The 57,671-nt window shown below is 64.9% G+C and carries 46 protein-coding genes, 3 pseudogenes and 1 riboswitch (2 of these 50 only partly in view); of the genes and pseudogenes, 27 read left to right on the top strand and 22 right to left on the bottom strand.

The features are described 5' to 3' along the window. On the top strand, positions 1 to 41 hold the final stretch of the coding sequence (dinB, locus tag QE373_RS16105; protein WP_309688432.1) for a DNA polymerase IV. It extends 1,045 nt beyond the left edge of the window; the window shows 41 of its 1,086 coding nt (coding positions 1,046-1,086); the start codon falls outside the window, past its left edge; it ends in the stop codon at positions 39 to 41. Between the two features lie 35 nt (positions 42 to 76). Here the strand turns inward: dinB and QE373_RS16100 are convergent, their stop codons facing one another. Beyond that, a complete protein-coding gene (locus QE373_RS16100; RefSeq protein ID WP_309688429.1) occupies positions 77 to 715 on the bottom strand; it encodes an NAD(P)H-binding protein in 639 nt (212 codons plus the stop codon). Positions 716 to 812: 97 nt separating this feature from the next. Here QE373_RS16100 and QE373_RS16095 point away from each other — a divergent pair, with 97 nt between their 5' ends. Both QE373_RS16095 and gph read left to right on the top strand, forming a co-directional pair. Beyond that, positions 813 to 1,715, top strand: coding sequence for a LysR family transcriptional regulator (locus QE373_RS16095; RefSeq protein WP_309688427.1), 903 nt, complete (start codon positions 813 to 815; stop codon positions 1,713 to 1,715). A 72-nt stretch (positions 1,716 to 1,787) separates the two neighbouring features. Continuing rightward, the gene (gene gph, locus QE373_RS16090) at positions 1,788 to 2,459 is read left to right on the top strand and encodes a phosphoglycolate phosphatase (RefSeq protein ID WP_309688425.1); all 672 of its coding nucleotides are present in this window, start codon (positions 1,788 to 1,790) and stop codon (positions 2,457 to 2,459) included. Positions 2,460 to 2,608: 149 nt separating this feature from the next. On the opposite strand, the gene btuB is transcribed toward gph, so the two are convergent. Continuing rightward, positions 2,609 to 4,447, bottom strand: a complete 1,839-nt coding sequence (gene btuB / locus QE373_RS16085; RefSeq protein WP_309688423.1) for a TonB-dependent vitamin B12 receptor — start codon at positions 4,445 to 4,447, stop codon at positions 2,609 to 2,611. Positions 4,448 to 4,561: 114 nt separating this feature from the next. Then, a riboswitch (cobalamin riboswitch) is annotated at positions 4,562 to 4,783 on the bottom strand. A 165-nt stretch (positions 4,784 to 4,948) separates the two neighbouring features. Between btuB and QE373_RS16080 the strand changes: the two genes are divergently transcribed. Next, the gene (locus QE373_RS16080; protein ID WP_309688420.1) at positions 4,949 to 5,536 is read left to right on the top strand and encodes a histidine phosphatase family protein; all 588 of its coding nucleotides are present in this window, start codon (positions 4,949 to 4,951) and stop codon (positions 5,534 to 5,536) included. A gap of 257 nt (positions 5,537 to 5,793) precedes the next feature. On the opposite strand, the gene QE373_RS16075 is transcribed toward QE373_RS16080, so the two are convergent. The 6 genes and pseudogenes from QE373_RS16075 to msrB all read right to left on the bottom strand — a co-directional run bounded on the left by QE373_RS16075 (position 5,794) and on the right by msrB (position 11,284). Then, positions 5,794 to 6,120, bottom strand: a complete 327-nt coding sequence (locus tag QE373_RS16075; protein WP_057507909.1) for a TfoX/Sxy family protein — start codon at positions 6,118 to 6,120, stop codon at positions 5,794 to 5,796. Then, positions 6,117 to 6,599 (bottom strand): GAF domain-containing protein, encoded by a 483-nt coding sequence (locus QE373_RS16070; RefSeq protein WP_057507910.1) that lies wholly within the window; start codon positions 6,597 to 6,599, stop codon positions 6,117 to 6,119. Before QE373_RS16070 ends, QE373_RS16075 begins: the two co-directional genes overlap by 4 nt. A gap of 9 nt (positions 6,600 to 6,608) precedes the next feature. Further along, positions 6,609 to 8,055 (bottom strand): annotated as a pseudogene (locus tag QE373_RS16065) (PLP-dependent aminotransferase family protein). A 132-nt stretch (positions 8,056 to 8,187) separates the two neighbouring features. After that, positions 8,188 to 8,925 carry a peptide-methionine (S)-S-oxide reductase MsrA gene (msrA, locus tag QE373_RS16060; RefSeq protein WP_309688415.1) on the bottom strand — a complete coding sequence of 246 codons (738 nt, stop codon included), beginning with the start codon at positions 8,923 to 8,925 and terminating at the stop codon, positions 8,188 to 8,190. A gap of 9 nt (positions 8,926 to 8,934) precedes the next feature. Then, positions 8,935 to 10,698: a cytochrome c biogenesis protein DipZ gene (locus tag QE373_RS16055; protein WP_309689866.1), complete on the bottom strand. Its 1,764-nt coding sequence runs from the start codon at positions 10,696 to 10,698 to the stop codon at positions 8,935 to 8,937. A 28-nt stretch (positions 10,699 to 10,726) separates the two neighbouring features. Then, a complete protein-coding gene (gene msrB, locus QE373_RS16050; RefSeq protein ID WP_057507922.1) occupies positions 10,727 to 11,284 on the bottom strand; it encodes a peptide-methionine (R)-S-oxide reductase MsrB in 558 nt (185 codons plus the stop codon). A 145-nt stretch (positions 11,285 to 11,429) separates the two neighbouring features. Between msrB and QE373_RS16045 the strand changes: the two genes are divergently transcribed. After that, entirely contained in the window at positions 11,430 to 12,149 is a 720-nt protein-coding gene (locus QE373_RS16045) for a response regulator transcription factor (protein ID WP_057507913.1), read from the top strand. Next, complete coding sequence (locus tag QE373_RS16040) at positions 12,146 to 13,606, top strand: HAMP domain-containing sensor histidine kinase (protein WP_309688409.1); 1,461 nt, start codon at positions 12,146 to 12,148, stop codon at positions 13,604 to 13,606. Before QE373_RS16045 ends, QE373_RS16040 begins: the two co-directional genes overlap by 4 nt. A gap of 212 nt (positions 13,607 to 13,818) precedes the next feature. Here QE373_RS16040 and queD read toward each other — a convergent pair whose 3' ends face one another. Next, positions 13,819 to 14,184 carry a 6-carboxytetrahydropterin synthase QueD gene (gene queD / locus QE373_RS16035; protein WP_309688406.1) on the bottom strand — a complete coding sequence of 122 codons (366 nt, stop codon included), beginning with the start codon at positions 14,182 to 14,184 and terminating at the stop codon, positions 13,819 to 13,821. 179 nt (positions 14,185 to 14,363) lie between these two features. Between queD and QE373_RS16030 the strand changes: the two genes are divergently transcribed. The 5 genes and pseudogenes from QE373_RS16030 (at position 14,364) to QE373_RS16010 (ending at position 24,423) form a co-directional block, all read left to right on the top strand. Continuing rightward, positions 14,364 to 17,009, top strand: a complete 2,646-nt coding sequence (locus QE373_RS16030; protein ID WP_309688403.1) for a TonB-dependent receptor — start codon at positions 14,364 to 14,366, stop codon at positions 17,007 to 17,009. Between the two features lie 98 nt (positions 17,010 to 17,107). Then, positions 17,108 to 19,703 (top strand): annotated as a pseudogene (locus QE373_RS16025) (M14 family zinc carboxypeptidase). Positions 19,704 to 20,303: 600 nt separating this feature from the next. Next, the gene (locus QE373_RS16020) at positions 20,304 to 21,098 is read left to right on the top strand and encodes a DUF4198 domain-containing protein (protein WP_309688400.1); all 795 of its coding nucleotides are present in this window, start codon (positions 20,304 to 20,306) and stop codon (positions 21,096 to 21,098) included. A gap of 25 nt (positions 21,099 to 21,123) precedes the next feature. After that, positions 21,124 to 21,951: an EF-hand domain-containing protein gene (locus tag QE373_RS16015; protein WP_309688397.1), complete on the top strand. Its 828-nt coding sequence runs from the start codon at positions 21,124 to 21,126 to the stop codon at positions 21,949 to 21,951. A 162-nt stretch (positions 21,952 to 22,113) separates the two neighbouring features. Beyond that, positions 22,114 to 24,423, top strand: coding sequence for a TonB-dependent hemoglobin/transferrin/lactoferrin family receptor (locus QE373_RS16010; protein WP_309688393.1), 2,310 nt, complete (start codon positions 22,114 to 22,116; stop codon positions 24,421 to 24,423). 121 nt (positions 24,424 to 24,544) lie between these two features. Here QE373_RS16010 and QE373_RS16005 read toward each other — a convergent pair whose 3' ends face one another. Then, complete coding sequence (locus QE373_RS16005) at positions 24,545 to 25,942, bottom strand: DEAD/DEAH box helicase (protein ID WP_057507920.1); 1,398 nt, start codon at positions 25,940 to 25,942, stop codon at positions 24,545 to 24,547. A gap of 659 nt (positions 25,943 to 26,601) precedes the next feature. Between QE373_RS16005 and QE373_RS16000 the strand changes: the two genes are divergently transcribed. Together QE373_RS16000 and maiA are read left to right on the top strand one after the other, a co-directional pair. Beyond that, complete coding sequence (locus QE373_RS16000) at positions 26,602 to 27,591, top strand: fumarylacetoacetate hydrolase family protein (RefSeq protein ID WP_309688387.1); 990 nt, start codon at positions 26,602 to 26,604, stop codon at positions 27,589 to 27,591. After that, complete coding sequence (gene maiA, locus QE373_RS15995) at positions 27,588 to 28,274, top strand: maleylacetoacetate isomerase (RefSeq protein ID WP_309688384.1); 687 nt, start codon at positions 27,588 to 27,590, stop codon at positions 28,272 to 28,274. Before QE373_RS16000 ends, maiA begins: the two co-directional genes overlap by 4 nt. Before the next feature lie 80 nt (positions 28,275 to 28,354). Here maiA and QE373_RS15990 read toward each other — a convergent pair whose 3' ends face one another. Further along, complete coding sequence (locus tag QE373_RS15990) at positions 28,355 to 29,482, bottom strand: PilT/PilU family type 4a pilus ATPase (protein ID WP_042613770.1); 1,128 nt, start codon at positions 29,480 to 29,482, stop codon at positions 28,355 to 28,357. Positions 29,483 to 29,607: 125 nt separating this feature from the next. On the opposite strand from QE373_RS15990, the gene QE373_RS15985 reads away from it, so the two are divergent. The 11 genes from QE373_RS15985 to QE373_RS18495 all read left to right on the top strand — a co-directional run bounded on the left by QE373_RS15985 (position 29,608) and on the right by QE373_RS18495 (position 43,678). After that, positions 29,608 to 29,976, top strand: coding sequence for a DUF4398 domain-containing protein (locus tag QE373_RS15985; RefSeq protein WP_309689863.1), 369 nt, complete (start codon positions 29,608 to 29,610; stop codon positions 29,974 to 29,976). Beyond that, a complete protein-coding gene (locus QE373_RS15980; RefSeq protein WP_309688379.1) occupies positions 29,976 to 30,860 on the top strand; it encodes a hypothetical protein in 885 nt (294 codons plus the stop codon). Before QE373_RS15985 ends, QE373_RS15980 begins: the two co-directional genes overlap by 1 nt. A gap of 325 nt (positions 30,861 to 31,185) precedes the next feature. Beyond that, positions 31,186 to 31,425, top strand: coding sequence for a YdcH family protein (locus QE373_RS15975; protein ID WP_309688375.1), 240 nt, complete (start codon positions 31,186 to 31,188; stop codon positions 31,423 to 31,425). 285 nt (positions 31,426 to 31,710) lie between these two features. Then, on the top strand, positions 31,711 to 33,081 hold the full coding sequence (locus tag QE373_RS15970; RefSeq protein ID WP_057508382.1) for a pyridoxal-phosphate dependent enzyme: 1,371 nt from the start codon (positions 31,711 to 31,713) through the stop codon (positions 33,079 to 33,081). Between the two features lie 126 nt (positions 33,082 to 33,207). Next, positions 33,208 to 34,398 (top strand): cystathionine gamma-synthase, encoded by a 1,191-nt coding sequence (locus QE373_RS15965; protein WP_309688371.1) that lies wholly within the window; start codon positions 33,208 to 33,210, stop codon positions 34,396 to 34,398. Then, positions 34,395 to 35,177, top strand: a complete 783-nt coding sequence (locus QE373_RS15960) for an ABC transporter permease (protein ID WP_309688368.1) — start codon at positions 34,395 to 34,397, stop codon at positions 35,175 to 35,177. Before QE373_RS15965 ends, QE373_RS15960 begins: the two co-directional genes overlap by 4 nt. Beyond that, positions 35,167 to 36,594, top strand: coding sequence for an ABC transporter ATP-binding protein (locus QE373_RS15955; protein WP_309688365.1), 1,428 nt, complete (start codon positions 35,167 to 35,169; stop codon positions 36,592 to 36,594). Before QE373_RS15960 ends, QE373_RS15955 begins: the two co-directional genes overlap by 11 nt. A gap of 22 nt (positions 36,595 to 36,616) precedes the next feature. Next, positions 36,617 to 38,386, top strand: coding sequence for a methyltransferase domain-containing protein (locus QE373_RS15950; protein ID WP_309688363.1), 1,770 nt, complete (start codon positions 36,617 to 36,619; stop codon positions 38,384 to 38,386). 24 nt (positions 38,387 to 38,410) lie between these two features. Continuing rightward, positions 38,411 to 40,849, top strand: coding sequence for a hypothetical protein (locus tag QE373_RS15945; protein ID WP_309688360.1), 2,439 nt, complete (start codon positions 38,411 to 38,413; stop codon positions 40,847 to 40,849). Then, positions 40,839 to 42,995, top strand: coding sequence for a glycosyltransferase (locus tag QE373_RS15940; protein ID WP_309688357.1), 2,157 nt, complete (start codon positions 40,839 to 40,841; stop codon positions 42,993 to 42,995). The genes QE373_RS15945 and QE373_RS15940 overlap by 11 nt, the downstream gene beginning before the upstream one ends. Continuing rightward, on the top strand, positions 42,992 to 43,678 hold the full coding sequence (locus tag QE373_RS18495; RefSeq protein WP_345784381.1) for an NAD-dependent epimerase/dehydratase family protein: 687 nt from the start codon (positions 42,992 to 42,994) through the stop codon (positions 43,676 to 43,678). Before QE373_RS15940 ends, QE373_RS18495 begins: the two co-directional genes overlap by 4 nt. Before the next feature lie 185 nt (positions 43,679 to 43,863). Here QE373_RS18495 and QE373_RS15930 read toward each other — a convergent pair. The 11 genes and pseudogenes from QE373_RS15930 to QE373_RS15880 all read right to left on the bottom strand — a co-directional run bounded on the left by QE373_RS15930 (position 43,864) and on the right by QE373_RS15880 (position 55,409). After that, positions 43,864 to 44,815 (bottom strand): annotated as a pseudogene (locus tag QE373_RS15930) (IS5 family transposase). Between the two features lie 162 nt (positions 44,816 to 44,977). Continuing rightward, positions 44,978 to 46,498, bottom strand: coding sequence for a glucosyltransferase domain-containing protein (locus tag QE373_RS15925; protein WP_309688351.1), 1,521 nt, complete (start codon positions 46,496 to 46,498; stop codon positions 44,978 to 44,980). 3 nt (positions 46,499 to 46,501) lie between these two features. Further along, a complete protein-coding gene (locus tag QE373_RS15920; protein WP_309688348.1) occupies positions 46,502 to 46,900 on the bottom strand; it encodes a GtrA family protein in 399 nt (132 codons plus the stop codon). Continuing rightward, positions 46,897 to 48,192, bottom strand: coding sequence for an NAD(P)/FAD-dependent oxidoreductase (locus QE373_RS15915; protein ID WP_309688345.1), 1,296 nt, complete (start codon positions 48,190 to 48,192; stop codon positions 46,897 to 46,899). The genes QE373_RS15920 and QE373_RS15915 overlap by 4 nt, the downstream gene beginning before the upstream one ends. Before the next feature lie 29 nt (positions 48,193 to 48,221). Beyond that, entirely contained in the window at positions 48,222 to 49,166 is a 945-nt protein-coding gene (locus QE373_RS15910) for an NAD-dependent epimerase/dehydratase family protein (RefSeq protein WP_309688343.1), read from the bottom strand. After that, complete coding sequence (locus QE373_RS15905; protein WP_309688341.1) at positions 49,166 to 49,897, bottom strand: SDR family oxidoreductase; 732 nt, start codon at positions 49,895 to 49,897, stop codon at positions 49,166 to 49,168. The genes QE373_RS15910 and QE373_RS15905 overlap by 1 nt, the downstream gene beginning before the upstream one ends. 2 nt (positions 49,898 to 49,899) lie before the next feature. Next, the gene (locus QE373_RS15900; protein WP_309688339.1) at positions 49,900 to 51,207 is read right to left on the bottom strand and encodes an FAD-binding oxidoreductase; all 1,308 of its coding nucleotides are present in this window, start codon (positions 51,205 to 51,207) and stop codon (positions 49,900 to 49,902) included. Then, positions 51,204 to 52,622, bottom strand: coding sequence for a UbiA family prenyltransferase (locus QE373_RS15895; protein ID WP_309688336.1), 1,419 nt, complete (start codon positions 52,620 to 52,622; stop codon positions 51,204 to 51,206). The genes QE373_RS15900 and QE373_RS15895 overlap by 4 nt, the downstream gene beginning before the upstream one ends. A 119-nt stretch (positions 52,623 to 52,741) precedes the next feature. After that, a complete protein-coding gene (locus QE373_RS15890) occupies positions 52,742 to 53,722 on the bottom strand; it encodes a lysylphosphatidylglycerol synthase transmembrane domain-containing protein (protein ID WP_309688334.1) in 981 nt (326 codons plus the stop codon). A gap of 2 nt (positions 53,723 to 53,724) precedes the next feature. Then, on the bottom strand, positions 53,725 to 54,663 hold the full coding sequence (locus tag QE373_RS15885; protein WP_309688332.1) for an electron transfer flavoprotein subunit alpha/FixB family protein: 939 nt from the start codon (positions 54,661 to 54,663) through the stop codon (positions 53,725 to 53,727). Then, positions 54,663 to 55,409, bottom strand: a complete 747-nt coding sequence (locus QE373_RS15880; protein WP_309688331.1) for an electron transfer flavoprotein subunit beta/FixA family protein — start codon at positions 55,407 to 55,409, stop codon at positions 54,663 to 54,665. The genes QE373_RS15885 and QE373_RS15880 overlap by 1 nt, the downstream gene beginning before the upstream one ends. Before the next feature lie 256 nt (positions 55,410 to 55,665). Between QE373_RS15880 and rfbB the strand changes: the two genes are divergently transcribed. The 3 genes in view from rfbB to rfbC are tightly spaced (at most 21 nt apart) and all read left to right on the top strand, a layout consistent with a single transcriptional unit that may run on beyond the window. Then, positions 55,666 to 56,721, top strand: a complete 1,056-nt coding sequence (gene rfbB, locus QE373_RS15875; protein WP_309688329.1) for a dTDP-glucose 4,6-dehydratase — start codon at positions 55,666 to 55,668, stop codon at positions 56,719 to 56,721. Positions 56,722 to 56,742: 21 nt separating this feature from the next. Then, positions 56,743 to 57,636, top strand: coding sequence for a glucose-1-phosphate thymidylyltransferase RfbA (rfbA, locus tag QE373_RS15870; protein WP_309688326.1), 894 nt, complete (start codon positions 56,743 to 56,745; stop codon positions 57,634 to 57,636). Continuing rightward, positions 57,633 to 57,671, top strand: the beginning of a protein-coding gene (gene rfbC, locus QE373_RS15865) for a dTDP-4-dehydrorhamnose 3,5-epimerase (RefSeq protein ID WP_309688324.1). 519 nt of this gene lie beyond the right edge of the window; 39 of the gene's 558 nt are visible here — the first part of the coding sequence; the start codon lies at positions 57,633 to 57,635; the stop codon falls past the right edge of the window. Before rfbA ends, rfbC begins: the two co-directional genes overlap by 4 nt.

Raw genomic sequence — 57,671 nt, 5'->3', positions numbered from 1 at the left:
TCCAGGGCGACCTGTTCCAAAAAGGGGACGGAGGGAATTAAGTGAACTTAATTCCCTCCGTCCCCTTTTTTGGGGTTCAGTACGCGGCGGTGATGATCTGGTGCGGGTGGGCGTGGGTTTCCAGCTCCTGGACGAAGGCGGCGCCGTAGTCGGCGTAGCTGATGCGGCTGTGTCCCTGGGCATCGGCAAGGAAGGTCCGGGCCTGCACGCGGTACTGGCCGCGTTCTTCGCCCGGGCCGATTTCCGCAGCCGGCGAGAAGAACGTCCAGTCGATGTCCTGCACGGCCTGCAGCTGCTTCAGCGCTTCACGTGCGGCCAGGGCGTAGGGCTTGTAGGCGGCGGGGAAGTCCGGGGTATCGACCAGCTGCACGCCCGGTGCGACTTCCAGGCTGCCGGCGCCGCCGACCACGACCAACCGCGGCACGCCGGCCTGGCGCGCGGCCTGCAGCAGTTGCCCGGCGACCACGGCGATCTGGCCGATGTCATCGCCCGGACGCGGGCCGTAGGCACTGGCCAGCACGTCGTGGCCGGCGATGACGGCGGCCATCGCGGCACTGTCGTCCAGCGCTGCGATGGCCAGCGCCGCGCCGTCCAGCTCGGCCGGCAGCTCCTTCTCACTGCGCACGATGGCGGTGACCTGATGGCCGCGGGCCAGGGCATGGCGGGCGATCTGGCGGCCGATGTTGCCGGTGGCACCGACGAGGGCGATCTTCATGGGGGCGTTCCGTGTTGGGGTGAGCGGCCACTGTAGGCGTCGCCAGATGATCGAAAAACAGCGTATAACGGTCATGTTTGTTGCATGGATCGAGCAATTGGACCGTTTGACCGCCATCGATGTGTTCATTGAAGTCGCCGAGCGCGGCAGCCTGACGGCGGCTGCGGACGCGCTGGACATGTCACGGCCGATGGTCACCCGCTACCTGGCCGCGCTGGAGCAGTGGCTGGGCGCGCGCCTGCTGCACCGGACCACGCGCCGGGTCGGACTGACCGGCCCGGGTGAAACCGCGTTGATGCGCTTCCAGCAGATGCGTGGCGTGCGCCAGGAACTGGAAGACGAGCTGGCCAGCCAGGATCCCGAGCCGCACGGCGTACTGCGGGTGACCGCCAGTGTCTCGTTCGGCCAGCTGCACCTTGCCCCGGCGGTCGCAGACTACGTGCAGCGCTACACGCAGGCACGCATCGAACTGCTGATGGTGGACCGCATCGTCAACCTGGTGGAAGAGCGGATTGATCTGGCGGTTCGCATTTCGCGGCAGATCGATCCGGCGTTGATCGCGCGTCGGCTGGCCGGTTGCCGTTCGGTGCTGTGCGCCGCGCCGGCCTACCTGGAACAGCACGGCACCCCGCACAGCGCCGAACAGCTGGCCACGCACAACTGCCTGACCCACCATTACGTCGGCAAGGGGGTGTGGCGCCTGCAGCGCGATGGGCGCGAGGTGGCGGTCAGCGTGGGCGGCAACATCAGCGCCAACGATTCATCGCTGCTGCTGGAGGCAGTGCGTCGCGGGAGCGGCATCGCGATGCTGCCGGCGTACCAGGTCAATCCGTTGCTGGCCAGCGGTGAGCTGGTCGCGCTGCTTGCCCATTACACGCTGGAAGAAATGGGCCTGCATGCGGTCTACGCTTCGCGCAGGCAGCAGTCGACGTTGCTGCGCAGCTTCGTCGATTTCCTGGTGGAGCGGTTCTCCAGTCCGGCGTTTGCCGCGTACTGCTAGCCAGCGCCGGTCAATAAAGCGGCCGCGGGCGGCCGTTACACTGCAGGTTCCCACGCATGACATGGCAGGCCCGTGAGCGACGTAGCGACGTATCCGTATCCGCTGGTGATATTCGACCTGGACGGCACGCTGGTGGACAGTGCCGGCGACATCGCCGAAGCGTTGAACCGCACGCTGGAAGACTGGCAGTTGGCGCGGGTGCCGGAAGCCACCGTGCTGACCTGGATCGGTGACGGGGTGCGGCGGCTGGTGGAACAGGCATTCACCGCGGCGGGCAGCAGGATCGACCTGGAGCAGGTGATGCCGGGCTTCATGGTGCACTACCGCGAGTGCCTGCTGCGCAGCCCACGCCTGTTCGACGGCGTCGCCGAGGCGCTGGCGCAGCTGCAGGATCGTGGCGTGCCGCTGGCGATCTGCACCAACAAGCCGAGCGACCTGGTACAGCCGCTGCTGGACCACCTGGGAATCGGGGAGCGCTTCGCGCTGGTGCTGGGCGGGGATTCGCTGCCGCAGCGCAAGCCCAGCGGCGAGCCGCTGCGGCATATCGCCGGGCACTTTGGTTTCGCGCCCGGCGACTGCCTGATGGTGGGGGACTCGTTGACCGACTACCGCGCCGCGCTGGATGCCGGCATGCCGGTGGCGCTGGTGCGTTATGGCTATCCGCGCGGGCTGGACCTGCAGCACAACGAGGCGGTGGCGGTGGTCGATGACCTGCGCAGTTTGCCGGGCCTGCGCGTCTGCTGAGGGGCCGCTGCGCTCGCCGACCATGGGTCGGCGCTACCGATGCTGTCTGACGGGTAGCGCCGCGCCGTGCTCGGCGAACGGTTTCGTTGGCAGCGGCTCCTGCCGCTGCCTTCGGCGCTACCTGTGATGGCTGACCGCCTCCGTGTGCGTTACTTCGGCTGGTAACGCACGCTCAGCTGGTACTCGCGCCCGGGCTGGTTGTACCAGGCGACGGTTTCATAGTGCCGGTCAAAGACATTGGCGGCGCGTGCAAGCACCGACCAGTCATCGCTGAGCGCGTATTCCAGGCGCAGGTCCAAGGTGCCATAGCCGGCGAGCCTTACCGTGTTGGCGGCATCGTCATAGCGCTTGCCGGCACCGAATCCGGTCAGGCCTACGCGCAGGTCGCCGAAGCGACGATCCAGGTCGATGCGCGCGGTCTGCTGTGCACGGCGCGCCAGCCAGTTGTCGTACTGCGCGCCGTCGGTACGGTTGCGCGGGGCGGTGTAGCTCAGCTGTGCGTTGATGTCGATGCCGGCCACCGTGGTCGCACCGGTCAGTTCGGCGCCGCGGATGCGGGCCTTTTCCACCTGCGTCATGCGGAAGGTGGCCGCGTCATAGGTGATCAGGTCATCCACGCGGGTTTCATACACATCCAGGCCCCAGCGCCAGCCCTGGCCCTGCTGCGCGATGCCGATGTTGCTGCTGCGGGCCTTTTCCGGATCCAGCGCGGAAACGCCGCTCCACGGGTCGTACAGGTCGCTGAAGGTCGGCGCCTTGAACGCGGTGCCGTGGCTGGCGGTGAGCTTCCAGCCCGCGCCCAGGTCCAGGCCCCAGGCCAGCGAACCGGTGGTGTGGTTGCCGAACTGCTGGTTGTCGTCGTTGCGCACGCTGGCCTGCACCTGGTGCTTGCCGAAGCGGCCCTGGTACTGCACGAACACGCCGGTGTTGTCGCGGCTGTCGACCAGGTAGCCGGCACTGCTGCCGTCCAGGCTGTCATCGCTCCAGTCCACGCCGCTGCTCAGCAGCTGGTTGTCGGCCAGGCTGGCGTCGACCTGCAGCGAGGCACTGTCGCGGTGGGTCTGCGCGCTGCCGAACGCGCCGAAGGGACCGCTGTTGTCCGATTCGTTGTCGCTGCGGCCGATGCTGGCGGTCACCGCCAGGCGCTCGGACGGGGTGTAGCGGAGCTTGCCGCCGAGCACCTGCTGCAGCGTTTCGGAGTAGTTGTAGTAGCCGTCGTAGTGGTTCTCGCCTTCCGCACGCAGGGCGCTGCCTTCCACGCTCCATTGTTCATTGAAGGTGTAGCCACCGCGCGCGCTCTTGGACAGGTTGCGGTAGCCATCGCGATCTGGCTCGTCCGCACCACAGCCCTGGAAGGTCGCTGCCGAGCCGCGGCACGCGTCGATGCCGTCGCTGTGCTGGTAAGCGATATCCAGCCCGAACCAGCCGCGTTCGGTGCCGCCGCCGATGCCGCCACTGGCCTGGCGCAGGCCGTTGCTGCCGCCGCCCAGTTCCAGGTGCGGTGCGAAGCCGCCGGTGGTGCGACGGGTGAAGATCTGCACCACGCCGCCAATCGCGTCCGCGCCGTACAGGCTGGACTGCGGGCCGCGCACGATCTCCACGCGTTCGATCTGCGCCAGCGGCAGGTCCTGCAGCATGGCCAGGCCGAAGTCACCGGTGTTGATGCGCACGCCATCGACCAGCACCACGGTGTGCGAGGAATTGGTGCCACGCAGGAACAGCGAGGTCTGTTTGCCGAGTCCACCGGTGTTGGCCAAGTTGATGCCGGCGCGCCCGCGCAGCAGGTCCTGCAGCGACGTGGCCTGGCTGGCCTCGATGGCGGTGCGGTCGATCACCTGCGCCGGGCTGAGGCTGTCGGCCAGGGCGATCGGGGTGCGCGTGGCGGTGACCAGCACCTGGTCCAGCGCGGTGGTCGCGCTCTGTGCGCCAGCCATGCCGGGCAATGCGGCCAGCACGGCCAGGGAAAGGATTCGGGACTGCAATGTCATGGGGAACTCCGGCTGCCGCGCACGCCCGCGCGGACAAAAAGGGAGCTGCAACGCGGAGACAGGGCGATGCGCACCACGCAAGCGCGCGGTGGCCGTCGCCGATGCCCACCGCATCGCAACCTGGTGCTTCCGGGCCGGTCTCCGGGCTTGCCGTCGGTGGGGGATCCACCGGGCGGACGCCTTCCCATGCCTGGGGGCACAGTGGCGTGAGGTCCGCTTGTGACGTGCTTACCGTTGCGGGGGCAGCGCCGGAGTGGCATCACGCGGATGCGTCACCGGCTTCCCGTTTCAACCTGCCAGCCAGCGCCGCAGGTCACCTTGAAGTGCGCGCAGTCTAAGCCATCGCGTGCGGCGCTGCAGGCCGCGTACGCCGGTGCACTAGAATGGCGCCTGTTTCGTTCCAGATCTGCCCATGACGTCCATGCCGTACTGCGTTGCCCCCTTGCGCCAAGGCCCCAGTGCCTGCCTGCCGATGCAGGACCGCTGCCGCGGGGGCTGGCGATGATCCTGGACCTGGTCCGCCACGCCAGCACCGGCCGTGACACCCACCTGGACGGTCGCACCGATCCGCCGCTGCTGGCCGGTGCGCACGATGCGCTGTGCGCGGCCTGCGAAGGCCATGAGTGGGAGCGGGTGATCAGTTCGCCCCGCCTGCGCGCGCTGCATACTGCGGTCGCGCTGGCGGTGCCACGCGGGTTGGACGTGCAGCCTGATCCCGAGTGGGAAGAACTCGATTTCGGCGATTGGGACGGGCTGGCGATCGAAGCGCTGCCGGAACAGGAACTGCTGGGTTTCCATCGCGATCCGCATGCGTTCGCGCCGCCGAATGGCGAAAGCTGGGGTCACTTCGAACGCCGCATCGCGCGCGCGCTGGACCGGCTGTTCGATGAGGAAGAAGCGCAGGATGCAGCACCGACGCTGATCGTCAGCCATGGGGGACCGCTGCGGATGGTGCTGTCGCAGGTGTGTGGACTGCCGGTAGCGCTGTGCTGGGCGCTGCGCATCGACCATGGCACGCGGCTGCGGCTGCGGGTGGAGCGCGGGGATGCGGGGCTGTGGGGAGAACTGCTGGAGCTGCAGCAGCCCTGATGATGGGTTGGAATCGGTCGCGCCGAGCCATGCTCGGCGGGGAGGGAGCGTGACGACCAACGGTCGTCACCCACCAGAGGCATCGGTCGTCACCCACCAGGGGCTGCGGTCGTTACGCAGCAGGACCCTTGGTTGCCTGAAACCGGCCGCGCTTCGCGCTCGCCGAGCACGGCTATGCCGGTCGTCCTGACCGGCACCCTGCGGGCCGTCGCAAGCGACGTTGGCGGCGGCTCCTGCCGCCGCCTTCGGCGCTACCGTCAGTCGTCGCGGTCGTCGAATCGCTGCTCGCGTACCGGGCCGGAGGCCGGGCCCGGCGCCTTCAGCGGCTGCAGCGCGATGCGGGCTTCGTAATCCTGCACCAGCGCGCTGCGCTGGGCTTCGGTCAGGTCCTGCCAGTGGCAGTCCAGCAAGGCGCCTTCCAGCGAATACAGCAGGTTGAGGCTGGGCTTGAAGCCGGCCCGGCGTACCTTGACGAACGCTCCCACCGATCCGATGGCGAGCAGTTCCTCGCGGCTGCGCAGGCCGACCTGGCGCAGCCATGCTGCGCTCTTCGGACCGATGTTGCGCAGCTGCAGGGTGCTCATCGCAGTGCGTCGACGAACACGGCGGCGATGGCTTCCAGGCCGGCCTGGTCGTCGGCATCGAAGCGCGCCAGCAACGGGCTGTCCAGGTCGAGCACGCCGATCAGCGCGCCGTCCTTCACCAGCGGCACCACCAGTTCCGAGCGCGAGGCTGAATCGCAGGCGATGTGGCCCGGGAACGCGTCCACGTCGTCGATGCGCTGGGTCACGCGTTCGGTCGCGGCCGCACCGCACACACCCTTGTGCAGGGGGATGCGGACACAGGCGGGCAGGCCCTGGAAGGGTCCGACCACCAGTTCAGTGCCGTCGAACAGGTAGAAACCGGCCCAGTTGAGGTGGGGCACGGCATGGTAGATCAGCGCCGAGAGGTTGGCCGCGTTGGCGATGCGGTCGCTCTCGCCATGCACCAGGCCACGGGCCTGGTCCAGCAGCTGGGCGTATTGTTCCGGCTTGCTGCCGGTCAGCGAAGAAGTGGCGAACATGCCGCCAGTCTAGCAAGGCACGGCGGTGCTGGCGGCCAGTGCCGTGGCCAGCGCCCCGATCCGCGCGATGCCCGCCGTGTAACGCGCATCCAGCTCCTGGCAGCAGGACAGGCGCAGGCAATGCCGGTAGCGTGCGCCGCGCGAGTACACCTGCCCGGGCATGAACACGATGTCCTCGGCCAGCGCCTGTTCGAACAGCGCGCTGGTGTCCACGCCGGGGATCTCGACCCACAGCAGGAAGCCGCCGGTCGGCTCGGTGGCGCGCGTGCCGGGCGGGAAATGCAGGGACACCAGTTGCCGCACCTTGCTGGTCTGTTCGCGGTACAGCCGGCGCATGCGGCGCAGGTGGTGTTCGTAGTTGCCGGCCTCCAGGAAGGCCGCGACGGCATCGCCCAGCAGCCGCGACTCGGCGCCGCTGGAATGGAACTTGAGCAGGGCGATGCGGTCGATGAAGCGCCCCGCCTTCCAGCCAGCCGATGCGGTAATCCGGCGCCAGCGTCTTGGAGAACCCCGCGCACACCATCACCCAGCCGTCGCGGTCGAAGGCCTTCAGCAGGGGCTGCAGCGGTTCACTGTGCTGCAGTTCGGCGTACACGATGTCTTCGATGACCGGCAGTCGGCGTGCCTGCGCCATCTCAGCCAGGCGTTGCTTGGCCGCAACCGGCATGGTGCAACCCAAGGGGTTGTGCACCGTCGGCATGACCACCAGCGCGGCCAGCGCAGTGGTGTCCAGCAGGGCATCGAGTGCTTCCACGTCCAGCCCATGCTGGGGGTGGGTGGGCAGTTCGATGGCCTGCAGGCCGAGGCTGGCGAGCAGCGGATAAAGGTTGAAATAGGACGGCGCTTCGAGCCCGACGGCGTCGCCGGGTTCGGTTACCGCACGCAGGGCCAGTTGCAGGGCTTCCATCGCACCGTGGGTCAGCACGATCCGTTCGGGCGCGGTATGCAGGCCCATCCGCGGTCCACGCCGTACGATCTGCCGGATCAGCGCCTGTGAGCCGTCCGGGCGCGCATAGGTTTCCACCGTGGCCAGGCTGCGGCGCAGCACCTGCGCGGTGGCCCGCTGCAACTGCACGCCGGGATAGAAGGCCCGGCCGCGTGGACCGGCGAAGGCCAGGTCGAGCACGCGCGGTCGCTGCTGGGCGGCCAGTACCCTGGCCATCAACACCTGCTGGCCGGCTGCAGTGGGGGCCGATGGCGCGTCACGCAGCGAGCGCCGGGGGACCTGCAGGCGGGCAGCGACCTGGAATCCAGAGCGCGGCAGCGGCACCACCAGCCCGGCATCCTCCAGTTGGCGGTAGGCCCCGATCACCGTGTTCAAGCTGACCTTGCGCTGCTGTGCCATCTGCCGCAGCGAGGGCAGACGCGCACCACTGGGCAGGCGGCCGGCGTGGATCGCCGTAGACAGCTCATCAGCCAGTTGCTGGTAACGGGGCAGGGTGGGTGGGGCGTCCATCTGTAACCAACCAAGAAGAGGGCGTCTGCCACTGTACCCCTGTTCCCGCCCGCTCTACGATGGCTGCCGCTGGCATCAGCTCCGGCATTTCCCCCACGCACGTCCGCCATGGACGTGCGTCTTTTTGCCTGCTTACTTCATCGGCACCAGTACCGCCTCGCGGCGGTACAACTGCGGGAACCGCTGCTGCAGGGCCACCAGCTTGGGTGCGTCGTAGTAGCGGATGTAGGCGGCCTGCGGATTCCGCTCCAGGTAATTCTGGTGATAGGCCTCGGCCGAATAAAAGCGCTTGCCGGTGCCCAGCTCGGTCACCACCGGGGAATCGAACGAGGCGCCGATCTGGCCGACATACGCGCGGTTGGCTGCCTGCTGGCGGGCGTCGTCGGTGAAGATGGCCGATCGGTACTGGGTGCCGTGGTCCGGTCCCTGGCGGTTGAGCTGGGTCGGATCGTGGGCGACCGAGAAGAACACCTGCAGCAGTTGGCCATAGCTGACCTGGCGCGGATCGTAGTCCACCCGCACTGCTTCAGCGTGACCGGTGCGGCCGCTGCTGATGGTTTCGTAGCGGGCGGTGGAGGCGTCGCCGCCGATGTAGCCGGAGACGGCGTTACCCACGCCCTTGACGTGCTGGAACACGCCCTGCACGCCCCAGAAACAGCCGCCGGCGAACACCACGCTGGCCTGCGTGCGCTCGTCCTTGAACGCCGCCACGCCGGTGGGTGCAGGCAGGGCGCGGCTTTCTTCGGCGGCGCGTGCAGGCGCCATGCCCGCGCCGATGGCCGGGCCCGCATCGACCGCGAACACCACCAGCGCCCCCACCACCACGGCCGCGACGGCCGCGGCGATGCCTTGTTCCAGTGAGAATCTCATGGGACCTCCTCAGCCAAACGTGAATGCGTAGGCCTGGACACCGGGGTCCAGGAATTCGATCTCGAACAGGTGCTCGCCGATGTCGGCACGCTGGCGCACCAGCTGGTACAGGCGGTGCTCATCGACCACGCCGCTGCCATCGGGGCGCACGTCACCGCCCGCATCGGCGGCCTGCAGCGGCTTGCCATCCAACAGCACGCGGAAGCGGACCGGCGTGCCCTCTGTCGCAGGTGCCAGCACCAGGTGCAGGTCGCGGGCGTGGAAGCGGAAGGCGATGCGTCCGCCTGCCGCCGCCAGCGTGGCCGACTCCTGGTCGACCGACCACGGGCCCTGCAGCGCCCACTGGTTCAACGTCCACTGCGCAGGCAGGGCGTAAGCGGACTGCTGGTCGCGGACGATGCCACCGGGGGAGGCGAAGTTTTCCGCACGCGCATGCCCCAGGTAGGTTTCCGGCGAGCGCAGGTTGCCCATGTCGGCCTGTTCGGCAACGCCCTGCAGGGTCGCGGCGCTGGGATCGGCCGGCGGTGGCAGGTTGGTCTGGCCCGCTTCCTGCAGCAGCCGGCGGATCACCTGTTCGGAGTGCGCATAGTTGCCTTCGCCGAACTGGTGCGCGCGGATGCGGCCCTGCGCATCGACGAAATAGTGTGCCGGCCAGTAGCGGTTCTGGAACGCGCGCCAGATGGCGTAGTCGTTGTCCAGCGCGACCGGGTAGGTGACCTTCAACTGGTCGACCGCGCGCATCACGTTGCGCGGATTGCGCTCGAAGGCGAACTCCGGGGTGTGCACGCCGATCACCACCAGGCCGTGGTCACGGTAGCGTTCGGCCCATTCGTGCACGTAAGGCATCGCGCGCAGGCAGTTGATGCACGAGTACGTCCAGAAATCGACCAGCACGACCTTGCCGCGCAGCTGTTCGCGGGTCAGCGGCGGGCTGTTGAGCCAGCCGGTGGTGCCGTCCAGTGCAGGCAGTTCGCCTTCCACCGGCAGCGGGACATCGGCCGCCGCCGCACCGGTGCTGGTCATCGCCACAGCGGCCGGCTGCGCGCCCGGCACGGCGTCCAGCAGGCCCTGTTCCAGCCGTGCCGTGCTGACCGCGGACAACCGGGTGAGAACCCCCGTGTCCCAGCCCATCGCAATGGCCACCACCGCCAGCAGCGCGGCAACCCCGAGCACGCGCCGCAGCAGGTTGCCCAGGCCCAGGCGTGCCTTCAGCGCATTGAACACCCGGCCGCCCACCCACACCGCCAGCGCCAGCGCGGTGACTGCACCCAGGGCATAGGCGAGCAGCAGGCTGCTGGTGCTGGCACTGGCGCCGTTGAGTGCTGCGCCGGTGAGCACCAGGCCGAGGATCGGCCCGGCGCACGGGGCCCACAGCAGGCCGGTGGCGATGCCCACCAGCAGGGACGTCCAGGCACCGCCGCGTCCGGCGTCGTCGGCGGCATCGGCGCGCGCGCTGAGGCGTGCGCCGATGCGCTGGAACGGTGCCAGCAGGCGGTCGGCGAACGCCGGCCACAGCAGCGCCAGCGCGAATGCCGCCATGACCACCAGCGCGACCCAGCGGCCGATCTGGTTGGCCTGTGCCACCCAGGCGCTACCCACCGCCGCCAGGCTGGCGACCACGGTGAAGGTGATCGCCATGCCCAGCAGCAGCGGCAGGGTGCTGCGCAGGAACGAGCCGCCGGCACGCGCGAACACGAACGGCAGCACCGGCAGGATGCACGGACTGAGCAGGGTCAACACACCCCCCAGGTAAGCCAGCAGCAACAGCATCAGCGACGCTCCATCAACAAGGGAAAAGACATCAGACCGGCACCCGCCAGGCGCTGCCGGCATCGCTGGCATCGGTGCGTGCGGCAGGCTCGAAGGTCAGCGCGGCACCGTTCATGCAGTAGCGCAGTCCGGTCGGACGCGGGCCGTCGTTGAACACATGGCCCAGGTGCCCGCCACAGCGACGGCAGTGGATCTCCACGCGGACCATGCCGAACAGGGTGTCGCGCTGTTCGCCGACAGCATCGTGCAGCGGCGCCCAGAAGCTCGGCCAGCCGGTGCCGCTTTCGAACTTGGTCGAGGAGGAGAACAACGGCAGTGCGCAGCCGGCGCAGTGGAACGTACCGCGACGCTTTTCGCGGTCCAGCGGACTGCTGCCCGCGCGTTCGGTCGCCTGCTGGCGCAGCACGGCGTACTGGGCCGGGGTCAGCTGCTGCTTCCATTGTGCGTCGCTGCGCATGATCTCGAAACGACGGGCGGGGGCGGCTTCGGCGGCGGCCGGCGCGGCACGGCTGCAGGCGCCGATGCCCAGCACGCTGGCGGCAGCGGCCATGCCGCCAAGGCCAAGCAGGTGACGTCGGGACAGGGACATGGCCATCTCAAGCAGGGACGATGCGGCCATGCTGCGCCCACGCCGATCAACGAATCCTCACAGAGAGTTCAATTTTCCGTGATACATCCGGGTCGGCCTGCGCTGACAATGCCCTTACGCTTCCTGACCGCCCCTGCCTGCCTCCATGACTGACGCCCAGCGTGTCCTGATCGTCGAAGACGATGTCCATATCGCCGACCTGCTGCGCCTGCACCTGGCGGACGAGGGCTATGCGGTGGTGCATGCCGCCACCGGCGACGACGGCATGCGCCTGCTGGAACAGGACGGCCCATGGGATGCGCTGGTGCTGGATGTGATGCTGCCGGGCGTGGACGGCCTGCAGATCTGTCGACGCGCCCGGGCGATGGCGCGCTACGTGCCGATCATCATCATCAGTGCGCGCGGCAGCGAGACCCAGCGCATCGTCGGGCTGGAGCTGGGCGCCGATGACTACCTGGCAAAACCATTTTCCATGCCCGAACTGGTGGCGCGCGTGCGCGCGCTGCTGCGGCGTGCGCAGGCGATGGCGCAGAGCGCGCGACTGGAAGCCGGTGCGATCGAACTGGGCAGCCTGCGGCTGGATCCGCTGGCGCGGGTGGCGCTGCACGCGGGCAGGGAACTGGAGCTGACCCCGCGTGAGTTCGACCTGCTGCTGTTCTTCGCCCGCCATCCGGGGCAGGTGTTCGCGCGCGCGGAGTTGCTGGACCAGGTATGGGGCTATGGCCACGATGGCTACGAACACACGGTCAACACGCATATCAACCGGTTGCGCAACAAGATCGAAGCCGATCCCGCGAACCCGCGACAGATCCTCACGGTGTGGGGCCGCGGCTACAAGCTGGTCGCCGCCGGAGGTGATGCATGAAGCTGCGCCTGTGGCAGAAGCTGGCGGCGGTGTTCGCCGCGCTGCTGGTGCTGTGCAGCCTGGCGCTGCTGGGCATGCAGATGCGGATGGCGCTGCGGCATGAACAGGAAGTGGTGCAGCGGTTGTCGCTGGGGCTGGCCGGGCATATCGCCCAGCGCAGCGAGCTGATGGACCAGGCCGGCATGCGCGAGCCGGAAGTGCGCGCGCTGTTCGGCCAGTTGATGGCCGTCAATCCCAGCGTGGAGGTGTACCTGCTGGATGATCAGGGGCGGGTGCTCGGCCATGACGCGCCAAGTGGCCACCTGCGCCGTGACCGGGTGGACGTGGCGCCGCTGCAGGCGCTGCTGGCCGGCGCGCCGCTGCCGATCCTCGGCGATGATCCGCGCAGCGCACGCGGGCGCAAGGTCTTCAGCGTGGCACCGCTGGTAGTGCAGGGCCGCGCGGCCGGTTACGTGTACGTGGTGCTGGTCGGCGAACAGCGGCAGATGCTCGCCGACGACCTGGCCGCGAGCAGCCAGTGGCGGACCACGCTGTGGTCGGTGGCGCTGGTCGCCGTGCTGGGCATGCTGGCCGGGCTGGTGGCGTTCTATTGGGTGACCCGCCCACTGCGTGACTTGACCCGGCGCATCCAGTCGTTCGACATCGACGCCCCCACCGACCTGCCGTCGCTGCCCGCGCTGCACGATGATGAGCGCGACGAGCTGCTGATCCTGGAGCATGCGCACGCGCAGATGGCGCACCGGCTGGGCGAACAGTGGCAGCAGCTGCGCCAGCAGGACCTGCAGCGACGCGAGATGGTGGCCAATATTTCGCATGACCTGCGCACCCCCCTGGCATCGCTGCACGGTTACCTGGAAACGCTGGCGATGAAGGAGGCGACGCTGAGCGTCGAAGAGCGCCGCCGTTATCTTTCGATCGCGCTGTCGCAGAGTGCCAAGGTCGGCGTACTGGCACGCGCGCTGTTCGAACTGGCGCGGCTGGAGCTCGGGCAGGTGCAGCTGCAATGGGAAGTCTTCGCCCTGCCCGAGCTGCTGCAGGACGTGCTGCAGAAATTCGAGTTGTCCGCGCAGTCCAAGGGTCTGCAGCTGGATGCCCGGTTCCCGCAGGGACTGCCGCTGGTGCGTGCCGATGTCGGGCTGGTGGAGCGGGTGCTGACCAACCTGATCGACAACGCGCTGCGGCACACGCCGCGGGGCGGACAGGTGCAGGTGGCGTTGTCGGTCGATGCGGACAGCCTGTGGGTCACGGTCAGCGATGATGGCCCCGGTGTCGATCCGGCGCTGCGTGCCACGCTGTTCCAGGCTCCCGCGGCGCTGGGGCCACGGCGCGGCGAGAACGGTGGCCTCGGCCTGTTGATCGTGCAGCGCATCGTGCAGCTGCATGGGCGCGACATCGCCCTGCTGGAAAGCGCGCAGGGTGCCGTGTTCCGCTTCGCCTTGCCGCGCGCACGGCCCTAGGCAAAAAAAAGGACCCGACAGAGGGAGGGATCTGTCGGGTCCTGCGACTGCACGGGGGGAGGGACCCATGCAGTGTTCTGGCGGTCTGCGGTTCCGGAATCCGGTGATTCGCGACCTGTTGCATTGCAGCATACGCCTTTCGTGCTGCATTGCAACAGGCGGCGGCGGATTTTCTATCCCGAACCAAAACCCGTTCAGGATCAATCGCTTGCTCAGCGGCCGGCGGGGCCCCGATAGCGGCACCCGGAGGTGCAGGTCTCGTGCACCGTGATTTCGCTCAGTTCCGGCAGCACCGGCTTGAGCTGCTGCCAGATCCACGTGGCGAGGTTCTCGCTGGTCGGATTTTCCAGGCCCGGGATGTCATTGAGGTAGTGGTGGTCCAGGCGGTCGTAGATCGGCTGGAACGCGGCTTTGACGTCGCCGAAATCCATGATCCATCCGGTTTCCGCGCCGGGCTCGCCTTCCACCTTCAGCTCCACCCGGAACGAATGCCCGTGCAGGCGCGAGCACTTGTGGCCCGGGGGCACGTTCGGCAGCCGGTGCGCTGCCTCGATCATGAAGACTTTGAAGATTTCCATGGGGGGATTGTAGCGGCCCGGCGCTGGCAAAGCCGTTTCAGGAGCAACAACTTCCTTTCCATCGCGATGAAGAGATGGTAGCTTCTCTTATATCCGTATGAAGAGATGTTATTGGTCGTAGCGCGGCCATTCATGTGCTACTGCGGAACTGTTACCACCACCCACCCCACGATTTCGACATGCCCCAGCACACCCTGCTCGTGGCGGCCCTTGCCGCCGCCCTGGCCGCGCCTTTGCCTGCCGCCGCCGAAACCTCCGCCGATACCACTGCCAGTGGCGATGCCAGCACCCTGGCCGCCGTGCGTGTCACCGGTTCCAACATCAAACGCACCGACACCGAAACCGCCAATCCGGTGCAGGTTATCGGTCGCGAACAGCTTGAAGCGACCGGCAAGGCATCGGTGGCCGACGTGCTGCGTTCGATCTCCGCCAACACCGGCAACGCCGCCAATGAAACGTCCAACAGCGGCTGGGCGTCCGGATCGGCCGGCATCGGCCTGCGCGGCCTGTCGCAGAAGAACACGCTGGTGCTGCTCAACGGCCGTCGCCTCGCCAACTACGGCTTCCCGGCCAACGGCCTGTCGGACACCTTCGTCAACCTCAACGCGCTGCCGCTGGTCGCGGTGGAGCGCATCGAAGTGCTGAAGGACGGTGCGTCGGCGGTCTACGGTTCCGATGCGGTGGCCGGCGTGGTCAACATCATCACCCGACAGAACTACCAGGGAGCGGAGGTCGGCGGCAGCGTCGGCACCGCCGACCAGGGCGGGCTGGACGAGACCAAGCTGAAGTTCGTCGGTGGCCTGGGCGACCTGGAGACCGATGGCTACAACATCCTTTTCAGCCTGGAAGCCTACAACCGGGATCGCCTGGACCAGGACGAGCGTGACCTGACGAAATCGGGCATCTACAGCGACCAGCCCGGCGGCCGCTGGAACGGCTGGTCGGCCAAGGGCGCACGCTACCTGGTCAACGGCGTGTCGGTGCCGATGCTCGATGCCAGCGGCCAGTGCCCGGACGGCACCACCCGCGTGGCCAGCGCGCCGATCGACGGACTCGCCGGCGACACCTGCGGTTTCAACCAGGCGCCGTTCACCACGCTGATTCCCTCCACCAAGCGCTGGCAGGCCTATGCCAACGGTACCTTCCGCCTCAGCGACACCGTCGAAGCATTCGGCGAAGTGCTGTACAGCGAGGTCAAGGGCGTGTCCTGGTTCGGCAGCAGCCCGTTCTTCACCCTGGAAAGCGGCCGCTTCGCGCTGAACGCCGATACCGGGCTGGCCGAGCCGGTGTCGTCCAACCTGCCGGCTGGCAATCCGTACAACCCGTACGGCCGCGCGATCCCGATCGAATACACATTCTTCAACCTTGGCGGCACGATCAAGACCAACCGCTCGCAGTCCTACCGTGGCCTGGTCGGCCTGCGTGGCAGCAGCGAGCGCTGGGACTGGGAAGTGGGTGCATTCGGCGCACGCAGCAGCGAGCGCGAAACGGTTTCCGGTGGCTTCGCCAACCGTTGGACGCTGGCCGATGCGCTGGCCACCGGCAGCTACAACCTGCTGGATCCTTCGGCGACGCCGCAATCGGTGCTGGATGGCATCAACATCGCCACCCTGCGCCCGGCCGAGTCGAAGCTGCAGGGCATCGATGCGAAGATTTCCGGCACGCTCGGCCACACCTGGGCCGGAGACATCGGCTTCGCCTCCGGCGTGGAATGGCGCCGCGAGAAGCTCGATTCCAACAACCCGTGGCAGATCGATGCCGGCCTGCAGGTGCGTCCGGCGATCGCCGAAGTGCACGGCGAGCGCACGGTCAGCGCCGCCTACGCCGAAGCCATCGTACCGCTGGCCTCGAAGCTGGAACTGTCGGTGGCCGCGCGTGCCGATCATTACGATGACTTCGGTGATGCGTTCTCGCCCAAGCTGGGTCTGCGCTGGCAGCCGCTGGACTTCCTGCTGGTGCGTGCCGCTGCGTCGAAGGGCTTCCGCGCGCCGTCGCTTTCCGAGAATTCGGACAGCACCAGCATTTCCTACGGCAGCGTGGTCGACCCGCGTGACCCGGACCTGCCCGGTTCGCGGCAGAACCCGACCTTCTTCACCGTCGGCAACACCGAACTGAAGCCGGAGCGCACGCGCAGTTACAACTTCGGCGTGGTGCTGTCGCCGTGGGCGAACACCAACCTGAGCGTGGACTACTACAAGATCGAACTGGAGAACCTGGTCGGCACCAACAACACGCAGACGCTGGTGACCAATGACGTGCCCGGTGCCGTGCAGCGCGATGAGCGCGGCAAGATCCAGGCCGTCTACAACCGCTACCAGAACCTGAGCGACCTGAAGACCTCCGGCATCGACGTGGAGCTGCGCCAGCGCATCCCCACCGAGCGGCTGGGCACCTTCAACCTGAGTTCGGCCTACACCCACGTGCGCGACTACCGCCGCCCGACCGTGATCGGCGGACCGCTGGTCAACTACGCCGGCAGCAACCTCGGCGCCACGCTGCCGAAGGACAAGGCCACCACCACGCTGGACTGGAGCTACGGCGACGTGCGCACCGCGCTGACCTGGTACTACACCAGTGGCTATGACCAGAAGGCCAGCGCCATCGCGCAGGCGGTGCAGGACCGCGTGGATTCCTACAGCCAGTTCGATCTGTACGTGGGTTACACCGGCTTCGAGCAGCTGACTCTGTACGCGAAGATCCAGAACCTGGGCGACGAGGATCCGCCGTACGACGCCTCGTTCCCGGGCATCCGCGCACCGTATGACTTCAGCCAGTACGACCTGCGCGGTCGCTACTTCACGGTGGGCTTCGACTACCGCTTCTGACCCGCCGCGTGCGTGTCATCGGTCATGCCGGCCGGCCACCGCACGGGGCCGGCCGGGCTGTACGGGCGCTGCAGCGCCATCATTCTTGGGGAATCGTCGTGTCCTTCCATCGAAGTGTGTTGTTGTCCCTGTTCGTTGCCGCCTCGGTGGCCGTTGTTCCCGCCGCGCCGGTGCAGGCGCAGAGCGCCTACTTCTTCCCGCAGACCACGCAGGCGGCGGATTTCGATCCGGCCATTCCCACCCCGCAGCAGTACCTAGGCTACGAGGTCGGCAGCCGCTATACCCGCCACGACCAGCTGGTCGGCTACTTCAAGGAACTGGCCCGGCTGTCGGACAAGATCAAGGTGCAGGAGATCGGCCGCAGCTACGAAGGCCGTCCACTGCTGATCGCCACGCTGACCGGCGCGCAGAACCATGCGCGGCTGGAATCGATCCGGCAGCAGCACGCCACGCTGGTGGATCCGGCGCAGCCGCGCAGCGCCGCCGGCGACAGCCCGGTGGTGGTGTGGCTGGGGTACAGCGTGCACGGCAACGAGACTTCCAGCGGCGAGGCGGCGATGCTCACCGCGTACTATCTGGTGGCCAACCGCAGCGCCGAAACCCGGCAATGGCTGCAGCACGCGGTGGTGCTGTTCGACCCGGCGCAGAATCCCGATGGCCGCGACCGCGCCGCCAACTGGCACAACGCGTACGCGTCCAGCCCCGCCTCGCCTGATCCGGCCGACAAGGAGCACGTGGAGCCGTTCCCGCAGGGGCGCACCAACCACTATTTCACCGACCTCAACCGCGACTGGCTGGCACTGACCCAGCAGGACAGCCGGCCGAAGATCGAGGTGTTCCACCAGTGGTATCCGAACGTCCAGATCGATTTCCACGAGATGGGCAAGGACAGCACGTACTACTTCGAGCCGTCACCGAAGAGCATGCACAGCCCGCTGCTGCCGGCGTCGTCGTACGAGTTCAACAAGACCCTCGCCAAGTACCACGCCGCGTCGCTGGATGCGCTCGGTTCGCTGTACTACACCGGTGAAAACTACGACAACTTCTCCCCGGTGTATGGCTCGACCTACCCGGACTTCCATGGTGCGGTCGGGGTGACCGTCGAACAGGCGAGCTCGCGCGGACGGGTGCAGGAGTCGGTCAACGGTCCGTTGACGTTCCCGTTCACAATCCGCAACCAGGTGGCCACCGGGCTGGGCACGGTGCGCGGCGCGGTGGCCGAGCGCGAAGGCCTGCTGTCGCTGCAGAAATCCTTCTTCCAGTCGGCGCTGAAGCAGGCGGGCCAGCAGCCGTTGAAGAGCTTCGTGTTCGGCGACGCGCATGATCCCGCGCTGACCCGCAAGCTGCTGGAACTGCTGCTGCTGCATCGGATCGAGGTGCATGCGCTGGCATCGGCGGTCACCGTGGAGGGACGCCGTTTCGAACCCGGCAGCGCCTATGTGGTGCCGGCGGCGCAGCCGCAGTTCCGGCTGGTGCATTCGATTTTCGCCGACACCCCGCAGATCAAGGGAGATGTGTTCTACGGCAGTACCTCGTATGCGATCGCACTCGGCGTATGGGGTGGCTTTCGCGGCCAGCAAGAGCCGGATCGGCGAGGGCGCGCGGGTGACCGCGGTGGCCGACGCCCAGGGGGGCGTGCAGGGCGGACAGGCCGGCTATGCGTACGTGATCGACTGGCGTGACTACAACGCCGGCCGCGCGCTGTATGCGTTGCAGGCCAAGGGGCTGTCCACGCGGGCCGCGTTCCAGGCGTTCACCGCCGGCACGTCGGCCGGCGAGGTGGCCTTCGCCCCGGGCAGCATCGTGGTGCCGGTCGCCGGCCAGCCGCTGCAGGGCGCTGCGCTGCTGGAGGCGGTGCAGGCCGCGGCCAGGGACAGTGGTGTGCAGGCGTATGCGCTGGCCAGCGGCCAGAGCCGCGGTGGCATCGACCTGGGCAGCGACAGCGTCAAGGCGCTGCGCAAGCCGGCCGTGGCGCTGGTGATGGGCGAGGGCGTCAACGCGACCGAGATCGGCTCGGCATGGTTCCTGCTGGACCAGCAGCTGCAGCTGCCGGCGAGCAAGATCGACCCATCGCAACTGGGCAAGGTCGCGCTGGACCGCTACACCTCGATCGTGTTGTCCGGTGGCAAGTACGAGGGCGTGGACGAAGCGGCGGTTGCCGCGTTGAAGCGCTGGATCCAGGCCGGCGGATCGCTGGTGACCTATGGCACCGCCTCGCGCTGGGCGATCGAGAAGAAGCTGGCCGATGGCGAGAAGCTGGGCACCGATGAAGACACCGCCGATGCCTCGCGCAAGGCGTTCGGTGACCAGCGCGACATCGCGGCCATCGAGCGGGTGAGTGGCAACATCCTGAGCGCGGATATCGATACCAGCCATCCGCTGGGCTTCGGCACGCCGCGCCGGCAGTTGGCGGTGAACAAGGAAAACGCGGTGGTATTGCAGCCCAGTGCCAATCCGTTTTCCACGGTGGTGCGGGTGGACGAGCAGGTGCGCGTGAATGGCTATCTGTCCGAGCGCAATCGTGCGCGGGTGAGCGGTTCGGCGTGGTTGCTGGTGTCGCCGCAGGGGCAGGGCAACGTGGTGCTGTTTGCCGATGATCCGGCGCACCGCAAGTACTGGCACGGGACGGACCGGTTGCTGGTCAATGCGCTGTTCTTCGGCAATCTGTTGAACCCCGCCAAGCCGCGCGGGTAAGCGGTCGGGTTTGCCGGGTTTGCAGCCCGGCGGCCTGCTTTTTCAAGCCACGTCAACGGCAACGGCAACGGCAAGAGCTGCAGGGCTGTTGCGTTGGCGGGGCGGGGTGGCTGTGCAGGACACGCCGCAAGTACGTCCGTGTAGTCTCGCTTTTCGCATCCATGCGAAAAGACGGTCCTGCACAGCCACCCCGCCCGCCCTTCGACAGGTCCATGGTGGCCCGGGTAGAGCCGCCCCATGATCGGCGGATGCTGGGGGATAGGGGCTGAGGGTTTCCTTCGACCATGGGTCGGCGCTACCGCTTTTCTTCTTTTTTCTTACGCGGCGGGTGGCCACCGGAACCTGTCAGGGCGCCGGGTGGTGGGGCTGGGCGGGGGCGTTGAGCGCCATGGATGGCGCGAAACGAGGCCCGCAGGATGCGGCTGTTGCCGTCCCCCGACCAGCCCCGCCACCCGGCGCCAAACCCGCAAAACGCTACAAACCACCCCCCGCGAGGGGCCCGGCCGCTCGCAGCCTCAACAATCGTATTGCGAATCATTCGCAATAGGCATAGAGTGTGCGCCGCCGGACTGGGGCCGGTGCCTTCCACTCGAGATGCCGATGAAAACCTGCCTGCTGGCCGGCCTGTTGCTGGCCGCCGCCGTGATGCCTGCCCATGCGCATACGCCTTACCTGGCGCCTGCCACATTCCAGATCCAGCCCACCAGCCTGGTGACGCTGGATGCCAGCTTTGCCGAAACCTTCTTCGTGCCTGAAGTGGTGTTCGACAACAGCACCTTCGTGGTGACCGATCCGGACGGCGTGCAGCACGCGCCGGACACCGTGCACCTGCTCAAGACCCGCGCGGTGGTGGAACAGCGCCTGCGGGGCAAGAAGGGCACCTACCGTTTCAGCACCGGCAACCGCCTGGGCGCGGTGTTCCGCACTTTCAACGTCAACGGCAAGGTCGAAAGCAGCCGCGATCCGTCCGCGCCGCTGCCGGCGGGGGCGAAGATCGTCTCGCATTACCAGAGCCTGTCGCGTTCGGAGGTGTACCTGACCGCCGGCGCGCCGACCACCGACGCGCTCGCGCCGTATGGGAAGGGCCTGGAGCTGGTGCCGGTGACCCACCCGAGCGACCTGTACGTGGGCGAGCACTTCCAGTTCGAAGTGCGCTACGACGGCAAGCCGCTGCCGGCGCAGAAGGTGGAGATCAACCGCGCGCTCGGCGATGGACAGGCACAGCCGGCACCGATCGAGCTGACCACCGATGCCGCCGGCAAGGCCAGCCTGCCGCTGCAGCACGCCGGCGCCTACCTGGCGCTGATCCGCTACCGCGGCGCGGCGCCGGAAGGCGCAGCTGCACCGCAGTACGGCAACAATTACACGCTCAGCTTCCGCGTGCTGGAACCGTAAGCCACCTCTTCCAAGGCCCAACCGAATGAACAAGATCGTGATCGTCATGGCCCTGCTGGCCGCGACCAGCAGCGCTGCCGCACAGGCACCGCAGGCCGGCGCGAAGGCACCGTCCTCCGCTGCTGCGGATTTCCTTGAACAGTTCGATCCGCAGGACACCGGCGCGGTCAGCTGGGCGCAGTTCGAGGCGTTCCGACGCGCCCGCTACGCCGCGACCGACCGCAACGGCGATGGCAGCGTGGACAAGCAGGAGTACATCGACGAATACCTGCAGCGCTTCGACGAGCGCCTGGCCAAGGCCCGCGAAGGGCACCTGCGGCAGACCGATACGCGCTTCAAGGCGCTGGACCGCAACAACGACGGCCGCATCAGCCGCGATGAGTTCGACGCGGCCGGTGAACGCACCTGGGCCGGCTACGAGAAGAGCCAGGAAGCGACCCGCGAGAGTGCGGCGGCGAGCAACCGTGATCCGCTGAAGATGCCGACCTCGCACACTGCCAACGGCATGCTCGAACTGTATGACCGCAACGGCGACGGGGTGGTCGACCGGGCCGAGTTCGACGCTGCGCGTGCGGCGACCTTCGCCGCCACCGACGGCAACGGGGATGGCCAGCTGGAGCTCGCCGAGTACACCGCCGAGTTTGCCGGCCGCCTGGATGCGCAGCGCGCCAAGGTACGCGAGGCCGGCGGTCGCCAGGCAGGCGTTCGTTTCGGTGCGCTGGACAGCGACAAGGACGGTCAGATGACCTTCGCCGAGTACCAGGTGTCGGGCAAGCGCCTGTTCGAGCGCGCGGACACCAACGGCGACCGGATCGTCGATGCGCGCGACCCGGAACCGGTGGCAACGCCCTGATCCAACCGGGTGCCGACACGCTGCCGGCACCCGCGCACCGCGCCCGATCGCCGCGCGCATGCAGCCCCCCTTCCCACGACCTCCCAGCCCGCACCGGCGCCCCGCGCGCCGACAGCCAGGAACGGCGTACGTCCAGCCCTTTCTCCCTGCGGAGCTTTCCCGATGAACCTGTCCTTATCCCTGCTTTCGCTGGCGGTGCTCGCCAGCCTGTCCGCGATTCCCGTCGCGCATGCCGACGCACCGGCCGATGCCGGGACCCTCGACACCGTGCGCGTGGAAGCCGAGCGCGCCAGGAAGAACACGTCGCGCAACCAGAACGTCACCGTCCTCAGCGCCGCCGACCTGGATGCGGAAATGGCCAACAACATGGAGGAAGCCATCCGCTACATTCCCGGCGTCAGCGTGGTCGACATGGGCCGCTTCGGTGACAACGGCTTCAACATCCGTGGCCTGGAAAGCGATCGCGTGGCGATCACCGTGGACGGCCTGAGCCTGGGCGAATCGGTGGAGACCGCGCGTTCGTATGAGTTCTTCCGCGGTGGCCGCGGCGACGTGGACATCGACACGCTGAAGAGCCTGCAGGTGATCAAGGGCGCCGATTCCATCACCGCCGGCAGCGGGGCGCTGGGCGGCGCGGTGGTGTTCACCACCAAGGATCCGGCCGACTACCTGAAGCCGGCCGGCAACGATACGCACGTCGGCATGAAGTTCGGTTACAGCGGTTCCAACGATGAAACGATGGGGACGCTGACCTTCGCCAACCGCACCGGCATCGCGGAATCGATGCTGGACTACACCCGCCGCGAAGGCCATGAGTCGGAGAGCTGGTACGACACCACGGTGGACCGCATCGGCGTCGGCAGGCGTACACCGGACCCGGTGGACAGCACCCGCGACAACCTGCTGGGCAAGCTGGACCTGCAGCTGGACGAGCGCAACACGCTCGGCTTCATGGTCGAGCGCGGCCGCGCCCGCAATGAAGTGGACAACCTGTCGCGGGTCTATTCGCCGGGCTACCTGGAGCGCCGCGGTGACGACCGCAACGACCGTGACCGTTACGGCGTGCGCTGGCAGTACCGTGCGCAGAACGCGTTGTTCGACAGCATGGAAGCGCAGCTGGACCACCAGGTCACCGAGAGCCGTGGGCTGACCACCATCCTCGCCGGCAGTGGCTGCCCGGGCCGCACCGTGCCATGCCTGCGCAGCGAGAACCGCTCCACCGAGCAGACCCTCGACCGTGCAGCGCTGGATTTCAGCAAGGTGCTGGACAACGCTGGCACGCGCCATGACATCGTCTACGGCCTCGCCTGGCAGACCCGCGACGTCGACTTCACGGCGGTGGACACGCGCTGGACGGCGGCCGGCGACATCGCCACCGTGGACCAGGATCCGCGCCAGGTGCCGAAGACCGATGCACGCAACTGGAACCTCTACCTGCGTGACAGCGTCACCCTGGTGGATGAGCGGCTGGTGCTCAGCGGCGGCGCCCGCTACGACCGCTATGACTACTCGCCGACGGTGGACGCGACCTTCGTCGATCCGACCGGAAGCGTGCGCGACCTGCAGTTCTCAGCCCCCAGCTGGCAGCTCGGTGCCGAGTTCCGCTTCCTGCCCGACCACGCCGTGTGGGCCCAGGTCGGCCGTGGTTTCCGCGCGCCCAGCGTGGCCGACCTTTACTCGCCGACCGGCAGCACCGTTGCCTTCGATGCCATCACCGGTGCCCAGGTGCAGTTCGACACGTCTTCGTCCAACCCGGAGCTGGATGCGGAAAAGAGCCTCAACGTGGAGCTGGGCTACCGCTGGAGCACCGACCGTGGCCAGCTGGGTTTCTCGCTGTTCCGCGACCGCTACAGCAACTTCATCGAGACGGTCACCACTGCCCAGGCGTATGCCAACGGCTACCGCACCACCGCGACCGCGCCGATCCAGTACAGCTACAACGCGACGATGCCGATGAACGCCGGCAAGGTCACGGTGAAGGGGGCCGAGCTGGAAGGCCGCTGGCAGTTCAGCGATGCGTGGTCTTCGCGCATTGCCGCCGCTTACAGCGAAGGCGAGAAGGCCAACGGGGACCCGCTTGAAAGCATCGTACCGGCCAGCGTGGTGGTCGGCCTGCGCTACGCGCCATCGCCGGTGTGGAATGTCACCGCCAACCTGACCCATGCGTGGGGCAAGGATGCCGACGATGCCTACACCACCCTGGCCAACGGCACGCGCGAGACGCCGGACTGGGTGGGCAAGGCCGATGGCTATACCGTGCTCGACCTGGTGGGCAGCTGGAACGTCACCGAGCAGCTGCGGGTCAGCGCGGGCGTGTACAACCTGACCGACCGTGAGTACTACCTGTGGCAGCGCGTGCGTGGCGTCTTCGAGGGCACCAACACGTTGTATGGCTACGTCAACGCGGAGGGCATCGGCCGTTACAGCGAGCCGGGCCGCAACGCGCGGGTGACGGTGGCCTACAGCTTCTGACCGAGCCTGCCGGCCGCGGCGCTGCCCGGCGGGCGTAAACGAAGAAGGGACGGAGCTCGCGCTTCGTCCCTTCTGCATTGCAGGCCTGACGGCGCAGGCCGTCAGCTACGCATGGCGCGGATCAGACCGCGCGGCTGCTGCCCTGGCTGCGGCCGCCACCACCACGACGCTGGCCCTGGCCCTGCGCGGCACGCGCCTGGCCGGCACCACCGCCGCCTTCACGACGACCACCGCCGGTCTTCTTCGGGCCGGCATGGGCGTGACGCGGGGCGTCGCCATGCGGGCGACGTGCATGCGAGGTCTTGCGCACGCCACGGTCACCCATATCGCTGTCGGCCTTGCCCGGGGCGCTGTTGCCCCAGCGGATCGGCACCTGCAGCTCGAAGCCCGGCACGTCGCGGATGTCCATGTCGCGGCCCAGCAGGCGCACGATCTGGCGCAGCAGCTTCACTTCATCCTGGGCAACCAGCGAGATCGCTTCGCCGGTGGCACCGTTGCGGCCGGTACGGCCGATGCGGTGCACGTAGTCTTCGGCCACCATCGGCAGGTCGAAGTTGATCACCTTCGGCAGCTCGTTGATGTCGATGCCGCGCGCGGCGATGTCGGTAGCCACCAGCACGGTGACGCGGCCGGCCTTGAAGTCGGCCAGTGCGCGCAGGCGCTGGCCCTGGCTCTTGTTGCCGTGGATCGCGGCAGTCTTGATGCCGGACTTGTCCAGGAACGCGGCCAGCTTGTCGCTGCCGTGCTTGGTGCGGGCGAAGACCAGGGTCTGCTCGCGGCTGTCCTGGGCGAGCAGGTGCAGCAGCAGGTCGCGCTTGCGACCGCCGTCGACCGGGTGCACGCGGTGGGTGATCAGCTCGGCGACGGTGTTCTTCGGCGTGACCTGGATCTGTTCCGGGTTGCGCATGAACTCCAGCGCCAGCTGCTTGATGCTCTCTTCGAAGGTCGCCGAGAACAGCAGGGTCTGGCGGTTCTGCTTGGGCAGCTTGGCCAGGATGCGCTTGATCGACGGCAGGAAGCCCATGTCAAGCATGCGATCGGCTTCGTCCAGCACCAGCACTTCAATGCCGGACAGGTCGATGCTGCGACGCTCGATATGGTCGATCAGGCGGCCCGGGCAGGCCACCAGCAGGTCCACGCCACGGCGCAGGATGTCCAGCTGGTTGCCCATGCCGACGCCGCCGTAGATGCAGGCGCTCGGGATGCGCAGGTACTTGCTGTAGCCGCGCAGGCTGTCGTGCACCTGGGTGGCCAGTTCGCGGGTCGGGGTCAGGATCAGGGCGCGCGGCTTGCGCGGGCCGCCGCTGGACACTTCCTGCGAATTGGTGGCCAGGTGCTGCAGCAGCGGCAGGCCGAAGGCAGCGGTCTTGCCGGTGCCGGTCTGTGCGCCGGCCAGCAGGTCACGGCCGGCCAGGGCGAGCGGGATGGCCTGCTCCTGGATGGCGGTCGGGGTTTCATAGCCCTGCTCGGAAAGCGCACGCAGCAGGAAGGGCGCAAGGCCCAGGGATTCAAAAGACATTCGAGAAAGCTCCAAAAACAGAGAACGCCTGACCGAATGGCCAAGCGGGGGCAGATCGATGAGATCGGCTGACTCGGAGCGTTCCCGTGAACCGCGCTGCGAGAAATTGGGTGCAGCCAGCGCGGAGAGCGCAGGCTGGAATGCGTGACGAACGGCGCCGGAGTGGGGGCGGGCGAGGGGTCGGGTGACCTGGCTCGCCGGCGGTCCCGGAGGGAAACGGACGGCCGCTGCAGACCGGCGAAGTCTAACCGAAGAATGAGATCCGGCGCAAAGGTGCGTGTTCAGGTTGTGCTTCGGTGCAAAAGCCGGATCCGGATGGGGGCCGGGCGGGGAGGCGGTGCGGGGGGACGGCAAAGGCCGCATTCTGCGGGCCTCGTTTCGCGCCATCCATGGCGCTCAACGCCCCCGCACCGCCTCCCCGCCCGGCCCTCTGACAGGTTCCTGGTGTCCGCCGGGTGGGCAGCACCGACGACTACGCCAGGAGCCGCTGCGAACCCTCCCCGCCCGGGCCTCTGACAGGTTCCGGTGCCCTTCGCGCGTGCGACGGCTGCATCAACGCGGCCGGCGTACACTGCCTGCGATGCGGCGGCGCAGCTTTCCGGCGTCGCGGGGGTTTGATTACACTTGAAACTTGTTTGCCACCTCAGCCGGATGTGCCCATGAAGCTTGGTTCTTTGAAGGAAGGCGGCCGCGACGGCACCTTGATCGTCGTTTCGCGTGACCTGCAGCACGGGGTGCGTGCCACCGGTATCGCGGCGACGTTGCAGGCGGCGCTGGAAGACTGGGCGCGCAGCGCGCCGCGGTTGCAGGCGTTGTCGGAGTCGCTGAATGCCGGCGATGCCGATGGGGTCTTCGACATTGATATGCAGGCGCTCGCCTCACCACTGCCGCGCGCCTATGAATTCCTGGATGGCAGTGCCTACCTGCCGCACGTGGCGCGGGTACGCCGGGCACGTGGCGCGGAGGTGCCTGACAGCTTCTATACAGATCCGCTGATGTACCAGGCCACCAGCGCGGGTTTCCACGGTCCGCGCGATGCGGTGAAGGTGGTCAGCGAAGACCACGGCATCGACCTGGAAGCCGAGATCGTGGTGATCACCGATGACGTGCCGATGGCGGTCAGCCCGGAACAGGCGGCCGACCACATCCAGCTGATCGGACTGGTCAATGACGTATCGCTGCGCAACCTGATCCCGGGCGAGCTGGCCAAGGGCTTCGGTTTCCTGCAGTCCAAGCCGCGTTCGGCGTTGTCGCCGGTGTTCGTCACCCCCGATGAGCTCGGTGATGCCTGGCGGGACAGCAAGCTGCACCTGCCGCTGGTGACCCACGTCAACGGCACCTGGTTCGGCGCGCCGGACGCCGGAGTGGACATGCAGTTCAACTTCGGCCAGCTGGTGGCGCACGCGGCAAAGACGCGTCCGCTGAGCGCGGGCACGATCGTCGGTTCGGGCACCATCGCCAACGATGACACCAGCAAGGGCGCGTCGTGTTTCGCCGAACTGCGGACGGTGGAAACGCTGCGCGACGGCAAGCCGAGTACGCCGTTCATGTCCTTCGGTGACGTGGTGCGCATCGAGATGCTGGATGCGAACGGTGCCAGCATTTTCGGCGCCATCGAACAGCGCATCGAGCAGGCTGCCAAGCCGTGAGTGGTGGTGGTGCGGCGGCGGCGGGCGGGCAGGGCGGGATCGTCCTGCATACCTACTGGCGCTCCAGCGCCGCCTACCGGGTGCGCATCGGGCTCAACCTGAAGGGGTTGGCCTGGCAGGCCCACGCGGTGCACCTGGTGCGCGGGGGCGGGGAACAGCATCGCGACAGCTATCACCGGCTGAATCCGCAGGAGCTGGTCCCCACCCTGCAGCATCGTGGGCAGGTGCTGACCCAGTCGATGGCGATCCTGGAATACCTGGACGAGGTGTTTGCCGATCCCCCGCTGCTGCCGGTTGATCCAGTGGCGCGTGCGCGCGTCCGCGCGTTGGCGCAGTTGGTGGCCTGCGATATCCATCCGATCAACAACCTGCGGGTGATGCAGTACTTGGAAGGGCCGCTGCAGCTGGCCGCGGATGCGCGCACGCAGTGGACCCTGCACTGGATGGCCGAAGGGCTGTCGGCGATGGAGACGATGCTGGCGGCCAGCGCCGACACCGGCACGTTCTGCCACGGTGAACAGCCCGGCCTGGCCGATGCCTGCCTGGTGCCCCAGTTGTACAACGCGCATCGCTTCGGGTTGGATCTGGCCGGCTATCCGATCCTGCGCCGCATCGAGGCGGCCTGCCTGGCGCACCCCGCCTTTGACGCCGCCCGCCCCGAAAAGCAACCCGACGCCGCCTGACGAAAAAGGGGACGGAGGGGATTAAGTCGTTTTCAACCGTTTAGGGTCGAAAACGACTTAATCCCCTCCGTCCCCTTTTTTCAGAAGCCGTGCGAGATGGTGGGCTGGCCGGCGGAGAAGTCCGCGTAGGGATCATGCTCGCCGCTGCTGCCTTCGGACAGGCGGAACTTCAGCGCCAGGCCGTCGCGTGAATCGGCCGCGCGCAGCGCTTCTTCGATGTCGACGATGCCGTCCTTGACCATCCGGAACAGGCACTGGTCGAAGCTTTCCATGCCTTCTTCCAGCGAGGCTTCCATGGCCGCCTTGATCTCGTGCACCTGGCCGCGACGCAGCAGGTCGCGGATCATCGGGGTGTTGATCAGCACCTCGGTGGCGGGCAGGCGACGGCCGTCGTGGCCCTTCACCAGGCGCTGGCTGATGACGCCGCGCAGGTTCAGCGACAGGTTCATCAACACGTTGCGGTGGGCGCTTTCCGGGAAGAAGTTGAGGATGCGCTCGATGGTCTGGTCAGCGTTGTTGGAGTGCAGCGTGGCCAGGCACAGGTGCCCGGTTTCGGCAAAGGCGATGGCCGCCTCCATCGTTTCCGCATCCAGGATTTCGCCGATCAGGATCACGTCTGGCGCCTCACGCATCGCGTTCTTCAACGCGTTGTGGAAGGCGTGGGTGTCCAGGCCGACTTCGCGCTGGTTGACGATCGACATCTTGTGCTTGTGCAGGTATTCGATCGGGTCCTCGATGGTGAGGATGTGCCCGGTCGTGGTGCTGTTGCGGTGGTCGATCATCGACGCCAGCGAGGTCGACTTGCCCGAGCCGGTGGACCCCACCACCAGCACCAGGCCACGCGGGGTCATGATGACGTCCTTCAGCACCTGCGGCAGGTTCAGCTCTTCGATGCTGGGAATCCGGCTGCGGATGGCGCGGATGACCATGCCGACTTCGCCGCGCTGCTTGAACACGTTCACGCGGAAGCGCCCGGTGTCGGCCAGGGCGATCGCCATGTTGAGCTCCAGGTCGCGTTCGAACTGGGGCACCTGGCCTTCGTCCATCAGCGAATAGGCGATCTTCTTGACCATGCCCGGCGGCAGGCCGGTGTTGCCCAGCGGGTAAAGCTTGCCTTCAATCTTGATGTAGACCGGCGCGCCGGTCGTTAAAAACATGTCCGAAGCGTTCTTTTCGGTCATCAGCTTCAGGAAGTAGCCGATATCCATCGCGTTTTTCCCCAAAAACGAGTCGCCGACGGCTCAAGTTGCAAGCATGGCATCGGCATGACGACAATGGCCGTGCACAACAACCGGCACGGCCTCCCCAAATGAATCAACGTAGCTTCGCACAAATGCGTCATGGCCTGTATGTGATGGCGTTGGCATTCGCACTCTCCGCCCCCGTCGCGGCGCTCGCCCAGGACGGGGCGCTGGAGCTTTCCCAGGCCCGCCAGGCAGTGGACCGGGCCACCCAGGCAGACGCCGACCAGTACGCCCCGGACCTGATCAACCTGGCCCGGCAAGGGCTGGAGCAGGCCCAGCGTGCCGCCGGTGACCGTCGCGAGCGCAAGAATGCGCCGGTGATGGCACAGCGCGCCGCCGCCGATGCCGACCTGGCCCGCGCACGCAGCGAGGAAGCCACCGCCACCGCGCAGTTGCAGCTGCGCCGCAATGAAGTCAACCAGCTGCAGCGTCAGCTCGAAACCGGGGAAAACCGCTGATGCGCGCACGTTCGATCTACCTCGCCGCCGGCCTGCTGGCCCTGCCGCTGCTGGCCGTCGCCGCCGATGACCCGCTGGTGCTGCAGCTCAACCAGCGCCTGATGGCGATATCGGCCAATCCGGATACGGCCAACCTGAGCGCGTTCGAGCGCATGCAGGCACAGCAGGCGGTCAGCACCTTCAGCACTGCCAAGCGCCGCGACCAGGAACTGACCCGCTACCTGGCCGAGCGCCGGGTGGAGATCGCCGAGACCGCCGTGCGCGCCGCTTTGGCCCAGCGTGAAGTCGACCAGCTGGAGCGGACCCGCAGCGATCTGCTGATCGAGGCCAGCCGTCGTGAGGCCGCGCGTGCCCGGCAGGAGGCCGAGCGCCTGCGCGTACAGGCGCAGATCCAGGCCGAAGAGTCCGAGCGCCTGCGGCTGGCCGCCGAAAGTGAAGTGCTGGCCCGCCAGGACGCCGAAAATGCCCTGACCAGCGTCGCCGGCAAGCAGCAGCAGCGCCTCAGCGCCGCACAGCAGAACGCCGCCAAGCTGGCCCGCGAAGAGGCCGAGCTGGTATCCGGGCAGGCGCTGCCCGCCAGCAAGTTCGACAGCCGCGGTGAAGTGTTCACGCTGACCGGCGATGCCTACGCCAATGGCCAGGCGGCCTTGTCCAACGCGGCGAAGAACCAGGCCAAGGCGCTGGGCGAGTACCTGAACATCGGCCGCAAGGGGCGGGTACGGATCGAGGCCTATGACAATGCCAATGGCGTGGGCCAGCGACGTGCCGAAGCCCTGCGCGATGCGTTGGTTGGTGCAGGCGTGGCCAGCAACCGGATCCAGGTCGCCGGCAAGAAGGCGGCATCCACCCGCGCGCGTTCGGCTGAGGTGATCGTTTCACCTTAAAGTATTGTTTTCGTTAATAAATGCGCGGCGCGTCTCATCTGGCTGAACCACTCGTCGCCGCATGTGCTCTTTTTGTCGCAGGGGGCTTGAACCCCCCCTCCAGCAAGCGTAGGGTCAATCGTCCGGGACGCATTCCGCGGACCGGACGATGGGAGGGCCGGGCCGATGCAATCTGGGCACGAACCGAAACAGGCAGACATCCACGGGCCAGTGTGGAACGCCGGACGGAACGTGGCCTTGTGCGCCGACCGTGCCTTTCTTCCCCCGACAGACGCCCCGTGCCGCCAGGCCGGGGCGTTCGTGTTTCTGCTGAAGGAGGTACATCATGTTTGAAGATCAGTCCCAGAGCGAGATCGAGGCCCGCCGCGCGCGCGATCCGGAATTCCGGACCCTGCATGACGAACACCGGAAGTTGAATCGCCAGTGCATGGATGCCGAACTCGGCGTGTTCGCCGTGAGTGATGTCACCCTGGGCCGGATGAAGCGGGAAAAACTGCTGGCCAAGCAACGTCTCCTGCGCATGCTCGAGACCGCCCCGCAATCTCACTCCTCCCCCTCGCATTGACGCATCCGCGCCCCGTCGGGCGCTCCGGCCAGTGATGGCCACCCTGCTGGCGTGCCGCTGAGGCCGCTACCGCCCGGGCACCGCAGGTCGTGGTGCCCGGGCTGCTGCACCCCGCGTTCCCTGTCGCGGGCGGCGTGGACCTCCTCGTCGGTCCATGTCGTCCGCGCCACTTGGCTTCGACGGTTCATGGGTGCAGCGGCTGGCAATCAAGGCCTACCATCTTCACGCCCATACAGCGGATAATCCAATGTCCGGCCCTGCGCGGCGCGAATCGAAGTCCCCCGAATGCCCATCCATGCTTCCGTCCTCGACCTCATTGGCCAGACCCCCATCGTCAAGGCCCAGCGCCTGGATACCGGCGTCTGCGAGCTGTTCCTGAAGCTCGAAAGTGCCAACCCGGGCGGATCGATCAAGGACCGTATCGGCCTGTCGATGATCGAGGCGGCGGAAAAGCGCGGCGACCTCAAGCCGGGCGCGACGCTGGTCGAGGGCACGGCCGGCAACACCGGCCTGGGCCTGGCCCTGGTGGCCCAGCAGAAGGGCTACAAGCTGGTGCTCGTGGTTCCCGACAAGATGAGCCGGGAAAAGATCTTCAACCTGAAGGCGATGGGCGCCGAAGTGCGCCTGACCCGTTCGGACGTGGCCAAGGGCCACCCGGAGTACTACCAGGACCTGGCCAAGACCATCGCCGACCAGATCCCGGGCGCCTACTTCATCAACCAGTTCGGCAACCCGGACAATCCGGCGGCGCACGAGTTCGGCACCGGCCCGGAAATCCTGGAGCAGATGGGCGGCGACCTGGATGCGATCGTGTTCGGCTGCGGCAGCTCGGGCACCATGACCGGCCTGTCGCGCGCGTTCTCCACGCTGTCGCCCAAGACCGAGCTGGTGCTGGCCGACCCGGTCGGCTCGATCCTGGCCGAGTACATCAACGACGGCGTGCTCAATGACAAGTCCGGCAGCTGGCTGGTCGAAGGCATCGGCGAGGACTTCCTGCCGTCGATCTCCGACTTCAGCCGGGTCAAGAAGGCGTATGCCATCACCGACGCCGAAAGCTTCCACACCGCCCGCGAACTGCTGGGCAAGGAAGGCATCCTGGGCGGTTCGTCCACCGGCACCCTGCTGGCGGCGGCGCTGAAGTACTGCAAGGAACAGACCACGCCGAAGAAGGTGCTGGTGCTGGTCTGCGACACCGGCAACAAGTATCTGTCCAAGATGTACAACGATTACTGGATGCTGGACAACGGCTTCCTGGAGCGCCCGCAGCACGGCGATCTGCGCGACCTGATCCTGCGGCCGTATGGCCAGCGCGACACCGTGGTGATCGGCCCGAACGACCTGCTGACCACCGCCTACCAGCGCATGAAACTGTATGACGTGTCCCAGCTGCCGGTCGTCGATGGCGACACGCTGGTCGGCATCGTCGATGAAAGCGACGTGCTGCTGCACGTGTACGGCGATGAAGCGCGCTTCCGCGACACCGTTTCCACCGCGATGGTCAGCAAGCTGGACCGGCTGGACGTGAAGTCGCCGATCGAGGCGCTGCTGCCGGTGTTCGACCGCGGCCAGGTGGCGATCATCATGGACGGCGATACGTTCCTGGGCTTGATCACCCGCATCGACCTGCTGAACTATCTGCGTCGTCGCGTTCAGTAGGGCGACGTTCGCAGATTTTACGTTCTGAATCCGCATTTATCCGCGTCAAAGGTCATTAAGGCCACGCTGATAGACTCCCGACCCTTCAATGGCGACCGCCTTGGGCGCCCAGCAGGAACTTCTTATATGTCTGAATCTTCAAAGCCGGCCCACGAGCGCGCCCTGTCGCTCGCCACGCTGGCCATCCACGGCGGCCAGTCGCCGGATCCCAGCACCGGCGCGGTGATGCCGCCGATCTACGCGACGTCGACCTATGCGCAGAGCAGCCCGGGCGAGCACCAGGGCTTCGAGTATTCGCGTACCCACAATCCGACCCGCTTCGCCTATGAGCGCTGCGTGGCGTCGCTGGAAGGCGGTTCGCGGGGCTTCGCGTTCGCCTCCGGCATGGCCGCCACCTCCACGGTGATGGAACTGCTGGATGCCGGCAGCCACGTGGTGGCGATGGATGACATCTACGGCGGCACGTTCCGCCTGTTCGAGCGTGTGCGTCGCCGCACCGCCGGGCTGGATTTCAGCTTCGTCGACCTGACCGACCTGGCGGCATTCGAGGCGGCGATCACCCCGGCCACGAAGATGGTCTGGATCGAAACGCCGACCAACCCGATGCTGAAGATCGTCGACATCGCCGCCGTTGCGGCGATCGCCAAGCAGCACGGGCTGATCATCGTGGTCGACAACACCTTCGCCTCGCCGATGCTGCAGCGCCCGCTGGAACTCGGTGCAGACCTGGTGCTGCATTCAGCCACCAAGTACCTCAACGGCCATTCGGACATGGTCGGCGGCATGGTGGTGGTCGGTGACGACACCGGATTGGCCGAACAGATGGCCTTCCTGCAGAACTCGATTGGCGCCGTGCAGGGCCCGTTCGACAGCTTCCTGGCGCTGCGTGGCCTGAAGACGCTGCCGTTGCGCATGAAGGCGCACTGCGCCAATGCGATGGCGCTGGCGCAGTGGCTGGAAACCCAGCCTGGCGTTGAGAAAGTCATCTATCCCGGTTTGGCGAGCCATCCGCAGCACGAACTGGCCACGCGCCAGATGAACGGCTACGGCGGCATCGTGTCGATCGTGCTGAAGGGTGGGTTCGAGGCGGCTAGATTGTTCTGCGAGCGGACCGAGCTGTTTACCCTGGCCGAGTCACTGGGTGGGGTGGAGAGCCTGGTGAACCATCCTGCGGTGATGACGCATGCTTCGATTCCGGTTGAGCGGAGGGAGAAGCTTGGGATCAGCGAGGGGCTGGTCCGGTTGAGTGTCGGGGTCGAGGAATTGGGGGATCTTATGGTGGATCTTGAGAGGGCGCTGCAGGGCGCGACTGCATGAAATCGCGTCGTCTGGAATTGATGTTAAGCCTGACCGGCCGGGACATCCAGAAGAAGTACAAGGACTCGGTACTAGGGGCGCTGTGGGGCGTTCTCGTGCCGCTGATCATGCTGGCGATCTACACCGTCATCTTCAGCGCGATCTTCAATGCGAAATGGAAAGGTATTGAAGTGCATAGCAAGGCCGATTACGCGGTGCTGCTGTTTATCGGACTAATCGTGTACAACATTTTCGCCGAATCATTGGCGCGTGCACCGTCGGCAGTGCTTGGTAGCCCCAACCTTGTGAAGAAGGTGGTGTTTCCCCTGGAGGTGCTCCCGGCGGTCGTTGTCATGTCGTCCCTTTACAACGCTGGCGTAGCCTGCGTTGCCTTGGTGGTCTTCTTGGTCTTCAGCAGCTTCGGACTGCATTGGCAGATAGTGCTGCTGCCGATCCTGATCGTGCCAATGATCGCCCTTACGCTAGGTGTGACATATCTGTTCGCTTCTTTGGGGGTTTTCTTCAGGGATATCGACCAGCTGGCTGGCCTGTTGGCACGCATTCTTCAATATCTGACCCCGGTCCTGTATCCATCGATCATTTTCCCTGACACCGTGGGTCAGTGGATGCGGTTGAGTCCATTGGCGATCTACGTCGAGCAGATCCGCGCGCTGATCGTCGCGGGAACCTTGCCAGACTGGGGATCCTACCTTTGGGCTGTGTGCTGGTCCGGAGCGATCCTGTGGCTCGGATATTGGTGGTTCCAGCGTACCCGGAGGGCTTTCGCAGATGTCGTCTGATGATCTTGTCATCGACCTGGCTGGGATCAGCAAGGTCTTCCATATTTATGAAAAGCCCTCCCAGCGCCTCGCCCAGACCCTGCTACCCCGGCTGGGCCGGCTTCTGCCCGGGGGGTTTGCTGCAAATCTCGCCAACAGCCAGCGCGCGCGCGAGTTCTGGGCGCTGCGCGACGTCAACCTCAGTGTCAAACGGGGCGACGCCGTAGGCATCATTGGCCGTAACGGGTCGGGTAAATCGACTCTGCTGCAGATCATTGCCGGCACGCTGTCGCCTACCACGGGGACCGCACGGGTCAACGGCCGGATTGCAGCATTGCTGGAGCTCGGAAGCGGATTCAATCCAGACTTCACTGGCCGTGAGAATGTCGTACTCAACGGCATGATTCTCGGTCTGACCGAGCGAGAGGTCATGGACCGCTTTGATGCCATCGCTGCGTTCGCAGACATCGGCAGTTTCCTTGACCAGCCGGTGCGCACGTATTCCAGTGGGATGATGCTTCGCTTGGCGTTCGCCGTGCAGACCCAGGTGGAGCCGGACATCCTGATTGTCGATGAGGCGCTTGCGGTAGGTGATGCGCTGTTTCAGAAGCGCTGTTTCCAGCAGATGGAGGCCCTGCGTGCCAACGGTTGCACGCTTTTGCTGGTATCACACGATCAGGAGTCAATACGAACGCTGACAGATCACGCCGTCCTGTTGCGGGACGGATCCGTGCGCTGTGCCGGGCCGTCCTCCGAGGTCGTGTTGGAGTACCGCAAGCACCTGCATGATGATGAACGCGCTTATTACGCATCGGTAACGGCGCAGCATCTCCAGCACGCTCGGAAGATCATCGAGTCGCAAGTGTTGGCCCCAGTCCCGCAGTCCGAGTTGGAAGACGAGCTCCCTGAGGAACCTGCCGCCGCTGATCGACAGATTTCCGACACACTCTCGTTCGGCGATCTTGACTGCCTCATCGAGTCGGTAGCCGTCAAGGACGCAACCGGAGCGGAATGCGCGTACTTCCTGCCGGGGGACACTGTCATCATCGAAGTCACTGCTCGACCACGACGTGATCTTGAAAAGCTCCACGTGAACCTGCGGCTGCGGAACAAAGAGGGAGTCAAGTTGTACTCATGGGGAACGCTGAACCAGGACATGCAACGAAGGGCGAGCGACGGGCCAACCAGCAAAGGCGTATGGGATCGGCTGTTTCCTGCTGACATCCCCTTCGTGGTTCGGTTCGGGTTTGACTGTGCGCTTGGCATGAACTTCTATGAAGTGCAGGCGTCCGTCTCGGAAGAGCTTGATCGCTACGGCGGGTCCCAGAGAATGTTGCACTGGCGCGATGAAGCGGCATTCTTCCAGGTGGGCATGCGGCAGAAGGAATACGTTTTCGGCGGTGTCTGCGATCTGCGGATGCATGCCGAGATCCTCTGAAACGAGCTATAGGGGAAGTGGCATGAGTGATACCGTGAAAGCGACAGATCGCACTCTGGCTCCCGCGCTGCAGCGGTTCGTCGTGGAGCGCTTGCTTTCCTGGCTTCCACCAGGGACGGTCAGGTTGTCAGGCGACATTGACGGAGTGCGAGATGCCCTGCTCGGTGCAGGCGTGAGCATCCAGGTCGAGGGGGAGTTTGCGTCGGCTGTCGTTGCCATCGCAGATGAGCAGGATGAACACAGCGCTCTTGCCAGCATTCCCAAGTGGCTTGAGGGCCGACGTGTGCCAGTCTGTGTAATCATCGTGGGGCAGGGCTTGGATTCGTCACGCCGCGTTTTCTGGGAGAAGGTCTGGATCTCGGCAGGCTGGCGCAAGCACCCGCTGGTTGAGATGGTCGCTCCTTATGGCGAACTTGACACGCTCACCGGACCTTTGATGCTTGCGTTCGAGCCCGTGCCCCCGGAGGCATTGGAGCGATATCCGCTTGCGGCGCTCGTGGCCGAGCGTGATCTGCATACTGACATGACGCGTGAAGCGGGCCGACGTTCCGACGCGCACATGACGCGGTATGCGCAAGCAGGCCAGTTCATCAAAGATGGCGACCGGGTGATTGATGTTGCTTGCGGGCTGGGCTATGGCACTTATCAGCTCGCCAGGATGACGCGTGCATCTTCGTTGCTGGGTATTGATGCCAGTGACTATGCCGCAAGCTACGCCATGGTCAATTTCCCGGCTCCTCCACATGCAGCGTTGCGCTTTTCGGTAGGCGACGCACAGGAACTCGCCTCGCTGGCGGACGGTTCTATTGATTTCGCCGTATCGGTCGAGACCTTGGAGCATCTTCCAGAACCGGATTTGCTGTTGAGTGAGCTCCATCGCGTTCTTGCGCCTGGCGGCCGCGTCTACGCCAGTGTTCCCAATGATTGGTCGGATGACACTGGAGAGGACCCGAACCCATTTCATTTCCATGTCTATGATTGGCCGCGCCTGCATGCGCAGTTCCAGCGCAATGGCTTCACTATCGAAAAGGCGTGGCTGCAGGATGCCGGCGGTGGCCAGAAGCGCCATTTCGCACTTCGATCAATGCTTGAAATAGATCCGCTGACAAGGCCCTCCTCCGACGGTGAATGGTTGCTGGTATTGGCACGTCGATCAGGCGATGTTGAACGCGGGGGCGAAGACGATGCGCTCGCGATCTCGCGTTCGTTGCTCCTCAGTGGCCAGGCCGAAGCGGCTATTGCTTCCCTGGAGGAGCTGGTGGCCGACCGGTCGCTGCCTTTGACCCCGGGCCTTGCGTCTGGTCTCCTTGCCATCGTGCATGCTCGGGCGGGACATCAGGACCGTGCTGCCACTGCATGGACCAACTGCGCCGACTTCCTGCGTCCCTCCCTGGACGATGTTCAGCTGAGGCCAATTGCATCAAGCGTCATTGCACTGGCGTATGCTGCACTGGGTAATCCGGAAAAACCGGTCACCTCCCTTCTGCTGAATCATGCCGAGGCAGCTTCCTGCCTGCGACTGCCGTCGTCCGTGTCCCATTACGACGATCTGCGCGATCGATCCGTTCTCGTGGGCGACACGGCAGACGAGCCACTGAACATGACAGCTTCAGCGGTTCGCAGTACGGTCGAGGCCAAGATATGGCTGGCAGAAAAGTATGCGGAGCATACTTCGCGCATCGCCGAGCTTGAATCCTATACCGCGGAGCTGGAGATCGCCCGACGCTGGCTTGATGGACAGTTCCATGAGCTGACAGAGCAGGTGAAGCAACTGCGTAAAGCGTCCAGCTGACCGCAGGATATAGCGAGCGAATCGATGAATCCCCTTCCTCCCGCTCTAGAGGCGCCCGGGCTCGAACTTGCTGGCGCGGTAGGGCAATTGCTGGCCGATGCTGTATGCACGATCATGGGGCCGACACGCTTGGCGGTCGTCGGCGACGACCCGCTGCAGCTCATGCCTTGTCTGCTTCAGCGAGGTGTCGATGCCTGCGTCGCTGGCGCTGAGACGGGAACTGCGTGGTTGGCCGCGCATCACCCTGGTGTGACCCGATTTCCGAACTTGGAACTGGCGATGCAAGGCAGTAGTGCACTGCGCGCCTGCCTTGTCCATGTTCCGGCCCCGAAGGAGCAATCGGCCTTCTGGTCGGGTCAGCTCCCCGAGCTTGTTCTCGCTGTCATAAGAACGACGGCGCCTGCAAACGTCCGGGAGCAGTGGATACAACGCGGCGCGCAATCAGGCTGGGGCCAGCACCCGCGACAGCTGCTCGCGAGCCGCATCGGCGACGCGCTCGATGCGTTTGGCTATCGCTTGCTGGCCCTCAGCCGCGGAAGCGCTGCGGTCTTGAATCCAGAACAATCGGCAGCCGCGGAATGGGCGGAGCTGGCGGGCAGGTTCGTGCGACCCGGGGATCGTGCGCTCGTGATGCAGCGACCAGAATCGCCAACTGCAAGCATTGTCGAGCAATGCACGCGCGCGGCATGCGTGGATGTCGAAGATCCCTCGGCTTTCGGTGTGCATGAACCTTTCGAGGCGCCAGGCAGGCAACAACCCGTGGATTTCATCCTGGCCGAGCAGCAGAGTGTCCTGACGCTCAGGCAGGTCGCCCGGCTGGCCTGCCACCGCCTGCGCCGGACGGGGCGGATGGCAATCGCAATCGGTGCCGCCGCAGCGGACCCCGCTCTCCTGCAGCGAACACGCGACGCATTGAACGAGGCTGGTTTGATCCCGGAACGGGCGTGGTGGCAAGGTGCCTTCGCAGGCAGTTCGATAGCAGAGTTTGACCTGACGGATTCCACCGTGGAGATTCCCTCGGGGTCAACTGCGCTCTGCGTTGTTGCGTACTGCCCTTCCGGCCTCCCGCTACCTGTCCGGCCTGCTGAAAAGCTCCCGAATATAACCGCATTTGATCGTGATTATGATGATCCCGCAATCGTGCGGTCGATTATTGCGATAGGCCTGAGAATTGAACATCCGGATGTTCGCCGCCGCCTCGCCCGGCAGGCCTTCGAACAGGCCTCCCCCACCAGTGCCGATGCAGGGGCGGCATTGTGTGTCCTCTGCTATGACTGGTTCGAGCGGGGCGAGACTGCGGAAGCGGATATGCTGTTGGGGCAGGTTAATGATTACCTCCAACATGAAGCGGTCAATCCCACCGCCTTCAGATGGCAGGTGTCCCTGGCTTATGTAGCGGCTACGATGTACCAGCGGTTGGGACTGCGAAGCCTTTCGAAAGCGATGTTCGCGCACGTCCTTGCTCTGGATGTTCGCAGGTACAGTCCGCTGCTCGGGACCAAGACGGTGGCTGCGGCGTTGGCACTAGGCTGGATGTGCCACGCCGAAGGCGATCCCGAGAGCGCGCATGCCTTCTGGATCCGTGCATTGGAGGAAGCGCGGCAGATGGCCGCTTTCCCCGACTGGGCGGAGGTCATAGGCAGCTTGGAAGCCCCTGAGACATTCGGCATGCCTGAGCTGGCAGCGCTGATCGATGACGCCGGGCGTGCGGCGGCAGCGCTGCGGGTCACGGGAGAGCCGGGTCGGTCCGCTGCCAAGGGGTGGTCCTTGGCAAATGTCTCAATGGCACAAAGGTCTCGTAGATCCGAGCTGGAAAGCGCTGCCGCGCGGCATTGGGCGACGCAGCTGCAGATAGGCAAGGACTGGCTGGATGCGCAGTACCACGAGCTGTTCGGCCAACTGTCACGCGCGCAGGCTGAACTGGAGCGGGCGGCAGACGACATTGACCGTGGACGTGAATCGTATGCTGGCGTAGTGGCCGCGTATACAATTGCACATAAGGAACATGAGCGCCTGATCGAGATCAAGGATGAAGAGCAGCAAGAACAGCACCGGCAGTGGTCGCAGCGCGTCGATGCCATCGACGCATCTTACGAGGGGCTTCGCGCGGCTTACGTGCTGGCTTCACGCAACCATGCAGCCGACCGTGCAGAATTTGAAACTGACCGAGCCAGATATGCTGCGGACCTTGAATTGAGCGAACGAGCTCGCATTGAGGCGGACGCTGCGCTGGCGGAGATGTCCAGAAATGGAATGCGGGACTTGGCTGAGTTACGCGCGGCGGTGACAGAGCTTGCGAAATTGCTGCCGGACTCGTCTGACGCTCCGGCAGCCCAGGACGACCCCATGCGCATCGTTGAACGGATTTCTTCCGGCATGGACGCGCCACCCGCTCGATGGGTGATGAAATCAACGATAGCTCTGGCCGAGAGGCGGATCAGGAGAGACAAGCGTGGCCATTGATTTAAGCGTCATCATAACATTCCACAAGGAAGGGGTCCTTGCGCACGCTACATTGCGCAGCTATGCCTTGACACGGCAACGCGCCCGCCTTGCTGGATGGAAGATTGAGTTCATACTCGTGCTGGACAATGCAGACGTCGCCACGCGCGACGTGGTCCGGGGGCATCCCGCCTTGGACGGCACAGAGCTGATCGTGGAGTCGCATGCGGGTGATTCCGCGCTCGCGCGGAATGCTGGTGTCGCGAAAGCGACCGGGACTTATCTGGCGACTTTGGATGGCGACGATCTCGTGAGCGGAGACTATCTGGAGCGTCACCTCGAATTCGCCAGGACGCAGAACGGGCGCGTAATCCTGCATCCCGAGTTCGTGGTGAGTTTCGGCATGTATAACGCGTTCAACTGGCAGGTCGATCAGCGCGGAAGGTATTACTCGCGTGACTCCCTGCTCTTCGTCAATCCTTGGATCAGTGCCGTGTTCGGGATGCGCGAGGCATTCCACGAAGTACCCTACGTGCCCTGTTTTCCCGCGACTACGGGGTTCGGGTACGAAGACTGGTACTGGAACTGTGAAACCACCGCGGCCGGTTTCGAGCACCTGATTGTGCCGGGAACTGCCTACTACTATCGACGCAAGTTCAGCGGCTCGGTGAACGAAGCCAGTCGAGCCATGCAGGTCGTCATGCCGCCCTCGCGCCTCTTTGACCTGGGGGGGGGCGCCATGATCCGGCGATTGATAGGGCTTGCCAGGCAAGTCAGCTATCGTCAGCTGCTGCGGAACCCGCGCATGGAGATTGGACGCATCATGGGTTGGATCGCGCGCCGCATGGGGCGGGCGGCCGATGTGGCTGCGCACGGAGCGCCACCGATGCCGGAATGGCTTCAGCAGGAAACCTTCGCTTTGGCGCATATCGAGCCCATGCTGCTAAGCGCTCATGAGGATCTGCGTCAGTATCAGCATTACGGGATACCGATTGTCGCCCGCCCCGGTGAGCTCTACCGGGAGGTGCTGAATCTGGTCGGCAGCGGAAACTTCACCCATGTGATGGTGCTCCCCTGGCTGGTCCCGGGTGGGGCAGATCGAGGCGCGTTGCACCATCTGCGCGCATGGGCCGAGCAGATCGACCCAGAGAACATTCTGGTCCTTACGACCGAGCCGGCCGCATCTCCTTGGGCCAACCGTGTGCCTGACGGCATACGCGTGGTCGAGTTTGGGCGGATAGTGGGTGAAATGGTGTTTGATGGACAGGTCCAATTGCTTACGCGTCTACTTCTACAACTGCAGCCGAAAGTGGTCCACAACATCAACTCGCGACTCATGTGGTCGGCAATAGGCCTGTGCGGACTTGCGTTGCGGCAGAAGACGCGCCTTTATGCATCATTGTTCTGTGACGATTACGTCAGGGACATGATCCCGGTTGGTCACGCGCGCAACCATCTGCGCGACTGCGCGAAGCACCTGGAGACTGTGTTCTGCGACAACAGTGTCTATCCGCTGATCTGGTCGTCGGAGCTTGGCGTGCCGGAAACGCTTTTCACCTTGATGCCCTTCCCGTACGACGGGCCAGCCGTTCCGGAGCGTTCGCCTGATGCGCAGGTTTCGCGGGGTCGGCCCCGTGCGTTGTGGGCGGGACGGTTCGACCGGCAGAAGCGTCCGGATCTGCTACTAGCCATCGTGAATGTCATGCCGGACTGGGATTTTGATGTCCATGGGCGTGCGGTTCTGGGGCCGGAGGACCCGACACTGAGGCAGCTTTCACAGATGCCGAACGTGGTCATGCACGGTGAGTTCGCGCGAGTGGCCGATATCGTCCATCCCGCGCAGACCGCGTATCTCCATACTGCGGCATGGGAGGGTATGCCAACCATCCTCATGGATGTCGCGGCGGCAGGCCTGCCGATCGTCGCACCTGCGGTAGGGGGGGTGATCGACTTCGTCGAAGCCGACGGCCTTGTCGAGGCAGTGAATGACCCCGAAGCATATGCAGCCAAGCTGGAAGCGCTTGCCGCAGATCCATCAGCGGTCGCCCGACGGGTTACCACGCAGGATCGTCGCATGGCCGGCGAGCGCACGTGGGACGCCTTCACGGCGCGACTGCGTAAAGTAACGGGCTATATGGCTGAAACCGAATCGAGGCTCCGCCAGTGATCCTTGGCCGCGGACTCCTTTCCGCTGCGTTCGCTCCGAGGTGGCAAGACGACGAGGATGTACTCGTGATAGCGGCCGGCGTCTCCAATTCGGCGGAGCAAGATGGGGCGCAGTTCGAGAGGGAACATCTCCTGCTTTCACGCTCGTTGTCCGAAACCAGATTCCGGAGGGTCGTGTACTTCGGCAGTTGTGCGGTAGGTAATCCGCATGAACGACGTACACCCTACCTTGAACACAAGGCGCGCATGGAGCGGCTGGTTCGCGAGGACGCTCGCGGACTCGTGCTCCGCCTGCCACAGGTCGTAGGCCTTGGCGGAAATCCAAATACGTTGACCAACTTCCTGCACGCCCGGATCGAATCAGGCGAGCAATTTGATGTCTGGACATTGGCAGAGCGCAATTTGATCGACGTTGCCGATGTAGCGATGATCGGTGAGCACATCATCGAGCACGCGGAAACGTTCTCTTCGGTGGTCGCGGTAGCCGATGTGCAGTCCAGCGCCATGCTGACAATCGTCCACGAGATGGAACGTGTCATGGGTCGCAAGGCGAACTATCACTGCGTGCGACGTGGCGAGCCGCTGGAGATCGACACCAGCGAGTGCGCCATAGCGGCAGAGGCAGTGGGAGTGAAGTTGGGTCCAGGGTACCTCACGCGCCTGCTGAAAAATTACTATGGCTGACACCGTATTTCCATCCACTGCAACCCTTTCAGCTGCTAGTAACTCCCATGCCGATCTCAGGTTGATCTGCGCAGATCGACCACCGTACTGTAATCATGAGCCGACCGGCCACCACGCCTTGCCCAAGCAGCAGATCTTGATGAGAGCCAGATTCTGAAGGTGCCGTTTGGCGCCTCCAGGCGGCTTTATCCCTGGGCCGGCACCAGTTGCCGACGGGTCATCCATACGTTGGACAATGCGAACAGCGTTAGCACCTGTGGGCTGTTCTTGGCCAAGCCGCGATAGCGCACCTTGCTGTAACCAAACTGGCGCTTGATGACCCGGAGGGATGCTCAATCTTCGCGCACATGCTCGCTTTGCAGCTCTCTCAGCGCTCGTGCTGTCGGCGGTCTCGGACGTTCCTGATGGCCTCCACCTTGCCTCGATTCCTGGCGATCAAGAAAGACGCTGTGAAGCCTCAAGCTCGTGCCGCGACTCCGCGCCGGTGTAACCACTACGCCGAGTGCCCGCACCTATCCCTCAAAATGCAGCGCCGGATGCGATGCATCGGGCGTGCTTGCCTCCCTGACAACGGCCGGATCATCCACACCAAAGGTGTCAATCTACCGTAGGACGGGTCACACCACTGACTGCCCTTCCTGGTCGGGTGCATCTCCGGATCACGCGCCTTGTTAGCCCTCTGGGTGGAGCTGGGCGTATGAATGATCGTGGCATCCACGATCATGCTCGAACGCAGGCTCAGGCCTTGATGATGCAGGTGCGCATTGAACGCCTCAAGCATCTTGGCGCCCAGCCCGTGAGTCTCCAGCGACCGGCGGAAGTCCAGAACCGTCGTCTCATCAGGAATGCGCTCCAGGCTGTTGATGCCGGCAAATCGGCGCATCACCGCCGTGTCATACAGCGCTTCTTCCATCGTCGGGTCGCTCAGCGCGTACCACTGCTGCAGCAGTGGTACGCGCAGCATTGTCGCCAGCGGATAGGGCTGGCGGCCGCGGCGGCCTGCGATCGGGTAGTGCGGCTCAATCAGCGCCAAAAGTCGTTTCCAGGGAACCCTCGATCGATCTCGTTGAGGAAGAGCTCGCGGCGCCTCTTCGTGCATTAGCGCAAGCCTTTGGCATCACCAAATATCAGCTGAATCCAGGTTCCTTCAATGTGTGTCTGATGGACCTCAGGCTTGCCGGCCAGCGGCCGGCGCTACCATAGGATTTCGTGCAGACTTGTTCCGACCATTCCTATGGCAAGCAGGGTAGGCACTGCAACGTGACGTTCTCAAGGCATGAATGAGGAAGGTCAAACCATTCATAGGCAGACGTAAATTACGTCCGCTGCTTCGTACATTGCATCCTCTGCCGGCCAAGCGCGACGTCGTGCGCACTCGGTAGTGGCTGGATCTACCTGGGTCCACGTCGAGGGAGCCCGCACGCCGGAGGCCTCCATCAACAGCGCAGGACGTGCCCATGGAACGCTCAGTGCGGAGACGTTGAGATCTCCGTCAGTGGTGCGCAGACGACTCGCATGTGTCCAGTTTCCGTTGACGAAGTGCAGTTTCTCCAGTGCATCTTCTCCAAATCTGCGGACCGCATCGTAGGTGATCAGCTGTGCTTTGTTCATGTCCCACCGATTGAGCCGGTGCTGCTCCTGGAGCATGGCTGCGCTGTTCAACACCATCAGCAGCGACGAGCCGAGGAAGCAGGCTGCCGCCATCCGCACGTGCCATCCGTTGCCTGCGAGGATGAGCAATGCGACTGCGGTGGTCCCGATCACAAATCCGCATGCCGATAGCGCGCGCGGGACCGGCCACCAAGTGCCTGAAAGCGCCACAGGTGCAAGTGACATGGCAATCAGCACAATGGTAACGACGAATACCCACAGTGTGGAAAAAGGCGCCCTGAATCCTGCTGCAATCAAAAGCGCTCCTGCCGGCACGATCAAAAGAACTTTTGCCGCACCGGACAAAAGCGGTTCGTCGGACCAAAGAATCTGACGTATTAGTGCGGATACCTGGCCAATGCGCTCATGGATCTGCGAAACGTCCAGCAACTGCCCGCGGGGGTCGCCAGCATTCCCAAGGATCTGCTTGATCACGACGTGAAGAATCAGGTAACAGGCCACGCCGATAATCAGCGGAGCCAGTTGCTTCAGGTCGGAAACGTTGGGCATCCAGGGACGCTGTCGGTCACGCCAGGAAACGATGAGCGACATCGCAACGAAGGCAAGTGTCATCGGGAAGACCAACTGATGTCCGCCCAGGGCAAATGCCATGGCTGCCGAGGACAGTATCAGCGGCGACCTATTGGCGGAACACAATAGGGGCTGTTTGACGTCGATCCGGTAGGCGTAATATAGATGTACCGCCATAAGTACGACATAGACGCTGGCGTTGAACAGGGCCTGGCGGAAAGTGAAGTATTCGCTGAAATATGGGTGAGCACAGATCAGCGCTGCACCAACACACTGCCACGCAACGGGGGTCCGCTCGTCGCCAATCCGGGTTGCCCCGAACGCAACGGCTAGTGGCAGGGCGAGCAGGATCAGAACGGTTGACGGCCAGTAGAAGGTCGGCACGCGCATGTCCAACTCCGTCGCGGCCCATTGCAGCAAGGCCTGGGTATAACGGCCCTGCGAGAGGTAGAAAGTCAGAGACTGATCGAGATTGCTGACGCCGTAATCATCGACGGCGTAGCCGGGCAGCACGGCCATGCCCTTGCTTGCCAGTGTGGCAAGAAACGCAAAAGCCAGTACAAGACCGAATCGTTGCAGTGGGCTGGACGGCAGGTAGAGCAGTGTACGCATGGGCTCGCTTCTCTGATGCGGATTCATGGGTCAGCGCCTCTGGCGAAACGAGAGGTGTTTATGGCCGATGTAGCTGGTGAGTACGGGTACGATCACCCCCACTGCATGCGCTGCGGTTTCAGGATGGTAGTGGAAGCCTGTCAGGGGGAACACCCATCGCGCGAGCAGTAGACTGATGGCCACGGTCTGCAGAATCGCGGCCACGTTAATTAGAACGAACCAGCCTGCCTGGGAACCCAAGGAGTTTTCAGCGCTAGTGAACACGAACAGGCGATTCAGGGTGAACGCGGTCGCCATACCGATGATGTAGGCGATGACGATGGAGGTGACGTACGGTGCGAATAGGCCAAGCAGGATGCGGGATCCGAAGTTGGCACAGGCGGCGATGCCTCCGGCCACAAGAAATCGAATGATCTGCATATGCTTCATCGGGACGCTGCGACCTGCGCCAGCTTTCTGCCTACGTCGATACTCTCATTGATCGAGCGGTCTTCGGGGTAGTAGTACGCCGTGTCAGCCATGTAGAAGCCTTCCAACGGCGTCGCCATGGACGGCAGCATGTCTTGGAAGCCGGGTGGACATATCGTCTGCGCGAACTCATACCGATGGCAGTGGGTTGCCCGTACCCAGTCCGCCTTGAAATCGGGATTGATCATGGGCAGGTAGCCGATAACCTCATCGATAAGTTGCTGATTGGACCATTGCCATTTCGGATGGCTCTTTGGCATGTAGTACGGGGCGTAGACAATATGCTCACCCTCACGCTTGCCGGGATTGAGGTTGCTGTACTCAATTAGCCCGGGGATCGATATCCGGTCATCGCTGATATTCATCCAGAAGTTTTTGCTAAGCGGGTGTGCGAGTTTCAGGATCACGCAGGCAACGGGAATGTTCTCGATTGCCGCAACCGCAGCCGAGAAAGCGTCAGGCAACGCGGGGACCATTGCGGGCACGTATTGGATCGGCGTTGTAGAGACAACGCCGTCGTAGGCCTGCTCACCCGTTGCAGTACGCACTCCAGTGGCGCGGCTACCCTCAGAGGTCACCTGCTGGATAGGCTGTCCAAGGAAAATTTGCCCGCCAAGGCGCCGGATTTCGTCGGCCATTTTCTCCAAGAGTACCGCTGAGCCGCCTTTCAGGTAGCCCATGCTCTCATTGAATAGGTTGCGCCGCGACAGCGCCACGCGTTTGATGCGCGTCCCGATCCACGATGCAGAGAGATTGTCCTGGTACTCGAAGAACTTTAGGGCGAATGCCTTCTCCCACATCACCTTATAGGCTTTAGGGCCGATCCAGCGCGTGATCCAGTCGCGCGCATTCTCCTTGTCCAGCGCCGTCCAGTCCTTGATGCCCTTGGTGTGCATCACGTGCAGGGCGTAGCGGATCTTGTCGACCAGTCCCAGGTGGGGGAAGCCAAGCAACGCAAAGGGTGTTCCCCATTTGTGCAACGTGCCCTGGTAGTAGTAGCCCATCTTTGTATCGGTCCAATGCAGGCGATCAGACAGGGCCAGCTCGTCAAGCAGCTTGAACAACGGGTAGTCGGTCTTGCAGATGAAGTGGTAATAACGTTCGATGCGCAGGCCATCGAAATCGAAGTCAGCCGACATGCCGCCGATACGGTCGTCGCGCTCATAGACGTCGACCTGGTGGCCTTTCTTCAGCAGCTCCAGCGCTGCCATGAGGCCCATGGGGCCACTGCCGATGATGGCGAATTTGCTCATTCGAGAATAGTCCGTCAGTTCCAGTGAGGTCAGCGCTGAAGCACGATGTGGCTGTAGCGTGGGTCGGTGTAGCTTTCGCGGATCGCGTCTTCGAACGGCGTTTGCCGTACGCCGAATACTGCCTCGGTATCGATGCCCGTGAAATCATCCCCCGCGCTCAGCGCCTTCAGTTGATCCGCCGTGAACGGAGGCTTGGCGCTGAAAATCGAGTAGGTACGCAGCAGGAACGCGAAGAAGCCAATCGGGATGTGCACGATCAACGTGCGCAGCTTCTTGACTCGCTTGATCGTCTTGATGATGTCCACGTAATCCACGCGGGTGTCGCCCACGACGTCGAACACCGTGCCATCCGGCTCGATCTCGATGCACTTGGCGATACAGCGGCAGAAGTCGCGTTCGTACAAGGGTTGGCGCATGAAGCGACCGTCGCCGGGTATCGGGAAAACAGGGGTCTTGGCCATGAAGCGCGAGAGCCAGCCCAAGTGCTTGGGGTCGAACCAGCCGAACATCAGGGTGGGCCGCAGCACGCAGTGGCGCTGGCCGCTTGCGACCACCATCGCTTCCTGGTCGCGCTTGGTCGTGGTGTAGTCATCCACGGCGACCGAGTTCACCACCGACGAACTGATATGCACCATGTACGGAACGGCGGCGGCCTTTGTGGCCTCCAGCACATGTGCGGTGGCGGTCAGGTTGTTGCGGACGAATAGATCGGTCGTCTTTCCAGTGATCTGCGCATGTAGTTGCACCGCACACTGGGCTCCCACGAACTCGGAGGCCCACGGCCCCGGCTCAGCCAGGTCGGCCTGGACCACGCGCACGTCAGGATGCAGCGCCTGCAGGATGGCCAGGTTATGCGCATGCTTGTCGATGGCAACCAGCTGGGAATAGCCCTGCTGCTTGAGTTCGACGATGAGATTCTGCCCGACCAGTCCGGCGGCTCCGGTAATGACGATCTTGGCGTTCTTGGCGGTCATCAGAGCTTGATCCTGCGAAAGACGAATTCAGGGATGTTCTTGATCACCATCATGATCGCCCACCAGAAGCCCGGCAGATAGGCAACGGGCCGGCGCCTGTCGATGGCCTTCGCGATGCCGGCTGCGACCTTGTCAGGTGTTGCCCACAGTGCGCCCTTCTTGAAGGCAGCGGTCATTGGGGTGTCGACAAACCCGGGCTTGATCGTCAGCACATTCACGCCGTTGGGGCGCAGCCGCTGTCCCAAGCCGCTCAGGTAAGTACTCACCGCGGCTTTTGCACTGCCGTACAGGTAGTTGCTGGCGCGTCCTCTGTCGCCGGCGACAGAAGAAATCACCGCCAGCGTGCCTCCGGCCTGCAGGCGCTGTGCCACGTCCGCCGCAAGTGCGATCGTCGATGTGCCATTGGTGCCGAACTCGCGCAAGGCCAGTTCCACCGAGGCATCGCAGGCCGCCTGATCCGGCAACGTGCCATGGGCGATGAGCACGGTATCGATGCCGCCAAAGGCGGACCATGCCGCATCCAACGTCGCCGCGTGCATGGAAATGTCATTGACATCCAGCGCGGCCGAAGCCACCTGGTGGGCACCGCGCACCCGCAGGTCGGCAGCGATGTTGTCCAACCGCGCCGCGTTGCGGCCGACCAGGAAAATGGCCGATGCGCGAACGGCATATACCCGGGCAACCGCCTCGGCAATGGCGGAAGTGGCGCCGATGATCAGTATTTTCTGCATGCTTACTCCGTGACCCGGCGCCAGAAGCCGGATGAGAAACGAGGGTCGATGTACTGGGCAAAACGTTCCCATTCGGGATAGGCTTGGCGGAACAGCGTGCCGGACATGCGCGCATCTTTTGCGGCGTAAACCGCACCGCCAGCCTCGGCGACGATCTGGTCAAGCCGATCCAGCATCAGGAACACCTCCGGCCCGTCATTCGGGAAGTCCAGCGCCAGAGTGGTTCCCGGCCGCGGGAAAGACAGCAACCCAGGCGAGGGCCGCGTGCCGAACTCTTTCAGCACGGCAAGGAAGGACCCGCGCCCACTGCGCGAAATTTCGGTGAGCAGCTCGGCGATTGCATCGCGCGCGACCACCGGCGGCAATACGCACTGGTGCTGCAGGAAGCCGCGTGGGCCGTACATGCGATTCCAGTGGTTGATGCCGTCCAGTGGGTAGAAATAGCTTTGGTAATGACTGACATGCCGACGGCGGCGTGCCGGCTGACGCCAGTAGTACATCGTGTTGAACGGGCGCAGCGTCAGCCCATTGACCAGCGATACAGGGGGGACGAAGGGGATGCTTCGTCGCGGGGATGAAGAGGGGGTTGCTGCCTGCGCATCGCCCGGCGCGTGGTCGCCACGCAGGAAATGACCGCGGCCCAGCTGTTTGCCGTTGGCGAGGCAGTCGATCCAGGCAACGGTGTACTCGAAGTCCGCGCCGGACTCCTTGGACAGTGCGAAGAAATCATCCAGGTGATCGAAGCGGATCGACTCGGTTTCGATCCACGGGCCCGGCACCCGCCGCAGCTGCAGCTCGGTCCAGGTGATCAGGCCGGTCAGCCCGAGCCCACCCAGCGTGGCCCCAAATAGTCCAGAGGCATCGTTGGCATCAAGCACGAGCCGGTTGCCGTCGCTGCGCAACAATTCCAGGCGGCGCACATGATGCCCAAAGGTTCCGGCGCGATGGTGGTTCTTGCCGTGCACATCATTACCGATCGCGCCGCCCACCGTGGCGTGGCGCGTGCCGGGAGTGACGGGCAGGAACCAGCCGGCGGGCAGCACCAGCGCGATGATCTCGGCGAGAGTGACGCCCGCTTCGCAGCGGATGACGCCGCTCGAAGCATCGAAATCGATGAAGCGGTCAAGTGACCGGGTCATCAACAGCGTGCCACCAGGATTCAGGCAGCTATCGCCATAACTTCGGCCACTGCCATGCGGCAGCAGGCTTCCATCGGAGGCCGGAAGGACGACCGTCCGGTCGTCCAGCGCGATCCGGGTATGGCTGGCGCGCGGATAGCGCCCCCAGGACTGGCCTGCCTGCGCAGTCATATGGCTGCCAGCACGACCAGTACGCAGAGGGCGATGACGACCTGACTGCCGCGGTCCATGGCCGCGAAAACGATCGGGTCATCATGCATGCCGCCCCTGTGCGCCACGACCCACATGCGGCTGATCCAGTAAAGCAGGATGGGACACAACAGCCAGAGCAGCTTTGGATTGCCATACAGCTGCATGCTTTCCGGACTGTTGATGTACAGGGCGAACACCAGCACACCGATGTAGCCGGCTGCGGTGCCCAGAGACTGCACCAGCGGTAGGTCGGCGACGGAATAGCCGCGTCCCAGGGCGAGGTCCTTGCCATCGGCCAAGGCCGCTGCCAGTTCGGTATAGCGCTTCAGCATCGCCAGGCTGAGGAAGACGAACATCGAGAATGCCAGCAGCCAGAACGAAAGTTCGGAGTCGATCGCTACCGTGCCCCCGATGATCCGCACGGTGTACAGAGCGGCGAGCAGGACCACATCGATCATCACGATCCGCTTAAGCTTCAGCGAGTAACCCAGGGTCATGACGTAATAGCAGAGCAGGACGGCGGCGAAGGCAGGGCTGCATACGAGCGCCAGTGCAAAGCCCAGCACGGTCAGCAGCGGGGCGACCAGCAAGCCGTGCAGCAGGGGAAGCGTTCCCGCCGCGAAGGGACGCCTGCGCTTGCGTGAATGCATGCGGTCCGGTGTCAGGTCCAACAAATCGTTCAACAGGTAAACGCCCGACGCACAAAGGCCGAATGCAAGAAACGCAACGCCAGCGTTAAGCACGGCGTCCGGGTCGAGGAAACGATGGGCGGTGAGCAGGGGCACCAGCACCAGCAGGTTCTTCAGCCACTGGTAGATGCGCAGGGCCTTGATCCAGGCAAGCAGCCCGCCGTTGCGCGCCGGCAGGTGCCCCAATACCCCCGTGTGCCGTGCGGCCTCGCGCGCCAGCGAAGCGCCGTTGTTGACCACGATCGCACCGCCTGCATGCGCCCATACATCCAGATCGACCCGACCATTACCCATATAATCGAAGCCGCGTTCACCAAATCGAGCGACCAGCGCGTCGGCCTTGTTGCGGCCCGACAAGTTAGTCTTCCCATCACTGGCGATGACTTCGTCGAACACCCCGAGGTGATCGGCAATGGGCTGTACCAGGATCAGATCGGAAGCGGTACACAAGACACGAGGGCGCTGGGTCGTCGTCTGCAGGATCTCCAGCACGCGCTCGTCGTAGGGCAGCGTTTCGGCAGGCAACGCGACCCGGGACGCAAGCTGTCGCTTGACCGCCGCTTTGCCACCCAGCAGCCAGAAAGGGATCAGGAACAAGTACAGAGGGTTGCGCGCCAGCAACGCGAGCAACGATTCGTACAGAATGTCCGAACGAAGGAGGGTGCCATCGAGATCAACGCATAGTGGACGATTGGCGGTACTCACGTGCGTCGCGCCTCTTTCTCGTAGCTGATGGCCTGCCGCATGGATAAAAATTCCCCGTCCCTGAAATTCGACTGAATAGTATAAGCCTGTGGTGTGTCAATGGGCGTGTCTTTAAGGTGTCAGCTGCGGACGCGCCACAGGCGGCCCACTTCGAGGCGTGCCACCGCCAGCATGCCCACCAGCACGGCCAGCCACAGACTGGCCAGGCGAATGCCGACGGCCGCAGTGAGCGCGCGGTCCGTATCGACACCTGTCGCGGCCAACATCAGCACGATGGCGGCTTCGGTGGTGCCGACCCCGCCGGGTATGAACGAAAGCGCGCCAATCAGCATCGCCAGCGGGTAGATACCCAATGCAAGATGCATGGCCAGCGAGATTCCAAGTGCGTCACAGAGCAGCCAGAACGCCAGCGCCGTCAACAGCCAGGCGAGCGCGCCCAGCAACGCGGACTCCACGGCCAGCCTGGCGCCCACCAGCGGTGCCAGAGCGCAGGTTCCCTCCACGAGGAAGCTGCCCAGCCGGCGTACCGAAGCACCGGGCAAGCGCGCGACGACACGCCGCGCGAAGGCCCCCAGCGCCGGTGAGAGCGCCAGCGCGGCCACCCCCAGCACCACCATGGCGACGCATCCCACCAGCAGCCCGAACGCAGCGATCAATGTCGCAGCACCGGACGCCAGCATGGTGATGATCAGCAGATCCTGGGCCCGCTCGAAGATGAAGGCGGTCAGCGTGCTGCGTGGCGCGATGCCCTGCCAGCCGAAGTAGCGGATCCGCAACAGTTCGCCCGCCTTGCCCGGGGATGCGGTAAAGGCGAATCCGGCGATGTATCCCCACAATCCCCTCCACCAGGAGACATGGACGGTCTCCAGCCCGCCGAGCAGCAGGCGCCAGCGTTGATAGCGCAGGAGGTAACCAGGGAGTACCAGGGCCGCGCACAGCAGAAGCGGTCCGGCAAGCTGGCGCAGTTGGGAGAACAGGTTGCGTTCGCGGTCCACGTACACCAGCAGCAGGACGTAGACAGCGGCGGTGGTGGCAACCCAGATCGCGGCACGCCCCCGGCGTACCGGCCTTGCCGGTTCCGGAGGCGTACGTGTCTGCATGTTTACAGCGCCGCTTCCAGCTCGGGCAGGAGGGTGAACAGATCCCCCACCAGCCCGATATCGGCAATTTCGAAGATCGGCGAATCCGGATCCTTGTTGATCGCCACGATCGTGCCGGCATCCTTGATGCCGGTCAGGTGTTGGATCGCACCACTGATGCCGATCGCCACATATAGCTCCGGGGCGATGATCTTGCCGGTCTGGCCGACCTGCAGCTCATTGGGCACGTAGCCGGCGTCGACGGCGGCACGCGAGGCACCGACGGCGGCACCCAGCTTGTCCGCCAGCTGGTAGATGACCTTGAAGTTCTCCTCCGAACCGACGCCACGGCCACCGGAGACCACGCGCTTGGCGCTCTGCAGGTCAGGGCGGTCGCTGCTGGCCGCAGCCAGGCCGACGAAGCGGGTATGCGTCGGCAGGCTGGCGTCCACGCTCAGTGCTTCCACGCTGGCGCTGCCGCCTTGGGCGGCTTCAGGCCAGGAGGCGCTGCGCACGGTGGCGACCACGGTCTGGTCGGCCGGGGCTTCGACGGTGATGATCGCATTGCCGGCATAGATCGGGCGCTTGAAGGTGTGGCTGCCCTCAACCGTCATCAGGTCCGACACCTGGGCGACGCCCAGCAGGGCGGCCACGCAGGGCATCAGGTCCTTGCCGAAGGTGGTGGACGGGCCGAACACGTGGCTGTAGCCGGCGGCGGCCTTGGCGATCTGCGGTGCCAGCACCTGCGCGATCGGGTTGGCATTGGCGGCATTGGCCACGGTCAGCACCTTGCTGACACCGTTGATCTTCGCTGCTTCGGCAGCCACGGCGGTCGGATCGGCAGCCAGCACCAGCACGTGCACCTCGGCGCCGCTGATGGCGGTTGCCGCGCTGACGGTCTTGGCGGTGGCAGCGTTGAGCTTGCCGTCGTGGTGCTCGGCGATGACGAGAATCCTGCTCATTAAAGCAACCCCTTCTGCTTGAGTGCGGCCACCAGTTCGGCGGCATCCTTGACCATCACGCCCTTGCTGCGCTTGCCCGGCGCGGCATAGGTGGTGGTCTTCAGGCCATCCACGGCTTCAACGCCGAGGTCGGCCAACTGCAGGGTTTCCAGCGGTTTGGCCTTGGCCTTCATGATGTCGGGCAACTTGATGAAGCGCGGCTCGTTCAGGCGCAGGTCGGTGGTGACCACGGCGGGCAGGTCCACTTCCAGCGTTTCCAGGCCGGCATCGACTTCACGGGTCACCGTGGCCTTGCCCTCGGCGATCTCCAGCTTGCTAGCGAAGGTCGCCTGCGGCCGGCCCCAGATCGTGGCCAGCATCTGGCCGGTCTGGCTGGCGTCGTCATCGATGGCCTGCTTGCCCAGGATGACCAGGCCAGGCTGTTCTTTTTCGATCAGCTTGAGCAGCGCGCGGGCGGCGGTGAGCGGCTGGACGGCCTGGTCGGTGACGATATGGACGGCGCGGTTGGCGCCCATGGCCAGGCCGTTGCGCAGGTGCGCTTGGGCGTCGGCCGGGGCAATGGTGGCGACGATGACTTCGCTGGCGATGCCCTTGTCGCGCAGGCGCAGGGCTTCTTCCAGGGCGATTTCATCGAAGGGATTCGGCGACAGCTTGACGCCATCGGTTACCACGCCGGAACCGTCCGGCTTGACCTGAATGCGGACGTTGTAGTCCACCACGCGCTTGTACGCGACGAGGATTTTCATCTGGTACGGGTCCTTCACTATCGGGGGTCGTCCGGTCCTGGCAACAGCAACCGGTTCGGGGGTGGGACCCCGATTCTAACTGGCGTTTGCCAACCATGCGAATGCGTACGGTGGGTTAGTGGATGCTGCGCTGCGGCATCCGCGCGATACGTTCATTCCGCGAAGGCGCCCTCGACCAGGGGCCGTTGTATCCTTTACTGCTGAATCCCCCGGGCCAAGGAGGCCTGGATATTCATCCCATACAGGAGAACAGGTAGTGCCCACTTGGCTTGTCACCGGCGGCGCCGGATTCATTGGCGGTAATTTCGTCCTCGAAGCAGCAGCCCGCGGCGTGAAGGTCATCAATCTTGATGCCCTGACCTATGCCGGCAACCTGAAGACCCTGAGCAGTCTGGAAGGCAATCCCGACCACGTCTTCGTGGAAGGCGATATCGGTGACGGTGCGCTGGTGTCGCGCCTGCTGGCCGAACACCAGCCGGATGCGGTGCTGAACTTTGCCGCGGAAAGCCACGTCGACCGCTCCATCGACGGCCCGGGCGCGTTCATCCAGACCAATGTGGTCGGCACGCTCGGCCTGCTGGAAGCGGTGCGCGACTACTGGAAGGCGTTGCCGGCCGACAAGGGCGCGGCGTTCCGCTTCCTGCACGTGTCCACCGATGAGGTCTACGGCACCCTCGGCGAGACCGGCAAGTTCAGCGAGACCACGCCGTACGCGCCGAACTCGCCGTACTCGGCGTCCAAGGCGGCGTCGGATCACCTCGTGCGCGCGTTCCACCACACCTACGGGTTGCCGGTGCTGACCACCAACTGTTCGAACAACTATGGTCCGTACCACTTCCCGGAAAAGCTGATCCCGCTGGTGATCGCCAAGGCGCTGGCCGGCGAGCCGCTGCCGGTCTACGGCGATGGCAAGCAGGTGCGTGACTGGCTGTTCGTGTCCGACCACTGTGAAGCGATCCGCACCGTGCTGGCCAAGGGCCGCGTCGGGGAAACCTACAACGTAGGCGGCAACTCCGAGAAACAGAACATCGAAGTGGTACAGGCGATCTGCGCGCTGCTGGATGCGCGTCGTCCGCGCGAAGACGGCCAGCCGCGCAGCAGCCAGATCACCTATGTCACCGACCGCCCGGGCCACGATCGTCGCTATGCGATCGATGCATCCAAGCTGAAGGACGAACTGGGCTGGGAGCCGGCTTACACGTTCGAGCAGGGCATCGGCTTCACTGTCGATTGGTACCTGGACAACCAGGAATGGGTGAACGGCGTGCTTGACGGCAGCTACCGCCTGCAGCGCATCGGCACCACCGCCTGAGCCCACAAGGACCACGTACCCATGACGCAGACGCAGCGTAAAGGCATCATCCTCGCTGGTGGCTCCGGCACCCGGCTGTATCCGATCACCAAGGGCGTCAGCAAGCAGCTGTTGCCGGTGTATGACAAGCCGATGATCTACTACCCGCTCAGCGTGCTGATGCTGGCGGGCATCCGTGAAGTGTTGATCATCAACACCCCGCACGAGCAGGCGCTGTTCAAGCAGCTGCTGGGCGACGGTTCGCAGTGGGGCATGGACATCCAGTACGCCGCGCAGCCGAGCCCCGACGGCCTGGCCCAGGCCTACCTGATCGGCCGCGAATTCCTTGACGGCAAGCCCAGCTGCCTGGTGCTCGGCGACAACGTATTCCATGGCCACGGCCTGACCGACGTGCTGAAGCGTGCTGACGCACGTCCCGACGGTGCCACCGTGTTCGGTTACTGGGTCAATGATCCGGAACGCTACGGCGTGGCCGAGTTCGACAAGGATGGCAAGGTGATCGGCCTGGTCGAAAAGCCGGCCAAGCCGCGTTCGAACTACGCAGTGACCGGTCTGTACTTCTACGATGGCAAGGCGAGTGAGTACGCTGCCGAACTGAAGCCCTCGCCGCGCGGCGAGCTGGAAATCACTGATCTCAACCAACGTTACCTGGACGAGGGTGCATTGCACTTGGAGCCGTTGGGTCGCGGTTACGCGTGGCTGGACACCGGCACCCACCAGTCGCTGCTGGAAGCCTCCAACTTCATTGAAACCATCCAGACCCGCCAAGGCCTGCAGGTGTGCTGCCCTGAGGAGATCGCACTGGGCAACGGCTGGATTGACGTCGCCCAGCTTGAGTCCTTGGCCGCACCGCTCATCAAAAATGCCTACGGCCAGTATCTCCATGCTTTGGCCCAGCGGGGTTCGATTCCGTGAAAATCGTCCAGACTCAGCTCCCAGGATGCGTCGTA

It is taken from the genome of Stenotrophomonas sp. SORGH_AS_0321 (assembly GCF_031453215.1).
GTDB lineage: Bacteria > Pseudomonadota > Gammaproteobacteria > Xanthomonadales > Xanthomonadaceae > Stenotrophomonas > Stenotrophomonas chelatiphaga.
This window is presented reverse-complemented; position numbering and strand designations above follow the sequence as displayed.

Excerpts from the sequence above, each read along its gene's own strand:
- QE373_RS15965 (WP_309688371.1), top strand. The coding sequence starts at position 33,208 with ATGTCTGAATCTTCAAAGCCGGCCCACGAGCGCGCCCTGTCGCTCGCC.
- QE373_RS15985 (WP_309689863.1), top strand. The coding sequence starts at position 29,608 with ATGCGTCATGGCCTGTATGTGATGGCGTTGGCATTCGCACTCTCCGCC.
- QE373_RS15925 (WP_309688351.1), bottom strand. The coding sequence starts at position 46,498 with ATGAATCCGCATCAGAGAAGCGAGCCCATGCGTACACTGCTCTACCTG.
- QE373_RS15945 (WP_309688360.1), top strand. The coding sequence starts at position 38,411 with ATGAATCCCCTTCCTCCCGCTCTAGAGGCGCCCGGGCTCGAACTTGCT.
- msrA (WP_309688415.1), bottom strand. The coding sequence starts at position 8,925 with ATGAGATTCTCACTGGAACAAGGCATCGCCGCGGCCGTCGCGGCCGTG.
- msrB (WP_057507922.1), bottom strand. The coding sequence starts at position 11,284 with ATGTCCCTGTCCCGACGTCACCTGCTTGGCCTTGGCGGCATGGCCGCT.
- QE373_RS16005 (WP_057507920.1), bottom strand. The coding sequence starts at position 25,942 with ATGTCTTTTGAATCCCTGGGCCTTGCGCCCTTCCTGCTGCGTGCGCTT.
- QE373_RS16015 (WP_309688397.1), top strand. The coding sequence starts at position 21,124 with ATGAACAAGATCGTGATCGTCATGGCCCTGCTGGCCGCGACCAGCAGC.
- QE373_RS15885 (WP_309688332.1), bottom strand. The coding sequence starts at position 54,663 with ATGAGCAGGATTCTCGTCATCGCCGAGCACCACGACGGCAAGCTCAAC.
- QE373_RS16010 (WP_309688393.1), top strand. The coding sequence starts at position 22,114 with ATGAACCTGTCCTTATCCCTGCTTTCGCTGGCGGTGCTCGCCAGCCTG.
- QE373_RS15980 (WP_309688379.1), top strand. The coding sequence starts at position 29,976 with ATGCGCGCACGTTCGATCTACCTCGCCGCCGGCCTGCTGGCCCTGCCG.
- QE373_RS16045 (WP_057507913.1), top strand. The coding sequence starts at position 11,430 with ATGACTGACGCCCAGCGTGTCCTGATCGTCGAAGACGATGTCCATATC.
- QE373_RS15880 (WP_309688331.1), bottom strand. The coding sequence starts at position 55,409 with ATGAAAATCCTCGTCGCGTACAAGCGCGTGGTGGACTACAACGTCCGC.
- QE373_RS15915 (WP_309688345.1), bottom strand. The coding sequence starts at position 48,192 with ATGAGCAAATTCGCCATCATCGGCAGTGGCCCCATGGGCCTCATGGCA.
- QE373_RS15950 (WP_309688363.1), top strand. The coding sequence starts at position 36,617 with ATGAGTGATACCGTGAAAGCGACAGATCGCACTCTGGCTCCCGCGCTG.
- QE373_RS15920 (WP_309688348.1), bottom strand. The coding sequence starts at position 46,900 with ATGAAGCATATGCAGATCATTCGATTTCTTGTGGCCGGAGGCATCGCC.
- QE373_RS16040 (WP_309688409.1), top strand. The coding sequence starts at position 12,146 with ATGAAGCTGCGCCTGTGGCAGAAGCTGGCGGCGGTGTTCGCCGCGCTG.
- QE373_RS16020 (WP_309688400.1), top strand. The coding sequence starts at position 20,304 with ATGAAAACCTGCCTGCTGGCCGGCCTGTTGCTGGCCGCCGCCGTGATG.
- queD (WP_309688406.1), bottom strand. The coding sequence starts at position 14,184 with ATGGAAATCTTCAAAGTCTTCATGATCGAGGCAGCGCACCGGCTGCCG.
- rfbA (WP_309688326.1), top strand. The coding sequence starts at position 56,743 with ATGACGCAGACGCAGCGTAAAGGCATCATCCTCGCTGGTGGCTCCGGC.
- QE373_RS15975 (WP_309688375.1), top strand. The coding sequence starts at position 31,186 with ATGTTTGAAGATCAGTCCCAGAGCGAGATCGAGGCCCGCCGCGCGCGC.
- QE373_RS15960 (WP_309688368.1), top strand. The coding sequence starts at position 34,395 with ATGAAATCGCGTCGTCTGGAATTGATGTTAAGCCTGACCGGCCGGGAC.
- QE373_RS16000 (WP_309688387.1), top strand. The coding sequence starts at position 26,602 with ATGAAGCTTGGTTCTTTGAAGGAAGGCGGCCGCGACGGCACCTTGATC.
- QE373_RS16070 (WP_057507910.1), bottom strand. The coding sequence starts at position 6,599 with ATGTTCGCCACTTCTTCGCTGACCGGCAGCAAGCCGGAACAATACGCC.
- QE373_RS15905 (WP_309688341.1), bottom strand. The coding sequence starts at position 49,897 with ATGCAGAAAATACTGATCATCGGCGCCACTTCCGCCATTGCCGAGGCG.
- QE373_RS15955 (WP_309688365.1), top strand. The coding sequence starts at position 35,167 with ATGTCGTCTGATGATCTTGTCATCGACCTGGCTGGGATCAGCAAGGTC.
- QE373_RS16080 (WP_309688420.1), top strand. The coding sequence starts at position 4,949 with ATGATCCTGGACCTGGTCCGCCACGCCAGCACCGGCCGTGACACCCAC.
- btuB (WP_309688423.1), bottom strand. The coding sequence starts at position 4,447 with ATGACATTGCAGTCCCGAATCCTTTCCCTGGCCGTGCTGGCCGCATTG.
- QE373_RS15900 (WP_309688339.1), bottom strand. The coding sequence starts at position 51,207 with ATGACTGCGCAGGCAGGCCAGTCCTGGGGGCGCTATCCGCGCGCCAGC.
- QE373_RS16075 (WP_057507909.1), bottom strand. The coding sequence starts at position 6,120 with ATGAGCACCCTGCAGCTGCGCAACATCGGTCCGAAGAGCGCAGCATGG.
- QE373_RS15990 (WP_042613770.1), bottom strand. The coding sequence starts at position 29,482 with ATGGATATCGGCTACTTCCTGAAGCTGATGACCGAAAAGAACGCTTCG.
- QE373_RS16100 (WP_309688429.1), bottom strand. The coding sequence starts at position 715 with ATGAAGATCGCCCTCGTCGGTGCCACCGGCAACATCGGCCGCCAGATC.
- QE373_RS15890 (WP_309688334.1), bottom strand. The coding sequence starts at position 53,722 with ATGCAGACACGTACGCCTCCGGAACCGGCAAGGCCGGTACGCCGGGGG.
- QE373_RS16030 (WP_309688403.1), top strand. The coding sequence starts at position 14,364 with ATGCCCCAGCACACCCTGCTCGTGGCGGCCCTTGCCGCCGCCCTGGCC.
- QE373_RS15970 (WP_057508382.1), top strand. The coding sequence starts at position 31,711 with ATGCCCATCCATGCTTCCGTCCTCGACCTCATTGGCCAGACCCCCATC.
- QE373_RS15910 (WP_309688343.1), bottom strand. The coding sequence starts at position 49,166 with ATGACCGCCAAGAACGCCAAGATCGTCATTACCGGAGCCGCCGGACTG.